This window comes from Pseudomonas sp. Irchel 3H3 (genome assembly GCF_900187635.1).
Lineage (GTDB): Bacteria > Pseudomonadota > Gammaproteobacteria > Pseudomonadales > Pseudomonadaceae > Aquipseudomonas.
In genome coordinates this window covers 1-55176 of the sequence record NZ_FYEC01000018.1, presented here as the reverse complement: position 1 = coordinate 55176, position 55176 = coordinate 1, and the positions used below count along the sequence as shown (strand labels likewise).

59 protein-coding genes, 2 tRNA genes and 2 pseudogenes are annotated in these 55176 nt (G+C 58.8%); 18 read left to right on the top strand and 45 right to left on the bottom strand.

Features of this window, described 5'->3' with window-relative positions; translation table 11 throughout:
* Positions 1–237: 237 nt before the first annotated feature.
* Positions 238–515: pseudogene (locus CKW24_RS28485) on the top strand (hydrolase); the annotation flags it as partial.
* Positions 516–567: 52 nt separating this feature from the next.
* Positions 568–1194 (top strand): isochorismate family cysteine hydrolase YcaC, encoded by a 627-nt coding sequence (gene ycaC / locus CKW24_RS18955; RefSeq protein WP_095169691.1) that lies wholly within the window; start codon positions 568–570, stop codon positions 1192–1194.
* Between the two features lie 364 nt (positions 1195–1558).
* Here ycaC and CKW24_RS18950 read toward each other — a convergent pair.
* A tRNA-Leu gene (locus tag CKW24_RS18950) sits at positions 1559–1645 on the bottom strand.
* A gap of 453 nt (positions 1646–2098) precedes the next feature.
* Here CKW24_RS18950 and CKW24_RS18945 point away from each other — a divergent pair.
* The 4 genes and pseudogenes from CKW24_RS18945 to CKW24_RS18930 all read left to right on the top strand — a co-directional run.
* Positions 2099–2308: a hypothetical protein gene (locus tag CKW24_RS18945; protein WP_095169690.1), complete on the top strand. Its 210-nt coding sequence runs from the start codon at positions 2099–2101 to the stop codon at positions 2306–2308.
* Positions 2309–2529: 221 nt separating this feature from the next.
* Positions 2530–3996 (top strand): DUF1254 domain-containing protein, encoded by a 1467-nt coding sequence (locus CKW24_RS18940; RefSeq protein WP_095169689.1) that lies wholly within the window; start codon positions 2530–2532, stop codon positions 3994–3996.
* Positions 3997–4010: 14 nt separating this feature from the next.
* The gene (locus CKW24_RS18935; protein ID WP_095169688.1) at positions 4011–5501 is read left to right on the top strand and encodes a DUF1254 domain-containing protein; all 1491 of its coding nucleotides are present in this window, start codon (positions 4011–4013) and stop codon (positions 5499–5501) included.
* Between the two features lie 200 nt (positions 5502–5701).
* Positions 5702–6097, top strand: a pseudogene (locus CKW24_RS18930) (SOS response-associated peptidase family protein); the annotation flags it as partial.
* A gap of 1320 nt (positions 6098–7417) precedes the next feature.
* Here CKW24_RS18930 and CKW24_RS18925 read toward each other — a convergent pair.
* The 28 genes from CKW24_RS18925 to CKW24_RS18790 all read right to left on the bottom strand — a co-directional run bounded on the left by CKW24_RS18925 (position 7418) and on the right by CKW24_RS18790 (position 29298).
* Positions 7418–8212 (bottom strand): DNA adenine methylase, encoded by a 795-nt coding sequence (locus CKW24_RS18925; RefSeq protein WP_095169687.1) that lies wholly within the window; start codon positions 8210–8212, stop codon positions 7418–7420.
* A gap of 150 nt (positions 8213–8362) precedes the next feature.
* The gene (locus tag CKW24_RS18920) at positions 8363–8884 is read right to left on the bottom strand and encodes a lysis system i-spanin subunit Rz (protein WP_095169686.1); all 522 of its coding nucleotides are present in this window, start codon (positions 8882–8884) and stop codon (positions 8363–8365) included.
* A complete protein-coding gene (locus CKW24_RS18915; protein ID WP_095169685.1) occupies positions 8881–9429 on the bottom strand; it encodes a glycoside hydrolase family 19 protein in 549 nt (182 codons plus the stop codon). The genes CKW24_RS18920 and CKW24_RS18915 overlap by 4 nt, the downstream gene beginning before the upstream one ends.
* 37 nt (positions 9430–9466) lie before the next feature.
* Positions 9467–10510 carry a phage late control D family protein gene (locus CKW24_RS18910; RefSeq protein ID WP_095169684.1) on the bottom strand — a complete coding sequence of 348 codons (1044 nt, stop codon included), beginning with the start codon at positions 10508–10510 and terminating at the stop codon, positions 9467–9469.
* Between the two features lie 58 nt (positions 10511–10568).
* A complete protein-coding gene (locus CKW24_RS18905) occupies positions 10569–10775 on the bottom strand; it encodes a tail protein X (protein WP_095169683.1) in 207 nt (68 codons plus the stop codon).
* Positions 10750–11595, bottom strand: a complete 846-nt coding sequence (locus CKW24_RS18900; protein WP_095169682.1) for a phage tail protein — start codon at positions 11593–11595, stop codon at positions 10750–10752. Before CKW24_RS18900 ends, CKW24_RS18905 begins: the two co-directional genes overlap by 26 nt.
* A 9-nt stretch (positions 11596–11604) precedes the next feature.
* Positions 11605–15723: a phage tail tape measure protein gene (locus CKW24_RS18895; protein ID WP_095169681.1), complete on the bottom strand. Its 4119-nt coding sequence runs from the start codon at positions 15721–15723 to the stop codon at positions 11605–11607.
* Positions 15724–15854: 131 nt separating this feature from the next.
* Positions 15855–16151, bottom strand: coding sequence for a phage tail assembly protein (locus CKW24_RS18890; protein WP_095169680.1), 297 nt, complete (start codon positions 16149–16151; stop codon positions 15855–15857).
* 45 nt (positions 16152–16196) lie between these two features.
* The gene (locus CKW24_RS18885; protein WP_095169679.1) at positions 16197–16706 is read right to left on the bottom strand and encodes a phage major tail tube protein; all 510 of its coding nucleotides are present in this window, start codon (positions 16704–16706) and stop codon (positions 16197–16199) included.
* 14 nt (positions 16707–16720) lie between these two features.
* Positions 16721–17887: a phage tail sheath family protein gene (locus CKW24_RS18880; protein ID WP_095169678.1), complete on the bottom strand. Its 1167-nt coding sequence runs from the start codon at positions 17885–17887 to the stop codon at positions 16721–16723.
* A gap of 64 nt (positions 17888–17951) precedes the next feature.
* The gene (locus tag CKW24_RS18875) at positions 17952–18266 is read right to left on the bottom strand and encodes a hypothetical protein (RefSeq protein ID WP_095169677.1); all 315 of its coding nucleotides are present in this window, start codon (positions 18264–18266) and stop codon (positions 17952–17954) included.
* A gap of 66 nt (positions 18267–18332) precedes the next feature.
* A complete protein-coding gene (locus CKW24_RS18870) occupies positions 18333–18797 on the bottom strand; it encodes a hypothetical protein (protein WP_095169676.1) in 465 nt (154 codons plus the stop codon).
* Positions 18798–18804: 7 nt separating this feature from the next.
* Complete coding sequence (locus CKW24_RS18865; protein WP_095169675.1) at positions 18805–19545, bottom strand: hypothetical protein; 741 nt, start codon at positions 19543–19545, stop codon at positions 18805–18807.
* A gap of 5 nt (positions 19546–19550) precedes the next feature.
* Positions 19551–20414, bottom strand: coding sequence for a phage tail protein (locus CKW24_RS18860; RefSeq protein WP_095169674.1), 864 nt, complete (start codon positions 20412–20414; stop codon positions 19551–19553).
* Positions 20411–21136, bottom strand: a complete 726-nt coding sequence (locus CKW24_RS18855; RefSeq protein WP_095169673.1) for a phage tail protein I — start codon at positions 21134–21136, stop codon at positions 20411–20413. Before CKW24_RS18855 ends, CKW24_RS18860 begins: the two co-directional genes overlap by 4 nt.
* Entirely contained in the window at positions 21133–22113 is a 981-nt protein-coding gene (locus tag CKW24_RS18850) for a baseplate J/gp47 family protein (protein ID WP_095169672.1), read from the bottom strand. The genes CKW24_RS18855 and CKW24_RS18850 overlap by 4 nt, the downstream gene beginning before the upstream one ends.
* Positions 22110–22436 (bottom strand): GPW/gp25 family protein, encoded by a 327-nt coding sequence (locus tag CKW24_RS18845; protein ID WP_095169671.1) that lies wholly within the window; start codon positions 22434–22436, stop codon positions 22110–22112. Before CKW24_RS18845 ends, CKW24_RS18850 begins: the two co-directional genes overlap by 4 nt.
* Positions 22437–22438: 2 nt before the next feature.
* Positions 22439–22648, bottom strand: coding sequence for a hypothetical protein (locus CKW24_RS18840; RefSeq protein ID WP_095169670.1), 210 nt, complete (start codon positions 22646–22648; stop codon positions 22439–22441).
* 41 nt (positions 22649–22689) lie between these two features.
* Entirely contained in the window at positions 22690–23271 is a 582-nt protein-coding gene (locus tag CKW24_RS18835) for a phage baseplate assembly protein V (RefSeq protein ID WP_095169669.1), read from the bottom strand.
* The gene (locus CKW24_RS18830) at positions 23268–23798 is read right to left on the bottom strand and encodes a hypothetical protein (protein WP_095169668.1); all 531 of its coding nucleotides are present in this window, start codon (positions 23796–23798) and stop codon (positions 23268–23270) included. The genes CKW24_RS18835 and CKW24_RS18830 overlap by 4 nt, the downstream gene beginning before the upstream one ends.
* On the bottom strand, positions 23791–24453 hold the full coding sequence (locus tag CKW24_RS18825; RefSeq protein ID WP_095169667.1) for a hypothetical protein: 663 nt from the start codon (positions 24451–24453) through the stop codon (positions 23791–23793). The genes CKW24_RS18830 and CKW24_RS18825 overlap by 8 nt, the downstream gene beginning before the upstream one ends.
* Entirely contained in the window at positions 24450–24764 is a 315-nt protein-coding gene (locus tag CKW24_RS18820) for a hypothetical protein (protein WP_095169666.1), read from the bottom strand. Before CKW24_RS18820 ends, CKW24_RS18825 begins: the two co-directional genes overlap by 4 nt.
* 2 nt (positions 24765–24766) lie before the next feature.
* A complete protein-coding gene (locus CKW24_RS18815) occupies positions 24767–25762 on the bottom strand; it encodes a major capsid protein (protein ID WP_095169665.1) in 996 nt (331 codons plus the stop codon).
* Between the two features lie 62 nt (positions 25763–25824).
* Entirely contained in the window at positions 25825–26169 is a 345-nt protein-coding gene (locus tag CKW24_RS18810; RefSeq protein WP_095169664.1) for a head decoration protein, read from the bottom strand.
* Complete coding sequence (locus tag CKW24_RS18805; protein ID WP_095169663.1) at positions 26166–27317, bottom strand: head maturation protease, ClpP-related; 1152 nt, start codon at positions 27315–27317, stop codon at positions 26166–26168. Before CKW24_RS18805 ends, CKW24_RS18810 begins: the two co-directional genes overlap by 4 nt.
* Entirely contained in the window at positions 27314–28795 is a 1482-nt protein-coding gene (locus CKW24_RS18800; protein ID WP_095169662.1) for a phage portal protein, read from the bottom strand. The genes CKW24_RS18805 and CKW24_RS18800 overlap by 4 nt, the downstream gene beginning before the upstream one ends.
* Positions 28795–29001, bottom strand: a complete 207-nt coding sequence (locus tag CKW24_RS18795; protein ID WP_095169661.1) for a phage head-tail joining protein — start codon at positions 28999–29001, stop codon at positions 28795–28797. Before CKW24_RS18795 ends, CKW24_RS18800 begins: the two co-directional genes overlap by 1 nt.
* Before the next feature lie 45 nt (positions 29002–29046).
* A complete protein-coding gene (locus tag CKW24_RS18790; protein WP_095169660.1) occupies positions 29047–29298 on the bottom strand; it encodes a hypothetical protein in 252 nt (83 codons plus the stop codon).
* On the opposite strand from CKW24_RS18790, the gene CKW24_RS18785 reads away from it, so the two are divergent.
* Positions 29297–29734 carry a hypothetical protein gene (locus CKW24_RS18785; RefSeq protein WP_095169659.1) on the top strand — a complete coding sequence of 146 codons (438 nt, stop codon included), beginning with the start codon at positions 29297–29299 and terminating at the stop codon, positions 29732–29734. The genes CKW24_RS18790 and CKW24_RS18785 overlap by 2 nt on opposite strands.
* Before the next feature lie 4 nt (positions 29735–29738).
* Here CKW24_RS18785 and CKW24_RS18780 read toward each other — a convergent pair whose 3' ends face one another.
* The 4 genes from CKW24_RS18780 to CKW24_RS18765 form a co-directional block, all read right to left on the bottom strand.
* The gene (locus tag CKW24_RS18780; RefSeq protein WP_095169658.1) at positions 29739–31748 is read right to left on the bottom strand and encodes a phage terminase large subunit family protein; all 2010 of its coding nucleotides are present in this window, start codon (positions 31746–31748) and stop codon (positions 29739–29741) included.
* A 3-nt stretch (positions 31749–31751) separates the two neighbouring features.
* Positions 31752–32360 carry a terminase small subunit gene (locus CKW24_RS18775; RefSeq protein ID WP_095169657.1) on the bottom strand — a complete coding sequence of 203 codons (609 nt, stop codon included), beginning with the start codon at positions 32358–32360 and terminating at the stop codon, positions 31752–31754.
* A gap of 233 nt (positions 32361–32593) precedes the next feature.
* Positions 32594–33094, bottom strand: coding sequence for a hypothetical protein (locus CKW24_RS18770; RefSeq protein ID WP_095169656.1), 501 nt, complete (start codon positions 33092–33094; stop codon positions 32594–32596).
* Positions 33095–33129: 35 nt separating this feature from the next.
* Positions 33130–33474: a phage holin family protein gene (locus CKW24_RS18765; protein WP_095169655.1), complete on the bottom strand. Its 345-nt coding sequence runs from the start codon at positions 33472–33474 to the stop codon at positions 33130–33132.
* A gap of 188 nt (positions 33475–33662) precedes the next feature.
* Here CKW24_RS18765 and CKW24_RS18760 point away from each other — a divergent pair, with 188 nt between their 5' ends.
* Positions 33663–33959, top strand: a complete 297-nt coding sequence (locus CKW24_RS18760) for a hypothetical protein (RefSeq protein WP_095169654.1) — start codon at positions 33663–33665, stop codon at positions 33957–33959.
* 300 nt (positions 33960–34259) lie between these two features.
* Here CKW24_RS18760 and CKW24_RS18755 read toward each other — a convergent pair whose 3' ends face one another.
* From CKW24_RS18755 to CKW24_RS18735, 5 genes are all read right to left on the bottom strand, one after another.
* On the bottom strand, positions 34260–34748 hold the full coding sequence (locus CKW24_RS18755; RefSeq protein WP_095169653.1) for a hypothetical protein: 489 nt from the start codon (positions 34746–34748) through the stop codon (positions 34260–34262).
* A gap of 328 nt (positions 34749–35076) precedes the next feature.
* Entirely contained in the window at positions 35077–37773 is a 2697-nt protein-coding gene (locus CKW24_RS18750; RefSeq protein ID WP_095169652.1) for a bifunctional DNA primase/polymerase, read from the bottom strand.
* A complete protein-coding gene (locus CKW24_RS18745) occupies positions 37770–37976 on the bottom strand; it encodes a TraR/DksA C4-type zinc finger protein (protein WP_095169651.1) in 207 nt (68 codons plus the stop codon). Before CKW24_RS18745 ends, CKW24_RS18750 begins: the two co-directional genes overlap by 4 nt.
* Positions 37969–38457: a phage regulatory CII family protein gene (locus CKW24_RS18740; RefSeq protein ID WP_095169650.1), complete on the bottom strand. Its 489-nt coding sequence runs from the start codon at positions 38455–38457 to the stop codon at positions 37969–37971. Before CKW24_RS18740 ends, CKW24_RS18745 begins: the two co-directional genes overlap by 8 nt.
* 139 nt (positions 38458–38596) lie before the next feature.
* Positions 38597–38794 carry a hypothetical protein gene (locus CKW24_RS18735; protein WP_095169649.1) on the bottom strand — a complete coding sequence of 66 codons (198 nt, stop codon included), beginning with the start codon at positions 38792–38794 and terminating at the stop codon, positions 38597–38599.
* Between the two features lie 128 nt (positions 38795–38922).
* Here CKW24_RS18735 and CKW24_RS18730 point away from each other — a divergent pair, with 128 nt between their 5' ends.
* The 7 genes from CKW24_RS18730 (at position 38923) to CKW24_RS18695 (ending at position 42681) form a co-directional block, all read left to right on the top strand.
* On the top strand, positions 38923–39573 hold the full coding sequence (locus tag CKW24_RS18730; protein WP_371917598.1) for a helix-turn-helix domain-containing protein: 651 nt from the start codon (positions 38923–38925) through the stop codon (positions 39571–39573).
* Between the two features lie 341 nt (positions 39574–39914).
* Positions 39915–40289 (top strand): hypothetical protein, encoded by a 375-nt coding sequence (locus CKW24_RS18720; protein ID WP_095169646.1) that lies wholly within the window; start codon positions 39915–39917, stop codon positions 40287–40289.
* Positions 40290–40299: 10 nt separating this feature from the next.
* Entirely contained in the window at positions 40300–40575 is a 276-nt protein-coding gene (locus tag CKW24_RS18715) for a phage antirepressor KilAC domain-containing protein (protein WP_095169645.1), read from the top strand.
* Entirely contained in the window at positions 40572–40946 is a 375-nt protein-coding gene (locus tag CKW24_RS18710; RefSeq protein WP_095169644.1) for a hypothetical protein, read from the top strand. The genes CKW24_RS18715 and CKW24_RS18710 overlap by 4 nt, the downstream gene beginning before the upstream one ends.
* Positions 40943–41185: a pyocin activator PrtN family protein gene (locus CKW24_RS18705; protein ID WP_095169643.1), complete on the top strand. Its 243-nt coding sequence runs from the start codon at positions 40943–40945 to the stop codon at positions 41183–41185. Before CKW24_RS18710 ends, CKW24_RS18705 begins: the two co-directional genes overlap by 4 nt.
* Positions 41186–41344: 159 nt before the next feature.
* Positions 41345–41611 (top strand): DUF4224 domain-containing protein, encoded by a 267-nt coding sequence (locus CKW24_RS18700; RefSeq protein WP_095169642.1) that lies wholly within the window; start codon positions 41345–41347, stop codon positions 41609–41611.
* A 2-nt stretch (positions 41612–41613) separates the two neighbouring features.
* Positions 41614–42681 carry a tyrosine-type recombinase/integrase gene (locus CKW24_RS18695; protein ID WP_095169641.1) on the top strand — a complete coding sequence of 356 codons (1068 nt, stop codon included), beginning with the start codon at positions 41614–41616 and terminating at the stop codon, positions 42679–42681.
* Positions 42682–42989: 308 nt separating this feature from the next.
* Here CKW24_RS18695 and CKW24_RS18690 read toward each other — a convergent pair whose 3' ends face one another.
* The 7 genes from CKW24_RS18690 to CKW24_RS18660 all read right to left on the bottom strand — a co-directional run bounded on the left by CKW24_RS18690 (position 42990) and on the right by CKW24_RS18660 (position 51894).
* Positions 42990–44699 (bottom strand): ATP-dependent endonuclease, encoded by a 1710-nt coding sequence (locus CKW24_RS18690; RefSeq protein WP_095169640.1) that lies wholly within the window; start codon positions 44697–44699, stop codon positions 42990–42992.
* Positions 44700–45297: 598 nt separating this feature from the next.
* A tRNA-Cys gene (locus tag CKW24_RS18685) sits at positions 45298–45371 on the bottom strand.
* Positions 45372–45596: 225 nt separating this feature from the next.
* Complete coding sequence (locus CKW24_RS18680; protein WP_095169639.1) at positions 45597–46943, bottom strand: glutamine synthetase family protein; 1347 nt, start codon at positions 46941–46943, stop codon at positions 45597–45599.
* A gap of 23 nt (positions 46944–46966) precedes the next feature.
* Positions 46967–47524: a helix-turn-helix domain-containing protein gene (locus tag CKW24_RS18675; RefSeq protein WP_095169638.1), complete on the bottom strand. Its 558-nt coding sequence runs from the start codon at positions 47522–47524 to the stop codon at positions 46967–46969.
* Positions 47525–47549: 25 nt separating this feature from the next.
* On the bottom strand, positions 47550–48839 hold the full coding sequence (locus CKW24_RS18670; RefSeq protein ID WP_095169637.1) for an FAD-binding oxidoreductase: 1290 nt from the start codon (positions 48837–48839) through the stop codon (positions 47550–47552).
* Between the two features lie 82 nt (positions 48840–48921).
* On the bottom strand, positions 48922–50760 hold the full coding sequence (locus tag CKW24_RS18665) for an amidohydrolase (RefSeq protein WP_095169740.1): 1839 nt from the start codon (positions 50758–50760) through the stop codon (positions 48922–48924).
* A 90-nt stretch (positions 50761–50850) separates the two neighbouring features.
* Positions 50851–51894, bottom strand: coding sequence for an AraC family transcriptional regulator (locus tag CKW24_RS18660; RefSeq protein ID WP_095169636.1), 1044 nt, complete (start codon positions 51892–51894; stop codon positions 50851–50853).
* 176 nt (positions 51895–52070) lie between these two features.
* Between CKW24_RS18660 and CKW24_RS18655 the strand changes: the two genes are divergently transcribed.
* The 3 genes from CKW24_RS18655 to CKW24_RS18645 are packed head-to-tail and all read left to right on the top strand — an operon-like array spanning position 52071 to position 54716.
* Positions 52071–53255, top strand: a complete 1185-nt coding sequence (locus CKW24_RS18655) for an acetyl-CoA C-acyltransferase family protein (protein ID WP_095169635.1) — start codon at positions 52071–52073, stop codon at positions 53253–53255.
* Positions 53256–53269: 14 nt separating this feature from the next.
* Complete coding sequence (locus CKW24_RS18650) at positions 53270–54121, top strand: 3-hydroxybutyryl-CoA dehydrogenase (protein ID WP_095169739.1); 852 nt, start codon at positions 53270–53272, stop codon at positions 54119–54121.
* A complete protein-coding gene (locus CKW24_RS18645; RefSeq protein ID WP_095169634.1) occupies positions 54108–54716 on the top strand; it encodes a TetR/AcrR family transcriptional regulator in 609 nt (202 codons plus the stop codon). The genes CKW24_RS18650 and CKW24_RS18645 overlap by 14 nt, the downstream gene beginning before the upstream one ends.
* Positions 54717–55176: the final 460 nt, after the last annotated feature.

Genomic DNA, 55176 nt, shown 5'->3' with positions numbered 1-55176 from the left:
TCGTTTAGAGCAATGGCACGGTCGAGACTCAATCCGACCAACGTCATTGCACCGATTTTTAGTCCGATTCCTATTGGATTGAATGCTGCGATTGATTAGATTCTTAAAGAACTAGCGCCTGAGATCTACTTGCCATCACCACAAATGTTGTTGGCAGGACATTTCTATACAGATGCCCTAATCACTCAGGCAGACAGGCTGGCTCGCGCCACAAGAACTACTCTCAATAACCTGATGGAAACTCACGAAGCTGCGCCGCATACCCGCTATATCGCTCGTAAAGGTGAAATCAATGCCTGGGACAACTCCGACTTCGTCGAGGCGATCAAGGCCACCGGCAAGAACAATTGATCATCGCCGGCCCCCGCACCAGTGAATGCATGGCTATCCCGAGCCTCAGTGCAGCCACCTAAGCCCACAGTGCAGTGTTCGCGCCCTATCAATTGCTGATCAAGTGTTACCTCAAGGCGCAGCAAGTGGCCAACGAGCACGAAAAACTGGATTCCGAACGCTAATCCCTCATCCCTGGTGCCCCAGCACCGGCTTACCACTGCAAGGAGTTAGACCATGAGCAAGCCCTACGTCCGCTTGGACAAGAACAACGCTGCAGTTCTGCTGGTAGATCATCAGACCGGTCTACTATCGCTGGTACGGGATATCGACCCGGACAAATTCAAGAACAACGTGCTGGCCGTCGGTGACTTGGCCAAATACTTCAAGCTGCCGACCATCCTCACCACCAGTTTCGAAACCGGCCCCAATGGCCCGCTGGTGCCCGAACTCAAGGCTCAGTTCCCCGACGCGCCATACATTGCCCGCCCGGGACAGATCAACGCCTGGGACAACGAGGACTTCGTCAAGGCGGTCAAGGCCACCGGCAAGAAGCAGTTGATCATCGCTGGCGTCGTCACTGAAGTGTGCGTGGCCTTCCCGGCGCTGTCGGCCCTGGCCGAAGGCTTCGAGGTGTTTGTGGTCACCGACGCTTCCGGGACCTTCAACGCCCTGACCCGTGACTCAGCCTGGGATCGTATGTCCCAAAGCGGCGCACAACTGATGACCTGGTTTGGCTTGGCCTGTGAGCTGCACCGCGACTGGCGCAACGACATCGAAGGCTTGGGTACGCTTTTCTCCAACCACATCCCGGATTACCGGAACCTGATCACCAGCTATGCCACGCTAACTTCCGGTAAGTAAGTCAAAACCAGGGGCCACGTCGGGCCGTGGCCTTTTACAAATAGTAATGAACAGGCCCTGAACTGCCGGGACCTATTTTTGTCATGCCGAGCGATTCACGATCAACGTCAGACCCTCTGTGAGATCGCCCTGACTGTAGGTAAATTTGTGGTAATAAAACGCCTCACCCAATGGCGATGCCTCGATTCAAACGTCAGGTAGGGGCTTTGGATTCATCCGATCACGACAAGCAGAGAGCGGTCATCCGCAAACGGATAGGTAAAAAGGTCACTCCAACAAAGTGAGTTGCGGAGCGGTCTTTGAATTTGCGGACCAGAAACGAACAAGGGCCTGCGTGAAAAATCACGCAAGCCCTTGATATATATGGTGCCCGAAGCCGGAATCGAACCGGCACGCCCTTACGAGCGGGGGATTTTAAGTCCCATGCGTCTACCAGTTTCGCCATTCGGGCGGTAGCGCGGTGTAGTGGTCAATCACGACTTAAAGCCAACCAGTCGTTTTTGCTACTAGTGCGACAGGGGAGGAAATATATACACCCCTACCCTGCGAAGCAAGTTCATCCAAGGCAATTCCAGGACAAAACATTGCGCACCAGCTTAAATAAAAAAGCCCTGTAGATCGTTGATCTACAGGGCTATTTATAGTGGAGGCCGAGGTCGGAATCGAACCGGCGTAGGTGGATTTGCAATCCATCTATAAAGCCCTGTATTTCAATAGGTTAGCACGCATAGCGTTCCGCAAGCTACTGATTTTTAAAGGTCTACCGCCCACGGTTTTCGGGGGCTACGTTTTCGGTTGCGGAACGGTTTTTTGAGCATTGCCCGCGCCCTGCTGACCCGAAAGTGGCCTTCCATACCTTCAAAATCTCCTGCTGCTACGCTGAAAGTTCCACGGAGGATTCGCGATGCTGAACACTGACCTGCTCCCTTCCCTGCTCTATAAGCTCAATGAGAACCAACTCGCCCTTGAAGCCGCCATCATGGAGCTTTCGAACTGGGTCGAGCAGCGCGGCTCCGCAGACGTCGCGGACAATGTGCGTGGCGCCCTGGACACGATCAACCGGAATGAAGAGTTCATCAAAATAACGCTTGCGGTACTGATGACACCGGAATGACACGATGTGAATGCTTAGGGTGCATCCAAGACCGAGGTGGATCCGACTACGATTTTTCGGTGGCCTCGGGGAACCCTAACGATGCTGAATATAAAACTTAGTGACAGGCATCTTTCAGCCAATACGAGCCGTCCCAGAGAATCATGATTAAACGAAGAAGATGGTCTATCTTGTCAGCCGACTCACCTACTCAGGTGAATGCCATCTAGAAAGGATGCTGTATGAATCGATTGCCCCATCGCCGCACCCTCTTTGCACTCACGTTGGTCAGTACGCTCGTCGCAACTTCAGCGCTCGCCGCCCAGAGCCCTGCGGTTCAAGCGACTGTCGCGGGGCCTGTCGTCGGTACCAAGGTTACCGAACCCTATGTGCGAATGATGGCGCGCGAAGCGTATTTCTGGGGTTGGCCGATGGCCAATATTTTCAATCGTCGCCAGGCCTTCAAGGACCTGCCCGAACCCGGTTTGATGGGGGGCATCGTTCCGGTGGCCCCCATCAATCGGCTGTCGATGCTCAGCGACTACATTGACCCGGCCGAACGGCTGGTAGCCTGTCCGAACCAGGATGTCGTCTACGGCGCTGGCAGCATCGCCCTGGACCTTGAGCCAGTGGTGCTGCAAGTGCCGGACTTCGGCAGCCGCTTCTGGGTGTATCAGGTGGTCGACCTGCGCTCCGACAGCTTCGCCGAGCTGGGCAAAATGTATAACACCCAACCGGGTTTCTACCTGCTGGTCGGCCCGGACTGGAACGGCAAGGTGCCCGCTGGTATCACCAAAGTGTTCCGTGCACGTACCAATACCGGTTTCGTCATTCCTCGGGTATTCCAGGACGACACGGCCGCCGATCGCCAGGCCGTGCAACCGGCCCTGGCCGGTATCGACATGTACCCATTGTCCCAATATGACGGCAAGGTCAAACAGCGCGACTGGGCCAAACTACCGAAATTCCCGGCCCAGGCTTCGGATGGCAAAGCAGAAACCAAGTGGGTGATCCCGGAAAAGTTCTTCGATGAACTGCCGGCCCTGCTCAAGGACGCCAAACCATTGCCGGGCGAAGAAGCCCGTTATGCGCAAATGGCCGCCCTGGCTGCCATCGCCAAGGCCGACCCGCAGCTCCGTGCCGCGATGATCGACGAGGCGAAAAAGGCCGACAGCGAAGTGATCGACCCGCTGTTGCAGTTCCGTAACTATGGCCTGCAATTACCGAATCACTGGAGCACCGTGAGCAACGGTGCGGCGTTCGGCACCGACTATTTCAGCCGTACCGCCGTGGCACGCTCAAACATATTCGTGAACCAGCAGAAAGAAACCAAATACTTCTATCAGGACCTGGACGAAAACGGCCAGCGCCTCAACGGTCAGCACGGCTACAGCGTGACGTTCGCCAAAGGCAAGCTGCCTCCGGTCAAGGGCTTCTGGTCGCTGACGCTGTACAACGAACAGCACTTCTTCTCGCCCAACGAGCTCAAGCGTTACTCCATCGGCACCAAGAACAAATCCCTGCAAACCAATCCTGATGGCTCGCTGACCGTCTACGTGCAAAGCCAATCACCGGGCAAGGACAAGGAAAGCAACTGGCTGCCTGCGCCTAAAGATGCCGATTTCTCGCTGTACATTCGCGCCTACTGGCCGCAGGCCGACGCCCTCGACGGTAGCTGGACGCCACCGGCGGTGGTGAAAGCCAATTGAAAAGGACTTCGAAGATGAAAGCAGCCAGCAAAACACTGACCACACTGGCATTGGCGATTTCGGTCAGCCTCGGCGCCCAGGCGGCCACGCACTATGAACAACTGGCGGATCTGCCCTTCGCTGGCGGTTATCCAACCCTTGAAGGCGTGGCCCAGCTCAAGAACGAGCTGTTATTTCAGCGTGGCGTGCAGTCCTACATCTGGGCTCTGCCGGCACTGAACATGTACGCCATGAAAGAAAGCTCGGAGAAAACCTTCGGTGCCGGCTACAACGTACTGCCGATCTGGAAAGACCGACTCAACGCCAAGACCCTGGTGACCACGCCGAACTCCGACGTGATCTATGCCATGGGCTATCTGGACCTGAAGCAGGACGGCCCGATGGTGATTGAAGTGCCGCCGGGAATGCAGGGCATTCTCGACGATTTCTTCCAACGCCCGATCTGCTCCGAAGGCCAGATCGACGGTCGCCAGTGGTGCGGCGATGTCGGCCTGCCTGGCCCGGACAAAGGCAAGGGTGCCAAGTACCTGGTGCTGCCACCGGATTACCAGGGGCAAGTACCTCCTGGTTACCTGACTTACCGCTCACGTACCTACAACGTGTTTGTGTTCTGGCGCGGTTTCTTCAAGGACCCGAAACAGCTGGAAGCACCGGTCACGCTCATGGAACAGACGCGCATCTATCCACTGGGTAAAGAAGCCACAGCCAGGAAGATGGAGTTCCCGAACGCCTCGAAAACGCCGATCAACATGCTCTACCCCACCGATGGCAGCGCGTTCGACATGCTTTCGCGGTTCATTGACCATGAATATGTCGATCCGCAGGACCTGGAAATGCGCGGCATGCTTGCTGCCCTGGGCATCATCAAGGGCAAGCCGTTCCAGCCGGACGCAGCGACCCGCGACCTACTCGACAAAGCCGCGAAAACCGCGAGTAAAATGGGTCACGCCACTTCCTACACACCACAAACCATCGTCTCCAATGGCACCTGGTATCCGGACCGCAAGTGGCTGAACGTCTTCCCGGGCAATGCCACGTTCACCGCCGACACCTTCAACTACATCGATCCGCGCACCGGCTTCTTCACCAATGCCTACTCGGCCAGCCCGGGCATGGCGGTAAACATGGAGAACGTCGGCGCCAAGTACCCAGCCACCTTCGTCGACGCCAAGGGCGAGTTCCTCTCGGGCAGCAACGCCTACACGTTGAACCTGCCCAAAGGCATCCCGGCGGCGTTGTTCTGGTCGGTGACGGTGTATGACTCGATCACGGCGTCTGGCGTGGACAACGGCCAGCCGTTCCCGTCGTTGAACACCATGGATAAACCTTTGGTGAATGCCGACGGTTCGATTGACGTGCACTTCGGGCCCGAGTCACCGGGTCAAGGCAAGAACTGGATTCGTACCCTGCCAGGCAAAGGCTTCTTCGTGATCCTGCGCCTGTACGGCCCGACCAAGGCGTTCTTCGACAAGGCATGGAAACCGGGGGACTTGGTCAAACAATGATCTGAGAGGGGCCTGAACGACATGAGTGTATGAATGCATTCATGTCTTGGGCATTCTCGAGTGACGGCTTTGGGTCGAAAGCAGCTGGTCAGCGCTCGAAAATCGGTTCGATGATGGATTACAACGTAACGGCCCACAGCCCCGCCTATGCTGGCTCATCAGCTATCCAATCTGTCACTTTGTAGCATTTTTTAAGCAAGATCGTTGCAATCAATAACTGGTTCGAATGGGTTGACGAAGGCGGCCCAAAAAAGCAGCCGTATCTCATCCGTCGGAAGGACAGGTCGCCGATTCTTTGCGCCTCAATTGGTCAGTATCCCAATGCCGAGCACCCACCGGGCGAGCGAGTTGGGTTCGTGATCATTACCGCCGATAGCGCGGGGGGTATGGCAGACATCCACGATAGGCGCCCGGTGACGCTCTCGCCGGAAATGGCTCGGGAATGGTTAGACGCGGAAACTCCAAACGAACGTGCCGAGCAGATGGTACGGCTTCAAGGCGAACCCACAGATTTTTTTGAATGGTTCAAGATTGACCGTGCAATCGGAAACGTCCGAAACCAGGGCGTGAATCTCATACGTCCCGTTCAATATTAGGTGCTATCCAGCTATACCCACACGTGCCAGAAGCGTTACTCGTAACGACAATAACCATATCGGTTTACCTGCGCATTTTCCGAAGCGTTACGCGCAACGATAATAACCATGTCGGTTTACCTGCGCATTTTCCGCAGCGTTACGCGCAACGATCATAACCATATCGGTATACCTGCGCATTTTCCAAAGCGTTACGCGCAACGATAATAACCATGTCGGTTTACCTGCGCATTTTCCGAAGCGTTACGCGTAACGATAATTGCCATGTCGGTTTACCTGCGCATTTTTCGAAGCGTTACGCGCAACGATAATAACTATGTCGGTTTACCTGCGCATTTTCCGCAGCGTTACGCGTAACGATAATAACCATGTCGGTATACCTGCGCATTTTCCAAAGCGTTACGCGCAACGATAATAACCATGTCGGTTTACCTGCGCATTTTCCGAAGCGTTACGCGTAACGATAATTGCCATGTCGGTTTACCTGCGCATTTTCCGCAGCGTTACGCGTAACGATAATAACCATGTCGGTATACCTGCGCATTTTCCGAAGCATTACGCGCAACGATAATAACCATGTCGGTTTACCTGCGCATTTTCCGAAGCGTTACGCGTAACGATAATTGCCATGTCGGTTTACCTGCGCACGTTCCGAAGCGTTACGCGTAACGATAATAACTATGTCGGTTTACCTGCACGCTTTCCAAAGCGTTACGCGCAACGATAATAACTATGTCGGTTTACCTGCGCGTTTTCCAAAGCGTTACGCGCAACGATAATAACCATGTCGATTTACCTGCGCATTTTGCAAAGCGTTATGCGTAACGATAATAACTATGCAGGTTTACCTGCGCATTTTTTGAAGCGTTACGCGTAACGATAATAATTATGCAGGTTTACCTACGCATTTTTTGAAGCGTTACGCGTAACGATAATAACCATTCGAGCCCCGCCGGCACCAGCCAAGTATCGACTCATAACCAGAACCGCCAACCTATTGTTTCATATGAAGTTTTAGACAGCACCCCGCCAACAACAATAGTTGTAGCGACGCCAGCCCTCCCAACACAAACACAAAATGCATTGTCTTTCACTAAAACCTCAACTAAAAGCTTGACGCGCATTCCATGAAACCCCTAACTTAAACACAGCACCACTCCACACCCACGAACACCGCGCAACTCGGCACGGCATATTTCTTTGCGAGATTGAAAAATGAATATAGTTCTTCTTTTGACATCAATAGTTGAGCTCCTTATCAAACTCACCGAGCTGTTGCAACTCTGGGGAGCAGGCTGTCCAGGATTCACACCTTGGTAGTTAAAACAGTCCCCCGAGGCCTGCTGGCTCCCAATTCATGATCACCAGCTCGCCACTAACCTCCGCTTTGCCCTGTCGCTGGTTAGATGTGGTGTAACGGATGTCCAAGGTTTCGAAGTGAAAGTCCTCGAATACTCGGCGGATATCCGCATGGTCGTTGATGCTGACCATCACCTTACCCTTGCAGCGGCGCATAAAGTCAGCCATGTGCTCGTAGTTCTCGAATGGAAAATCCACCCCATAGCCCGCGGTCTGCCAGTACGGCGGGTCCATGTAGTGGAAGGTATGGGGACGGTCGTAGCGTTCAGCACAATCAAGCCAGGATAGGTTTTCGACGTAGGTACCGGACAAGCGCTGCCAGGCCGCAGAAAGGTTTTCCTCTATCCGCAGCAGGTTGATGGCCGGGCCAGTGGTGGCGGTACCGAACGTTTGCCCGGTCACCTTGCCAGCGAATGCATGGTGCTGCAGGTAGAAGAATCGCGCGGCGCGTTGGATGTCGGTGAGGGTTTCAGGGCGGGTCATCTTCTGCCACTCGAACACCTGGCGCGAGCTAAGCGCCCATTTGAACTGGCGCACGAACTCTTCGAGGTGGTTCTGCACGACCCGATAAAGCGTGACCAAGTCGCCGTTGATGTCGTTGAGGACTTCGACCGGCGATGGCATAGGCTTCATAAAGTAGAGCGCAGCACCACCGGCAAAGACTTCGACATAGCATTCGTGGGGTGGGAAGAGAGGAATGAGGCGATCGGCCAGGCGGCGTTTGCCGCCCATCCAAGGAACGATAGGAGTAGACATAATTAGCAAGACCTTTACTGTATATATAAACAGGTGCTAGGCTCGCCGCGCTTTGTGCACGGAGCAAGAGCCTCGGCTGGACTTGCAGGGACCATCTGCAGGGACGGCGACCGGGGTGGATGTTGACGCATCCTTCCCGGTCGCTCTTTTTCACTTTGTTGCTGTCACGGCTTTGACATAGGCCTGACAGGCTGCCAGAGCGATCAATCCTTGGTCGCCGGCATCGGTGATGCCGATAATTCGTTGAGCATGCGCCGGGTCAAGTTGGGCTCGCGCGCCTCCATGAACCACGCCGGAGCCACCGGCGGCGGTTGACACCCCACAGCCACTACCCTCGGCGCTGGTGTCGAGTAGGACTGACAACCGGAGATCAGCAGTAGCGAGACGGTCACGCAAGCGACCCTGAGTCTGTTGGGCATCGCGTAATTCCTTGTAGTGGGTTTCGTCATCTGCCCGTAGGCGATCCTCCAGAGCTCGACGCCTGGATTGTTCAGCCGCCTGCCACTCAATCGCCGCACTGGCGGCGGCCTCGCGCTCGCTCTGATAGTCACCGGCCTTGTCGGCCATCGCCTTGCCATAGCTGTTCGCCTGCCAAAGCCAAGCCACTCGACCACCAACAGCCAAGCCCAGCAGCAACACCAGCGCTGCCAAGCGCCAATTGATGGTGGTCATACGCCCAGGGCCTCGCGCGCCTTTGCCCACAGCGCCAGGCGGTCGGCCAGGCCATTGAGGCCACCATTGATCTTGCGAGTGATGGCGTTGAACTCGCCGCGATCTGCCAGGGGGTTTAAACCCGCTTGCTTCCAGAACCAGGCCGCTGAGGTGGCCGCGTGTTGCGGCAACTCAAGCAACTCGGGCTGGCTCAGCAGATCCAGGCCCAGGGCCTCGCCACAGCGCTGGTAGTTGTCGTGGCCTGTGATCTGGATCAGACCCCGGCCGCGATATTTCTGGCCGTCGCCGTCGGCCTCGAGGGTGTTGCCCAGGCGCGCAGCCAGCGAGCCAGTGTCGTACTTGGCCAGGTAGGCGTTGTTGCCCAGCTCACGTACGTAACGGAACTGTCCGGACTCGTGGCCGACTTGCGCGATAAACGCCGCCTGCCGCGCTAGCGTGACGATGCCGAACTTAACCATGGCCGCATTGAGCACAGGTGCAAAAACGCCGGCGTTAGGGCCGGCGTTCGGGAGGATTTTCTGCAGTTGTTGAACGGTGATAGCCATTGTTTACTCCAGTGATGACCGTGCGCGGCCGTGGGGGTTACAGCTGCTCGACCCTGAGCGGCTTTTCTTCTTTCTTCTTCTTGCCGGCGGCCTTCGCCTTACCCTTCTTACCGCCGTTGCATTCCACCGTGGTGCTCCATCCGGACTGTGTGAACACCTGTTCAACGCCGTCCACCAGGTACTCGCCATCAAGCCCAGGCTTGAAACCCTGGGCACTGATCAAGCGCTCGGCAAATAGATCGGTACGGCCTGCCATTTCCAGGCGAACAGCTGCAGTGCTGCGATTAAACGCAGCCAACCGGGCCTTGGCGGCCTGCTCGGCGGCGGTCTTGTTGGGGTAGATATGGCGGTCGGTGTGGACTGGGGGCAAACCGCCGGGCGAATCGCCGTTGGCCAGCTCGACCACCTGCAGTTCGCCGGTTTTCTGGTCCTGGTGCTGGGTCTTCACAGCCTTTTGCGTGCTGCGATCGCCCAGCCGGAACTCATAGCGGGCTACATCCGTTTTTGTGATGGTGACCACCCCAAGCGCTTTGCCGGTAACGCTCTGCCCAGCCTGCCGAGGCATAACCAACAACTTGCCATCGGCCACCTTCGCGGTGCTGTCGTACTGCCTGGCCAGGCGCGTGACAAAGTTGTAATCCGACTCGTTGCGCTGATCGATCCGCTCGACCTTGGCGGTGACAGGGCACACCGACTCCCAGCCATTGCGCTTGGCGATATCACCGACGATTTGCGATAGCGGCACGTTCTCCCAGCTTCCGCTGCGAATGGTCTTGCCGCTGCCGCGCATGTCGCTGGCCTTGCCTCGTATCACCAATGTGTCGGGCGGCCCGGTCAACTGCACCTCATCGACCGTATAAGCCCCCATGCGCGTGAGCGCTTGCCCTTCATAACCCAGCAAGACCTCGATCCGCCCACCGCGCGCGGGCAGTGCAACGGCTTGGTCGCGGTCATCAATGCGCAATTCGAACTCGTCCGACTCCATCCCGGGTTTATCCGATATCCGCAACATCAACAGGCGGTCATTGATCAGCGCGGTAATGTCCGTGCCGTCGGCCATGATTCGATAGGTAGGTTTCATGCCTGCTCCAGAAACGAGAAACCCCGCACTCGGCGGGGCTTCGTTACGCGTAACGCGATTAGCCGAACAGCTGCAGCAGCTCGACCGCCGGCGCCGACAGCTCCGGCAAACGGATCAGCAGGCCGGCGCGGTACGGCTGCGCCTCCCTGGCCAGATCCGGGTTGGCATCGAGCACGGCCTCGACGGTGCCGTTGAGGTGCCCGTAATGGTGCTGACAGATCACGTCCAGCAGATCCCCGTCAGACGTTCTGCAGATCGTTGCCATAGCTCACAAACTCCAGTGAAAAGCCTTGCTTGCGCGGAATGCCGCCCGCCAGCAAATGGCTCTGCTCTTCCTCGATATTGACCAAGCACCAATTGCCCAGGACCTCGCCGTAACCCGTGACCAGATTCAACGGCTGCAGGTTGCGGCCGATGCTGCGCAGGATGTTTAACTGTTTGATCCCACCCTTGTGCCCGGGAAAGATCGCCCCCTTAAGGGTGATCTTTTCTTCACCCAGGCCAACGGCTTGTTGCGCCACGCTACGGCGCAACCGCTCCTGGCCAGCCCAGCGAAACGACGCTTGCCGGCGCAGCTCGTCAAAGGCAGCCGTGTCCAGGTTGAAGTAATACGGCTGGGCATTGGGGTGATGCGGCTGAATGATCAGCAGATGCGGATAAGGCGCTACCGCCTCGGCCGACGGCGTCGCCGAGGCCACCAGGCCACCCGATGGCAGGATGTTGGATAGCGAAGGGCTGATCATTCCCGCCACTCGGCCGGCCTCTGACGTGACCTTGCTAGCCATCTGTTTAAACGTGCCCAGCCTTTCCTGCACCTGGCCAGCGGCCGCCACGCCCCGACCATAGGTTGACGCCACTTGCCCCACGCGGGACTGCGCCACACTGATACTGCGCACCATCCGCCCCAGCTTTGCACCGACCTCCGGCGGCACAAACGGTATGTTTTCCAGCTCCGAAGCCGCGCCCGTGATGCTGCCAATCGCGCCGTTGAGCGGTCCTAGCATCCCGTCTAGATCCTTACGCCCAACCTCCCCGGCCGCAACCAGCCCCGTGAGGGCCGATTGCAGCTGCTCCATATAGGCCATTGGCCCCCCTTAGATGTGTGGTTGATCGAACAGTTGACTTGAGGACATGCGCGCAGACACATCGCGTTGGAACGCTTCCCACAGCCGGCGCAGCGGCGGCTCCAGTTCGCGCACCAACTGCTCGGGGTCCTTCACATCGCCATGCACGACGATCGGAATATTCGGCGCGAAGGTAAAAGACTGCTCTACCTTCGGCGCCGACGCCTTCGGCGGCTCGGCTGCCTTGACCGGCTTGGCCATCTCAGGAAATTGCGGCACCGACGGCACGGCCTTGGCCATGTCACGCACCACGTCGCCTAGGACGCCAGGTGCCGGGCTGGTCATCGGCGCACGCGGCGCTGGCAGGATGATCGGCTTGACCACCTCCCCTTCAGGCGCCGGCGTGCTGGCCCTGGCCAGGTCACGCACGGCATCGCCCAGGGCAGGGACTGGCGGCGGCGCCGGCACCGGATTGGCAACCGGCAAACGCTCCCGGTTGTCGATCGCTGCAGGCAGCACGAACGGCGCCTTGGCCAGCGGCTCGCGCGGCGCCGGCAGAATGGTCAGCTTGACCACCTCCCCTGCAGGTGCCGGCGTACTGGCCTTTGCCAGATCACGCACGGCATCGCCCAGGGCGGGGACTGCCGGCGCGGCCGGCACCGGATCTGCAACCGGCAGAAATGCCCGGTTGTCGGTCGCTGCAGGCAGTACCAACGGCGCCTTAGCCATCGGCTCACGCAGCGCCGGCAGGACGGTCGGCTTGACCACCTCCGCTGCAGGCGCCGGCGTGCTGGCCTTGGCCAGGTCACGCACGGCATCGCCCAGGGCAGGAACCGGCGGCGCTACCAGCATTGGCTCGGCAACCGGCAAAAATGCATGGTTGTCGGTCGCTGCAGGCAGCACCAACGGCGCCTTGGCCAGCGGCTCACGCGGTGCCGGCAGGATGGTCGACTTGACCACCTCCGCCGCAGACGCCGGCGTGCTGGCCCTGGCCCGGTCGCGCACGGCATCACCCAGGGCAGGTACCGGCGGCGCTGCCGGCACCGGATCGGCAACCGGCTGAGTTGCACGGTTGTCGATCGCTGCAGGCAGCACCAACGGCGCCTTGGCCAGCGGCTCACGCGGCGCCGGCAGGATGGTCGACTTGACCACTTCCACTGCAGGCGCCGGAGTGCTGGCCCTGGCCAGGTCGCGCACGGCATCGCCCAGGGCAGGAACCGGCGGCGCTGTCGGCACCGGATCGGCAACCGGTAAACGCTCCCGGTTGTCGATCGCTGCAGGCAGCACCAACGGCGCCTTGACCGCCTCCGCTGCAGGCGCCGGCGTGGTGGCCTTGGCTAGGTCACGCATGGCATCGCCCAGGGCAGGAGCCGGCGGCGTTGCCGGCACCGGATCTGCAACCCGCTGAGGTGCCCGGTTGTCGATCGCTGCTGGAAGCACCAATGGCGCCTTGGCCACCGGCTCACGCGGCGCCGACAGGAAAGTCGGCTCGACCACCTCAACTGCAGGCGCCGGCGCGGTGGCCTTGGCCAGGTCACGCACGGCATCGCCCGGGGCAGGAACCGGCGGCGATGTCGGCACCGGATAGGCAACCGGCAGAAGTGCTCGGTTGTCGGTCGCTGCAGGCAGCATCAACGGCGCCTTGGCCATCGGCTCACGCGGCGCCGGCAGGACGGTCGGCTTGACCACCTCAGCTACAGGCGCTGCGACCGAGACACGCAAGGTGTCACCAATCGCCGGCTTTGCATCCTGAGTAGGGGCCAGCGTTACGCGTAACGCACTGGTCACCGGGGTAGTTTCCGCCTCGGTCTTGCCCTCCCCTTCGGGTTGATCTTCCCCGAATAGCTTCTTACCCAGCCAGCCGCCGAGCGATTCACCCCCCAGTCCACCCAGGACGGCGCCAACGGCACCACCAACTGCCGTACCGATCACCGGCACGACCGAACCAATGGCGGCCCCGGCCGCAGCCCCTGCGAGCGTACCCGCCAGACTGCCACCAGCGGCACCGTACCCCTCGGCCTTTTCATCTTGGGTATTGGCGTTAATTGCAACGTCGAGCGCGGTTGCGCCGGCATCTACGATATTGCCGCCAGGTAGGCGCTTGGCAAGACGAGATACGCCGCGAATCGAGCGCGCCACCTTACCTAGGTCATCATTACCGACCATTGCCGATGAGGCCGAAGAAAAGACTCTTCGCTTGGCTACGGGCGCTTTGAGCACCTCGACCGGCGTTGGACGAACGGTGGCACCCATCGCACCCGCGCGCCGACGCGCACGCTGGCGACTTCTGCGACTGCCCCTTACAGGCTTCGTCGGGCCTCTATTGGCCATGCTCCCGCCAATCCCGCCGAAGGCTTCGGCATTAACCACGAAAACGCGCTGTAGGTCGCTGCCGCCCGCCTCCGACTCATTGGCCGACGCTGGACCGGCGGAGGCACCAAACACCTTGCCCAGCACACCAATACCAGTATCAAGCACCTTGTTGCCGGTCTTGGGCACTTCGAGCGGAGAACCGTCGCCACGACTGGCGCGGCCACCGAAGCGTTCCAAACCACGACCGCGCGCGATGTTGAACACCCCGCGTCCGATTTTCACCCCGCTGGAAACCGTCAGGAAGGCTCCCACCGCTGCCGCGATGCCGGCAATGCCCAGCACTACCGGCTGTGCGTTATCCGACAACGAGGTCATGCCCCGGGCTACCCAGGTCAAACCCTTGGCCGCCGCATCTGTCGCCGGGCGGATCGCATCGCCGATGCTACGCATCGAGTCGTCCACCGCCTGGCCAAGTTCAGACCAATGCTGCGCTGAAGTTTCGCGCCGTTCGGCCAGGTTCTTGTCGAGAATCCCGGTCGCCTTCTGCGAGTCGGCTTTGAGCTCGTTGTACAGCCCCCGGTTCTGCGCATAGGCCGTGAGCGCGGCCTTGACCTGCATGTCGGCGAAGATGTCGCCGGTGCGCAGGGTCTTTTCCAGAGCATCGAGTGCTGCCTTAGCTTTCTCCGGGTTGACCTCCTTATCAATGCCGGCCTGAGCATCCTTGATCTTTTGAGCCTTGGCTGGGTCGGTTGCCTCGACGTATTTCAACGCCAGGGCCATGGACGACTCCAGCGTGCTCATGCCCTTCTGAATGCCAGTATTGAGCGAGGCCTGATAGTCAATCCCGGCGTCTTTGTAGGCGCCGACCACCTCACTCGAACCGATTTTTTCCATCCAGTTCTTGAGGTTGTTGGCCGCCTCGTCCGAACTGCCGGCCGTCTTCATCTGCACTTGCAGCATGGCACCCAGGGACGTGACAGCATCCATGCCCGTGCTCCCGTTTTTCTCCATCGACGCGAGCAGTTGCGGGAACCACTTGGCCATGTCGCTGGCTTCGAAGCTGCCCGCCTGGCCTTGGTAGGCGATTGCCTCCAGAGCCTCCTGCATGACCCTTGGGTCGTTGATCTTGGCGTTTTGCTGCAGGGCCATGATCATGCTGGCCGTGTCTACGCCCGAAGCCCCTTGACCAATAGCGAACTTGGCCGCCGTCGGCGCGTAGGACAACGCCTTGTTAAGATCCATGCCGGCGCCAACCAGCTGGTTGACCAGGTCGGCCACGTCATTGCGCGACATGCCCGTGTCTTGGGCAGTATCGATCACCGTCCGGGTTAGCTGGGTTTCCCCCGGTTTATTGACAATGTCCGCCTTGATCGCGATGTCACGAATGATCGCCTGATAGGTCGCGCTGATCTTGGTGGGAATCGCCGTCATGCCGGCGCCGACGACGGCGGCGCCAATGTTCGACTTGAGCGAAGACTTACCGACCTGCAGCTGCTGGTGTCCCTTTAGCTGCAGATCGGTGGCCTTGGCCTCGCGACCTAAGCGCTGGTACTCGCGACCCAGGCGACCAACCTCGACCCCTTGTTTGCGCAGCGCCTCAAGGTTGGTATTAAGCTTGCGATGCAGGCCGTCGGCCGAGGCGGCCCCGGTGTCGTGCGCGCGCTTCCATTCCTCGCGTAGCTTGATCGTTTCGCCAATGGTGCTTTTGAGCACCTTGGCCTTAGTGCCTTTGGCCTCCAGCTTCTGAATGCCGCTTTCTACCGTCTTGAACGCGGCGCCGACCGAGGACGCGACGGCGCCCCCAATCACCAGCGATAACGCTAGCCTGCTTGCCATCGGTAACCCCCATGCAGGCTCAATCCGTGAGCCACCACACCATATCCGCATAGGACATGGTCAAGATTTCAGCGGCCGAGAAGTTCAGCTCGACCGCCAGCCGCTTGGCCGCACTTTTTTGTGTGGCTGGATTAAAGCTCGTCGTCTCGCACCAGGCGAAAATAGCCGTTCTGCAGGCGGGTGTAGTCCTTGTAAGCGAGGCCGTCCAGATCTTTCACCCCGACCTCAGCCAGCGAGGCGAACAGGTTCAGCTCGCGCTCTTCCTCGTCACCGTCGGCGACCTTCGAAGAGTTGCGGATATCGCGCACGGTCGGCGCGCGCAGGGTGATTTGATCCTGAGTGACGCCGTTCAGCTCGGCCGGCTTGGTCAGGGTTACGGTAACGCGGTCAGCTTCCAGCTTGATGTACTTCGGCAGTGGCTTGCTCATGACAGGGTGTCCTTGATCTGAAAAGGTGTGCGAAAGGATTAGGGGTTACAGGCCGAGGTCGCGGCGCTGGTCGGCCAACTGGTCGACGCCGTTAATCACGCGCTTCATACCTGTCGGGTCGATCTCGTAGATCATTTCGCCGCCGACTTCGAGTTTGTAATAGGTCACGGCAATGGCGTGCTTGAGTTCAGCCTTGTCGCCGGCCTTCCAATCGCCCATGTCGATTTCTTTCAGGGTGCCGCGCAGGGTGACGACAACTGCTTTGGTTTGGCCCTTTTGGATCTTGTAAGAACCTCGGAACGTGCCGTTGAAGGCGTTACCGTCGGCCAGACCGAAGAACTTCAACGACTCCTTGCGCACGCCGGTAGTGGTGAAATTGGACTCCATTTTCTCCATGCCCATGTCCAGCTCGATCGGCATGTCCATGCCGCCGGCGCGGTGTTCCTCGGTCTTAAGCGTGAGCTTGGGCAGGGTCAGGCTGGGCACGTCGCCTTGAAAATTCTGGCCGTCGACGAACAAGTTAAGGTTTGCCAGTGTTTCGGGAATCATTGCCATAGGTCATGCGCTCCTTATGCGACTTGATCGAGGACTTCGGTCAGCCATTGGTTGGTGACTTCGATACGGAAATTCGGGTTTTCAGCCGGCGGAACGTCGGTAAAGCGAATGTTCCAATACACCTTGCCCTGCTCCAGCTGGCTGGCCGTGTTGAGCACGGGGTCGGCGTAGACCTCAAAGTTGATGATTGCGCCCTGCGATTTCAGGTCGCGCATGAAGGCCTGCAGGCCTTCGGTTACGTCGCGGATGTACGTCGAAGTAATCGCGCGGTCGACCGCCCACTTATGCCCGTACAGGATGGCGTCCATGACGATATCCATGGTGCGCACGCGGGTCACAAACGACCACTTGGCATCACTCGACAGGGTGCGGTTACCCCAAAGGCGGAAGCCGTCATCGCGAATAATGGTCGCGATATTGGCGTTGTTCAGCAGGTTGGCTCGGCAGCTCTCGTCGCCGTCCAGGTACTCGACCGCGCGAGTGGTACCGGTGATGCCGACAAACTCCTTGTTCGACGGCGACGCCCAAAAGCCGTATTCGCTGTCGGTGTAAGCGAACAGACCCGCCGCCCAGGCCGAAGCCGGCGCATCGACTGTCTTGCTGGTCACGGTGTCCCACACCTGCACGCCGGGGTCGACCATAAACAAACGCTTGGAGCCAAAGAGCTTGGCGTAGGTGGTGGCCGCTTCGTCAGTCGTGCCCGGCCCGTCGATGATGCCGATAGCACGCAGCTTGCCGGCCAGCGCATCGATGGCCGTGGCCACCGCCTGGGTAGCGCTGTGCTTGGGCGCGATGATCAGCCGCGGCTGGGCATTGAAGCGGCTCTTGCCATCGAGTAGCGCCTGCAGGCCGGTACGCTTGCCATTGGCCTGGACGCCACCAATGATCGAGGAAGTCTGCGCGGCCGCGTCGACGGCCTTGGCTACACCCGACGCGACAATCACCGCTCGGGAGCGGGTATAGATCGCCTGGCAAGACTTGGTCATGGCCGACTCAGGACCGAATGCGGCAATAGCCTCGCGCTCGTTGGTGATCAGTACCACATCGCCAGCCTTGGCCGTGGCGTTCACGCCCTCGGTGAACGTGTCGACCAAGCCAATGATCGAAGAGGACGGCAACGCGATGTTGCGCGAGCCGGTGTCGATGTTCGTTACGGTAACGCCGTGAAAGAATCCAGCCATGTGGAACTCCAGAAAGCACAGGGCCGCGTCATGCGCGGCCCTGGGGTGGAAAGAAAAGGATCAGTCAGCGCAGCAACAGCTGCACCAGCAGTGCCACTACTAGGCACGCCAGCAGAGGAAAGAGCAGATCGAGGCGCCCGTCCGGCGTCCATCGCCAGAAGCGCAGACCGTCGTACCAGCGCAGATTGGCCAGGTGTACCGACTCGACATGCGCCAGGTTGCGCTCGCCCTGGGTGTATTCACGGCCGACGAAGAAGAAGACGCCCGCAGCGGCGCCGGCCCAGTGGCCGCCAGGAATCGCCAGCAGGGCCAGGACGCCCCACAGGGCGCCCATGATCAGCAGCGCCGCAACGACGTGCTCAAGTTGGGTTCGGTTCATTGCATGCCCTCCAGGTACAAAAAAAGCCGCATAGCGGCCTTGGGTTGACGGTGTAAGAGAAGGGAATTAAGCGACGTTGCCGACGCCCTGGACGCTTTCACGGATGGCATTGATTGCTTCGTCGGCCAGCGCCTCGGCCGCGTCGTGAGTTTGCGCCTTGAGCACCTGCTGCTTGCCCTTCAAGCGAGCGGCACGAATGGCATAGATAGCTGCATTCCAGGCATGGGCTTCGGCCAGAATGTTGTCCGTTGCCGCCTTGGCGTCCAGCCCCGCCGCGTCCATCCAGGCTTGAACAGTGGCCGGAACAGGGCCGTCGTAAGCAGCAACCGCGAAGCGCTCAGCTTCCTCTGCCGTCAGTCGGTACTCCACCGCGCGCAAAGGGTCCCCCAGCACGGCGCTGCGAGCCTTGTCTGCGCTTTGGTCGATCTGCTGGGCAGCAACTAGCTGAGCCGCAGAAAGGGGCAAGTCGGCAAAGTTGAAGCCGACAAACGTGCGGCCGTCATAGTCGAAGTTCAGATTTTGCTTTTGCATTTTCTTCTCACAGAGTCGAAAGGTTAGTCAGGACGTTGGGCAACGTATTAGAAGCAGTGCCAGCCGATACACCAAAGAGATAGCGACCGTTGAAGCCTACGGGGAACGAGACAGCGAGCACTTCGAAGACCACAGCGCTGTTAGGAACACCTAACAGCGCACCTGGGAAGTCAGCCGGCGCCGTCACTTCGCATTGCGTCATTTTCACCGCCACAATCGGCGTACCACCATTAGAGGTGGTTTTGAACATGGAACAAGTGAAGCCAGTGGGAGCAATAGCCAGGCCCGCACTGCTTGGAATTGGGATCACAATGTCCTGCATCATGATTTGGCCGCCATTCATAATGGGAAAGCCCGAAAGGTAGTTGGCAGTCCCTTCGGCAGCCAGGTAATACACCGGGATGAGCTTGCGACGTGTGCCAGTGACATCACTAAAGATTGTTAAAAAACGACCGTCCACGTTGATGTTCGACGACATGGTGTAGTCATCTTGCAAGTAAACGCGGCATACACCCCCAACGGGGGTGTTATAAAGCGCCCTATCCAAGGTTTTCAGCGGCGCCGAAGTGGAACCCACGTTGGTATCAACGCCAGTCAGTTGATTGACATAAAACACTTTCAGGTTGGCCGGCACTGCCGCAATAGCGGCTGCCACCGCCGAATCAATACCCGCTTTCTTGTTGTTGAAGTAATCCAGCAAGTTGGTGGTTTTCGTCACCAGGTCCGCGATAGTGGATTCAAGACTCATAACGCTTACGCTCCGTAAGTTGCTTTTGAAAATTGATGTTGCAAGCTGACAACCGCCATCGCGTTAGCCGCGATAGCCGTCAACAGCCCTTCGTAGTCGCCTGCCTGCCGCGCTTCGGCCTGACGCATGCGACTCGTCAGGCTGGCAATCTGCCGACCTTCCAGCTCGTGCTGCTTTGCTTGCTCTTCGATCAGGTCTTGCTGCGCCGCACCACGCAACATGTCCGCGATGCCGGCGGAGGCCTGCGCGGCGGCCTGCTCCGCAAACCCGGCGTAGTCGCTATCCTGGCGCGCCTCGGCTTTACGCATGCGGTCCATCAGGTTGGCAATCTGGCCGCCTTCCAGTTGGTGCAGCTCGGCCTGGCTTTCGACCACGTCCTGCTGTTCCAGCCCGCGCAGCATTTCCGCGATGCTGGCCGTCGCCAGGGCGGCCAACTCTTCCGACAGCGCCAGGTTCAGGCCCGCGCCGGTTGAGGTGATCGTGACGCTGTCAGGCGGCAGCGCGGTTAACGACAGGTCGTAAGCCAACAGCAACTTGTTCCCGGCCGGTTTGTAGGCCAACACGTCGGTTGCGTGCGACCAGACCGCAAACAAGGTGCCGTCAGACAGCAAATAGCCAATCTCTCGCACCCAAATCGCTTGCGGACCATCCGCCACCGCCGTGACATGCAGCAGGGTGGAACTCAGGGTTTCCCCGTCAGAAATGGGGTAAACCGCCACCTGATTGCGCAAAGCCGTCTGCGTGTTAGCCGGCGTATAGCCTGCAGTTCCGATCACGACGTGGGTGATTTGCGCGGCCAGCCCTGTTTTGTCCTTGCGCCAAACTGCGGACAAACCGGCCTTGGTAATAACGGGTTGTAGCTCACTCATAAAACGGCCTCCATAGTGCCCCTGACAACGATTAGGGTTTGTGCCGCGTTGGCCATCGCAAGGCTCTGTTCTGTAGCTGCTGGCACTCCTTGAAGGTCTGCGCTGTACCGGCTGACCCCGCACACATCGACCACGCTGGCCACCCCAAGCGCCTGAACAGCCGTATCTGGCTGCAACAGCAAAGGCTCCTGACTACCGCGAACCACAACTTGCCCCTGGGTCGCGTTGGCCACCCCCAGCGTGTTATCGAACCGGGCCCCCAGCAGTAACGTGTAATGGCTGCGCTCGTTCTTGGTGGCGTCGACCAGGGCCTTGATGCGCTGGAACAGTTGCGGGGAAAGAATCGAACCCTCACCCGGGCGGTTGTCATTCGCCCAGGCGATCAGCTCAAAGCTGTACGGCACAGCTCCCGGTATTTGCGTCCATTCCTTGTAATCCGCTGTCACCCCGACAGCCTTCAACACCCGCCGGATTGCGCCGACCGTGCCCTTGGTCTTGTGAATCGGGATCGACTGGCGAATCAGCGCACGTTGCTGCACCTCCGTATCGGCGGCCTCCCAGCCTTGCACTGACATGGCCCAAGCGAGCCATGGCAGGAAGTCGACCGGGCAGCGCGCCGAATCAGCCACCCCGCGAATAATCTCGGGGTCGACCCCCAAGTCACAGGCGTTGGCAAGCGCCCTCTCCAACGGGGTGCTGTTATGGGGCAGTAGCTGGCTCATGAGACAACCACCCCCCTAACGTCGATGCCGATACAGCTCGGGTAATGTCGCTTGTCGCTCATCACGTCGGCCGTAGGCGATTCAAGCAATACCCGCCGCACACCCGAGGCGTGTAGAGCTCCGTAGATGGCGGACAAGGACAACTCCCCTTCCAGATCCCGGGCCGCCGCAATGACTGCCGCCAACTTGGCTTTAGCGGCAGCCACCACTATCGGCAGCGAAGGACCATCAAGAACCTCGAGCTTGGCAATTACACGATACTCATCCGGTTGCCCGAGCAAGCTCCGAGGCCTGTCGGTGATGGGCCTAACATCCTCGTTGGAGACTGACTTTTGCACCGCTGCCACTAGAGCCGTCGGATCAGCCGCACTGCCGACAATCGGCAGCACAGACAACGACACGTCACCCGGTAGCGGATTGCTCAAGCCGGCCGCGTAATCGCACACCAGAACGATGGCCCCGGCCGGCAACAAAGCCCGGACATCAGCGCTGATTTCCGCCGCTTTGAAGGTCGGAGAATCCACCGACACGCTGGCCACGTCGGCAGAAGCCGTTAACGCGTGGTACTCATATGCACCACGGCCACCGGCCACTGAAAGGCGCTCTAGGGAAAGCCGTATGCGGTACAGATAGTCATCGTCTTTTTCCATGACCGCCGACACCGGCGGCACCGAGTCAGGATCAGCGGGAACCAAGACCAAGCGCTGTACATCGAAGTCGGCCCCTCGGTTGTCCAGATCGGCACCCCGGGCATAAGCCAGCAAGCTGGCCTTGGCCGCCGCATTGATCCGGGCGCGGCCGAGCATTTTTTGATAGGCCGCCACCTCCAGCAGCTTGACCACCGGATCAGACTCCAAAACCGCCGTCCACTGGTCACCCATGTGCGCACGGAAGTCGCCGAGGATCTGCTGATACAGCGTCTCAAATTCCAGCGTTTCCACTACATCGGGCGGGGGAAGCAAAGAAAGATCGATCATGCGCTTACCTCCACTACGGCAGCATTGCCCAGGTATTCGCCGGTTAACTCCAGGCTGATCTGACCGCCAACAACGGCTGTCACACGCACCCGCTCCAGCTTCAAACGCGGCTCCCAGCGGCCTAGGGCGCGAGCGACCTCAGCCTGAACAGCGCTTTTCCAACCCTCGCTAACCGGCAAGTCGACGTAACGGCGTAACTTGCTGCCGTATTCCGGCCGCATGCGCCGGCTGCCGATTGGGGTAGTCAAAATGTCCTCAATCGACTGCCGCAAATGATCAAGGCCGGTGACTGGCTGTCCGGTTCGACGGTCCAGGCCAATCATGGCTAGCCTTCCAGAATCTGGAGCTCGGCATGGTTGATCAGGTACTCCAGCGCTTCGGCGTCGTCGTCCTGGATCGTCACGCGGTGGCCCACAACCTTGAACTCACGCAGCCCCTCGCCGCTCGCAAGAAAGAGCGAGCGCGAGGCGTAGAGACTGTCAGCAAAGGTCACGTCCGCCGGCGCACCAGGCGCAGCGGGTTTCTTGGTACTCATAGGGGTTCTCCAGAAAAGACAAAGCCCGCAAGGGCGGGCTGTCAGTGCTTGTGATTTGGCGTATTGCCTGCAGTGTCGATGATGCGTCCACCGCCGAAAATATCGCCCGTGACGCGTAACAGACCGTCAATCAATACCGCCCCTTTCAGGTCGATGTGGGCCGCCTCTACCGTGGCGGTAGTCGTCTTGGCGGTGATCGCGCTGTCAGTCGCCACCACTTCGGTACCGCCGACTTTGACCGCCACCGTGCCGCTGGGCAGCGTGATGGTGTAGCTATGGGCCGCCCAGTCGTAGACCAACGAGCCGCCATCATCGAAGCGCCACACCTCAACATGATCGCGATTGTCCGGTTGCGCGCCGGCATCGCCATACAACCCAGGAACAAACGTTCCCTGGGCGGGGTCACCACTTGGACTAATTAACGCACCCTGCTCATGCAGGCTCGGCGCACGCCAGTGGCGGGCCTTGCCGGCGGCCAGGGCATGCCAGCGAATCCAGGCACTAACCCAAGCGCCGCCATCGGATACCCGCACCCTGGCAGCCACCAGATCCACCGCGACAACGCGGCAGGGGATCACCAGACCAGCCAGCATGCGATCATGCTCGGCGGTCGCGTAGCTCACGCCAGGGCCTCTGGGGGCTGGTAATGGTGCTCGCTACCCGGGCCAGTGTCCGGATCAAAAGCGACCACCAACTGGCCAGTGCCCTCCGACCACGGCCACTCCTCCTGACCGAGATAAATGACCTGAGTCCACTCAACCACCCAAACCGCGTAACTATCCAGTTCGGGTCGGCTCCAATCTCGCTCTGCGCGCACGAACTCGGCAAACTCAACGGCCAAGCCCCACGACTGCATACGCAGCAGCACCGCCAGTTGAGCCGCGACAAAAGCCGCCACATGCAGGCAGTTTTCTTCTTCGGCTGCAACGATCACACGAGCCTCGAAGCGAGCCTCAACTGCGGTTTCGCCTGTGCCTGGATCCTTGTCTGCGTTTTCGAATCCGGCCAGCTCAAGCACTACTGCCGGAGGCGGCACCACCTCGATCCCATCCGGCATGGTCCCGACATAAGCGAGTCCAGGGATCGCGTCCCTGATGTGCTGTTCAATCGCGGCATAAACCTGACCGAGGGGAATTGGGTCATCAACCATTGCCTGTTCTCCGCAAGTACTTCTGCAGTTCAAAGTTCAACTCTTGCTCCATCACTACCAGCAACCGCTGATGAGCACGATTGGTCCATTCCTCGAAGTGCGGACGAACGTCATCCAGCGAAATCTTCGCCTTGGCCAGCGGGAAGCGACTGTCGTTTTCCGAGATCCAACCTGAGCGGCGACCACTGCCACCGGATACGTCGCTTTCCGGGTAATTGCTTGCATCGAAGTGCTTGCTGGCCGTGCGAATCCAGATATCGGGCTGACCACCGTAGACCTTCTTGAAGAACGCCCCTTGGTAGCGTCGTCCTGCCACCGACACACCTGCTCGAGTCTGCCGAGGTCGACCTGCCCGGCTGGCCTCTATCGGGTTGATGCCAAACCACAGCTTGCCCTGGCCGTTACTGCTGGCCGGATAAGCACGCAAACGCTGCCGTACCGCAGTGACCGCAATGCGCTCCTGCCGACTAACCGCACGGGCAATCTGGGTGCGCAGCCAGCGCAATGTCTTGTTGATGGCTCGACGTTGAGCTGCTGCTAACGCCTTTGGCACCAATGCCGCAAAATCGGTGAAGGCCTTCAGGTCAGACCGATCGGCCTGCAGGGTGATCATGCCGCTCTTGGCTGATTGCTTAACGTAGCTGCCAACACTCATGGATTCTTCCTCAGTACCAAGGTCACCAGACCGTCACCACCAGGTTCAACCCGAACCAGGGTGTAGTGACCACCACCATCATGAACAGGCAAGTCGATACGCACCTGCTGACGCTCCCGCACACCATCCGAGTCCACCACGCGGATCACCAGGTGCGGCTCGCGCAACCCGGTGTTGATCCGGCCTAGCTTCGGCTGCAGCCAAGGTGCCGAGAACATCCCTAGCACCTCCTTGTCATTGATGTATGCCGTATCACCCAGAACTTCAAACACCACGTCGTCGATGTCGTCGATCAGGTCGCGAAAGGCCATACTCAGAGCTCCAGCAGGATCTGCGCGAGGGGCCGAGTGCACAGGTGAAGGGGGTTGGACTGGGCTTCACCGGCCATGCCCTTGTTGAACGGCAGCGGCTCGATCTTGCTGTAGTACGGAACACCCTCGGTGTTGACTGTCTCCATGTAGTCAGCCGGTGCAAACACCGAAATATAGAGGTCAGGTACACCTTCAGGAATCAGCAGTGCCTTGTCGTCATGAACGAATGCCACACCCGCGATCTTCCCGCGATAACGTTCCCAGACGATGCCGCCAAACTCGAAGCTTTCGCGAGCATCACCGCGCAGTGCGGCCGCCTGCTGTGTATTGAGATAAGTCTCTTTGACCTTCTCGTTTTTGAGGAGTTGGTTCCAGAAGTTCTTTCCGCAAAAAGCACGTGAGCCGCTGCTGGTGATGCTACCCAACGCATCCTCCTGCATATCAAGTGCTTCACCGCACTTGACCCGAAAATCGGTGTCAGGGTTATTCAACCCCATCGACAGCCTCTTACGGGTCACGCCGAAGGTCTTGTAAAGGTCCAGCAAAACCGTCTTGCCATCGGCATCAAGAATCTGGCCATTCAACGCGCCCATGCGCTGGAACTCATGTGTGACATCGAGTTGGCGGCGGCACTTAGCCAGGCGTTTATTAACGACGTCCTGGACGGACTGCAACTCAGAGCGAGTGCCGAAAGCTCTAATACCCTGGATCTCATCAGCCTTGATCGCAAAGCGCTGAGGCAGGTGCACGGTGTTGAACGGAATCAGGTTGCGCTTGGTGCCAGCCACCACCAGACCGGAAGTACCACGCTCACCCGCCGGCACCAGGGCCAGGGTGTCGCCGTCCTTTTCGATCTGTACGGTCAGGGTGGTGATGCCCTCTTCCTGGAACAGGCCGAGGCTGCTGATGCGACCCGGCAGGTATTCTTGTTCGTTGATGGCGGCGGTCAGCGAAGACACTGAGAACGCGTCATCGTTAAAAATTTGAATATCAGCCATAAATCAATCTCCAGAAGACAAAAAACCCGCACTCGGCGGGTTCGATAATCAGGGTGGTCGTCTTAGCGGACGATCAGAAAGTGAGTCGCCAGGGCCTTTTCAGCCGCAGGATCCAAACCAGTAAGGTGCACCTCGCTGACTTCAGCCAAACGCACCACAGCGCGGCCACGACGCACCACATCCGACTCGCCCAACGGGCCATAAAGAATGGCCAACGCATTCTCGCTACCGTCTTCAGCGGTCGGGTTATACGGGGCAAACTCGCTGGTGGCGCTGACCAGGCCAAGGATCTGCCCCGGCTCCAGTGCGGGACCGGCCGCGACGTTGATGGCCTCGCGGGAAATAGTCCCGGCTGCTTCGGACAGGAGAAACTCGCCTGCATGCATGGGCTCGCGTTGAATGGTCATGTTCTTGCTCCTGTAGCAGATTGGGGTTTGCCGGAATGCGCGGCTTGCCGGGCCGACCAGATCGAAGGCTGATCGATTTGCTTGGCCTGCACCTTCGACGGTGGGTCGTTATCCAGTGGCAGGCTGTTGTCGATTTCGAAGCCCTTGCCACTGCCGACGATCTTGTCGAACAGACGCGCGCGGACCGCCGGTGCGTCCAGCCCCGCCGCGACGTACTCGGCGCTGAACTCCGGCAACCGTGCCGCGACACAGAGATCGTGCACGGCCTTGGCGCGGGTCAACCCGGCCAGGACGATGGACTCGCTTTCAAGCTTGGTCGAACTGAGTAGCGGTTCAATCAGGTTGCTGATGCCACCCTCAGCACAACGCTGGGTGATCATCAGCGCCAGCTTGGCCGAGTCGACGACGGGCAGCGCCGGTGGGTCGACAGGCTCCAATTCAGGATCTGACTCCGGTGGTTCGTCGAGCTGGGCCAGCAGATCAGCCGGGGCATGCTGGTAGCGCTGTAACACCCCACCCTGGCCCAGGCAGGCCTTGACCTTCACGCCCTCGCCCACCTCATCGGCCAGGCCCAGTGCCACCGCTTCATTGGCGGTGAGCCAGGTTTCAGCATCAACCATCCGCCGTAGCTCGGCTTCGTCGATGTCCGGAGCCTTGGACTTGTAGGCAGCGATAATCGCTTCCATGGTTTGGTCCAGCACCTGGGCCACCTTGCGGAAGTCTTCGGCATCGCCCGAGGCGTAGGTCCAGGGGTTGTGAATCATCAGCATGGCGTTGGCCGCGATCACGACCCGGTGCGCGCCGCAGACCGCCACGCTGGCCGCACTGGCCGCCAAGGCATCAACACGACCAGTGCAACGCTCGCCGAGACGCAACAGCGCGTTGTGAATGGCCAGGCCGTCGAACAAGTCACCGCCGATGCTGTTGAAGGCGACGATGACTGGCGACACACCGTCGTCCATCGCCTGCAGATCCAGCACGAACTGATTGGCCGTGACGCCCCAGTAACCGATCTCGCCATACACAAAGACTTCGATGGTGCGTTGTTCGGCTTCGCCACTGGCTTGCACGGCGTACCAGCTTTTGTCCTGGACCGGCACACGCTTGCCGGCCTTGTCGTAGATGCGCGGGAGCGCTTTTTTGCTCATGGTTGCTCCTTGTCGTCGAGGGAAACGACGGCGTCGAGAGTGGTGTAATTGAGGCCAAGGCCCGTGGCTCTGGCGAGATCCGCCGCGTTTTCCGCGTCGACCGTTTCGGCGTCGTAGCCGGTGCGCAAGACCATCTCGCTGCGCGAGGCGAAGCCAGCTTGCACTTCCATCCGGCGCGCCTGTACGTCCTGCACCGGCTGAATGTAGGCCCAGCCTTGCGGCACCCAACGCGTGCGCAGGTATTCGCGGCGACGTTGTGCGTAACCGTCCAGCACCAGGACACCCGACAGCACCGCCATGTCCATCCACGCGGCGCGAACTGGGCGACATAACTGGTGCACGTACACGCTGAATTGCAGTTGCTCCAACCGGCGCCGAAATTCGTTGAGCACTACCCGCAACGCCCGGTCGTTGACCTCGCGCATGTCGCCGGTAAGGATCTCGTAGGGAGTCCCGGTGCCGGCAGCCGCAGCCATCAACTGTTGCCGCATAAAGTCCGGATAGTTGTTGCCCGCATCCGGGGGCTTGGAGAACTCGACCTCTTCACCTGGACCCAGCTCCTGCATGGTGCCGGGCTCCAACGCGACCATCGGCGTAAAGCCATCGCGGTCGGTGCTCAGCAATTGGCCGGTAACCGGATCTCTGGGCGTCTGTCCGGAATCCGGTGCCGGGCGACTGATGAAACCGGCAAACAGATTGGCCACCTCTTGGCGAAACAATACGGCGTCGTCGTAGTTGTCGAGACTGCGCAGGCGTTTCAACACAGGCGACAATCGCGGAACGCCGCGCAACTGGCCGGGCTCGACTGGTTCGAAGATATGCAATACCTGGGCTGCAGGCACCCGCACCAATTGGTTGTAACCGGCATTCAGCGACGACGCATCTCGCGGGTGCGCCAGGTACATCCAGTACGCCACCCGCTTGCCACCCGGAGTGAACTCAATCCCGGCACGGATGAAGTTGCCGGTTTTGGTGGTCTCGAACTTGTCATGCGGCACGAACTCCGGTGCCAGCACCTGGAGTTGCAAGGGCACCGCGAGCCCTTCATCCAAGCCGCGTGGTCGCAACCGGACAAAACACTCACCCGAGGTTTCGACTGTGCGAGCGATCAACGCCTGCTGGCCGTAGAAGTCGGTGCGCTCATCGGCGTCCGACTCGTCGACCCAGTCCTCCCAGAGTTCCTGCAACACTTTGCGTAATGCATCGTCATCGGTTTTCGGCCGAGGGTTAATGCCAGTCCCGATCAGATTGCTGACGCGCTTGTCGATAACGTTGAACGCATACGGGTCGTTTCGAACCGCCGCCCGGGAGCGGGAACGCAAGTTACGCAATGCCGGTGTGTTGATGCTGTTGATCCCGTTGTCGGGGGCATCCCAGCCAGTAGACCGACGGCCCTCCCCGGCGCCTTCGTAACTGGCCTTGATGTTCGACGGCAGCAAGAACCCGTTACGGGTCAGCGTCGGATAATGTCTGGCCATCAGAGTCCTTTGCCTCCGTGGTACAGCCGAACCACGCGAGAGCGTGGTCCGGCCGAGTTGACCAGAGAGGTGCGGATCTCGTCGCGGGCCTTGAGCAGCTCGTCGATTGATCGGTACTCCACGGTGCGGTCACCATAACGCACGGTTTTTTCACCGCGAGCGATAGCCCCCTCGACGGCGTCGAGGTGCTTTTGGGTAAAGGACATAAGCGGGTACTCTAAAGAGATTCTGCCGGTGGGATATGAGTACCGTCAGACGAAATTCTGGTTTCGCGACTGGATCTCCTGCCGAAAGCTGCCTCCGGCCAAGACATGGGTCAGTGCATCAGCCAGTTCCTCTGATGGAATATCCGGCAAGCGCATGCGCCAATAGGTCCGGGCGCGTACCCAGTCCATCTGTCCCGTGAGCTGATCAGCAACTACCCGACGTAATTCCTGCTGGAGTTCGGCGGCGGCTTTAACCTTTTGCGCGTGTTGCGCTTTTTCCTCGGAGTTTTCTGACATGGCTGTCTCCAATATTGACCAATTCAATGAGATCACCGGGCTTGTTCTGGCTGAGCTTTATGGCAAGTTCCCAGTTCCGGTATCTCTTATCCCTAAAGATTTCGTCGAGCCGGCAACACGCTGGTGCGACTTCATGTGCGCAGACATCCCTAACGAGAAAGCAGAGTTCTTCATCGCCACTGTTCGTTGGTTAGAATCCTCCGGCTACCTAACATTCAAAGACTGCACCCAGTACTACGCACAGGATGTGGTCCTTACTGCGGCCGGACTCGAAGTCCTAAAAGCTTCTCCAAGCAGCTTGGATAAGGGCTCTTCTTTCGGAGAAAGCATTAGTGCAGCTGCAAAGGAAGGAGGAAAAGAAACCTTGCGCACAACGGTCTCCGAACTGATCGCGTTTGGGACAAAATACATAGGCCCAGTTATCGGCCTTTCTTGACCGGTCATCGCCTCTTCAAGTAACCGCTACTAGAGCTGCGGCGTTGCGGTGGTGATGCCACTGGGTGCGGTTGCGCGACTGGAGTAATGGGTTGTTGCATCGGTTGTGGAGTCTCGGTTTTTTCTTCGGTGACCATGACACGCTCGGCGGCGACAACCTTTTCATCGAACAAACCGGCCTGCGCCAGCGACTGTCGTACCCGCTCCCAGTCGTGTTCCTTGTAACGGTTCAGGCCGAGGTAGTGCGCCATTGCTAGGTTGTACACCATCAAGTCGAGTGCTTCGTTGCGCTCGGCTTTGCCTTTGACCCATTCGATTCGTTTGTAACCTTTGACGTAACGCGCGACCTTGCGCTCGGCCACGCACTGGTCGAAGAAGTCATCCGGCAGGTCGTTGGCAAAGTGCAGTGCACCGGGGCCGTCCTCAAACGGATAACGGTTGTAGATCCAGTCCTTAGCGGTGTCGGTACCTACAAACCACAGCTCGGCGCCGTTGCGTTCGGTTTGGCCCTTCCAGGTTACATCGACCATTGATGGGCGTTGCGCGATAACCGGCTTGCCCGGCTTGCTCGCGCCCTTGATGGCAAAAATATTGCGCCACCGGCGAAGGCGGCAGAACTGATACACCTCGTCCGTGTGGTGACCACCAGAGTCGACGGCAGTAGCCAGAATACCAAGCCCGACGCCGCACGGATGCGGGTAGCGCACCTTGAGTTTGTCATCGAGCACGGACCAGGTGCGATCGTCCGCTGGGTCGCCCCAGATCACCTGGAAATCGATCACCCAGCGTTCCATGCCAACGCCCCAACCCATCACCATCAGTTCCAGGCGGTTGGCCTGAACATCGACCGATGCGGTAAGCATGAGCACGCGTTGTGGCATTGAGCCGAGACCATAGGTCTCGCGGCGGGCGCGCTCTTTCAAGACTTCAGCTTTGGTCTGCTCTTGAGCGCTGTCCCAGACCTTGGCCAAGCGGGTGTTGTAAAACACCTGCATAGGTTCAAGGTCGCCCCGGTTTTGCGCCTTCTTGGCTTTTTCAAACTGCTTGGCCAATGAACGCCAATCCGTCCAGCCAAGTGGGGAATAGAGGGCATTAAGGTGAAAGCCGATGGTTTCGCCATCACCCGGTGCATGTGATCGCCATTCGCCCTGGGCCAGCATTTGGCCCTTATAGTGCTCCTCAATCAACACGTCGCAATCCAGCCCAGACGCGGCGCACTTGTAATGCACCACGCTGAAGTCAGCTGAGTAGAGCAAGTTTTCCCATTCAAGAATTTGCATGTGGCCGCAATGCGGACAGGGCACGTAGTAGTAACGCTGATCGCTGGACTCAAACAGGTCAGCGATACGCGATGCGCCCTTGATCGTGGGTGAGCTGGAGAAGTAAAACTTGGCGTTACGCCCAAACGTACTGCCCCGGGTTTCGGCCAGCTCGATAGGGTCGCCCTCTTCTCCCACATCCACATCCCAACGATCAATCTCATCGCCGTAGATGTAGCGTGCCGACAGCTCGGCAAGGTTAGCCGCAGAGCCCGCGGTGGTGATGTAAAGCGAGCCTCCTTCAAACTCTTTGGTGTCCATCGTGTTGCGCGGGCCACGGGAACGGTTGGCCGCGACGCGATCACGTAAGACAGGTGTAGCGCTGATGGTCTTGCCGATCCGAGATGACACCCGCTTGGCCAAACTCAGGCTGGGCAACAGGGTCAGGATGTTGGATGGCACCATGTGAATCAGCCCGCCGATCCAGTTCAATGCGATCTGGGTCTTCATCAACTGCGAGGCAACCATCGTGACCACGCGTTTACAGGGGTGAGCCGGTGACAAACAGCGCATGGGCTCGCGGGCATAAGGTGTACGCGAGGTGCGGTATTGGCCGGGTTCTGCGGCGCCGGCGTCACGCGGGATACGCATGTACTCGTCAGCCCACTGATCGACCCACAGTGAAGGGTCGGGCCGTAGCCCACGGAAATACGCTTCGCGGTAAACCTCAGCACCGTTCGGAATTTCCGTGTGCATTGGTTAACTCTTGTTGTTGAGGGCGTGAACCAGGTCAGCCGAGGACATGCGCTCAGCATCCTCCAGCGAGGCGCGGATGGCAGCAGTCAAACGGCGTTCTATTTCCCAAGGGTCGGTCATGGCAGCCAACTCCGGTGCCAATTGCGGCGGCATTCCCAGCAATTGATCCCGCAACAGGCGACCTGCACTGTATGCGCCGGCTTTTACTGCCTCCAGCTCGACCTGCGAACCCTGAACCTTGTGGAATTCAGCCTCGGCCAACTGCGCCAGGTAGTACTCGCGGTGGGCACGAGCCTTTTGGAAGTCGGGTTGTTTGCCAGCCGGGCCGATGGCGGGCTGCGGCGCAGCCATATGCGGCGTGGATTCGACCAGTGGTGACAATTGGCTAATCACGTCGCGCTGCACTCGGGCCTCATGATGCCGAGTCGCGACGGCGGTCTTCGTGGGATCGGCTGTTTCGCGGATCAGCTCGATGGTCGCGTCAACATTGACCTGCCTTTCATCCGCCGACAGGACCAACCGATTGTTCTTTTTAAGCCAGGTGATGTAGCTCGGCGCCTTGCCGATGTGGGCCGCAAAGGCGCTCTTCGACAGAAAGATGGGGTCTGTCACAAACCCTCCTTTTCAACGGCTTTTCAATACAAGCCTTTCAATTTCAATGGATTGAATTTCAATAAGCTGTCAGCCCTGCGGCTAATGATTTCCCGCGGGTTTCCTACCCCGTACCCATCGAATACCCACAGGGTCCCCCGCGATTTTCGGCGTCCCGGAACGGTGCGCCACTCTGCTTGCCAAAGATGGCGACACCTCGCTAGCACGAGAGCACTTGATGGCCCGGGTCGCAATTACGCAAACTCACGAAGCGCCTCTTGCAAGCGCCTGGCTTTCACAATAGCTTCGGCATTGCTTTCGCGTTCAACCTCAACCGTCAGGGCTACCTCTTCGATACGGCCAGCCAACGCCTTCATGCGTTTGCTGAACTCATCAGACAGGCTCACCACCTCGCCCGAGAGAATCGCTAAAACATCCAGTGCGCCCTCAGGTGATTTGATCGATACAACGGCCTGCTTGGCTGTCAGAGTCACGGCCTGTTCCTTCTTAGGTTTTGGAGTTACTGGATCACGCTGAAACCTTCCGCCCACTGGTTCCCTGATAAGCCCGGCATCTTTAAGCTCACCAAGTGCGCGGCGTATGGCATAGGCCGAGGCGCCACTGGCGCTGGCAGCTAGGACGGCACCGTGAATATCCCTAGCGCTCCAAGATGATCGAATGGGTACATAACCAAAGACTTTTTGAGCAATAGAAGATTGCCCTGCAAGCATCTGCTGCTGCCTGGATTCATTCATTTCAGAAGACCTGCTTAATGTGTGGCTGGTGAGCGCTATTCAGAGCGATTTGATTCGGCGGACACTTCGCTGACACCCAGCCGCTTGGCAGCCCAACGCTCGTAGAGGCCGATGGCAACATCGGCGCCGGCCATCGCGGTCAGGCAACCCAAGCTGCCCGCCGTCCAGATCGACATACCCGCCGCAATCATCAACATCATTGCTGACACGCCGCAGACAATGCAGGCACCGGACCGTAGCGCCAGGCGACGCAACAGAACCCAACCGCGCGCTCCGTCTTTGTCGGCGCGCCACATCTCACCCGAAACGCCGCCGACCAACGCCAGGACGATCACTAACCAAATCGGCATCTCTGCCAAGGCTTGCTGTTCATTTGTCATTCGTTCATATCCATTGGGTGGCTCTTATAGTGGCAATGGGCAAGAAGGTTCTGCAGTGATAGTGTCGAACTGCAGTCATCGAGAACGGCTTGGAGGCCATATGCAATTCGCCGTGTACATCTCTTACCCGAACCTCTGTTGCAAACCTCCGTCGGGTAACCAGATCGGTATCTCTAAAGGAATACACCATGCAAGCAAAACCTCTGAAATCACTTATCGCCGAACACGGTGTTTCATTTGACGCCAGCACCATCATGAATGCCCTGCTAAAAACCGGGCATGCGGAAAATTTCGAATATGCGAGCACTACAGGTAGTGGCGCGATGAAGTCATTCAAGAAGCTAACCAGTACTGGCGAGAAGTTCGGAATCAACAAGCCCGCAATGCACCCGTTTAAGACAGAGTCAAGGTTCTACGATGAAACCTTTCCTGAAATGCTTAGCGTCGTGATCAAGCAATTGAGCAAAGAGGTTGCTGATCTGTAAAGGTTCAGGCCGGATCTGGCTGCCTTCGAGGTTGAATTCCTGGCTGCCAGATCAAAACCAAGGGATCCCCGAAAAAGAAAACCCCGCCGGGGTCGGCAGGGTTTTCAATGTCCCGAACAGGGCCGGGACGAAGTGCACAGCACGTGCGAGGTCAGCGCCAAGGCGCAAATTTCATATCGTGGTGACTTTTTACCCCTGTCTGGAAAAACCGAAAAGGGGTCATTTTCGGTTGCTTGACTCGACGCAACTTTGACGCAACTTTGACGCAGGTTTGACGTAAACCACCCCGACGAGTGGCAATTAGCAAACTCGTATGCGCCTGCTCATTGAGACCCGCGTGTAGTTGGTCTCCACTGTCCCGCTTCGGCGGTCCCGCCCACGTGTTGTTGCGCTGCGCACGGTCAGTATCAATAGAACCTGCTGATGTAGACGATGTACCCAGTTCCTGTAGGTCCGGTCGGCGTCCTCGGCGAGCTGCAACAATCGAAGCTGCTCGCGCACGGTCATCGGGGGCTGGGCCAAGTATCGGTTGCGAGCCAACAGGGCCAACTGAGCGCCCTTCTCAGATTGCCGTTCAAGCTGCGCAACAGCAGCGGCAACCTCAGTGCTGACATGGTCCATACCACCACCGGTCGACATCATCAGATCTCGCGACCCAGGAGTACCACGGGGGGCGCAACCGCCATACCGCATGATCGTCGCCATCGGGCTGCCCAAGCCGCCACCGTCGCCAACCTGGCCGTGCTGAGCCCCCCAATGCTGCATCAACACCTCAACTTCCTCGATCATCGCCCCACTCCCCTGAAAACCGAACCCGACACAAAAAACACGCTACTCAACACAAACCCAACACAAACAAAAACCATATAAATCAATAGCTTTAAACCAGTTGTGTTGAGTGTGCTGGGTTTGTTGGGTATTTCTGTTCTCGCATGAAGAAAGTAATCAGCCATCAGAAATCGAACATCTAACGTCACGCATGCGCGTACGCGTAGCGAAACCCAACACACCCGACGCAAAGCCGGCAAACCGCCGAAAAATAAGGCTCCAGTCTGTGTGGGGTATCTGAAATCAACCCAACACATACCCGACACACCCAACACACTTTTAGTTGTAGTCATGCGGCAGCCGCCTTGATGTGGTCCCAGCCGTCCACATGCCAACCCGCAAGCTTCGCTTTGGCCCGCCAGTTTTCGACCTGCTTGCCCAGCTCGGCCGCCTTCAGTGATGGGGGCGGGGAAGCGTCCTGATCAACGGGAAAGAAGAACGCGCCAAAGCGCCGGTTGTTGCCATCGGTCCAGGGAATGGCACGCGTCTTGTCAACCTCGGAGCTGATGAACAGCGAGAACTTCGTCTGACTCATCACATGCTCTTTATTGCGCTGGCACCATTCGAGGAACAGCGAATAAAGGTCGGTTGACAGACATGGCCCCCAAAGTCCGTGGCCCAACTCGCTGTACTTCCACAGATGCAAGAACGTCTGCCACCCGGCCCGACTCAAGGCCACCAAGCGTTCACGAGCCTCGGTCGAGGGCGGTCGCGTCCTCTGGTTGAAGTCACCCAGATCGACTGACAACAACCAGCCGTACAGTGCGGCGACACCGCCCTGCTCCAACTCTCTACCAATCGCCTTTTGCCGCTCGACCGGCAAAGTATCCATCGGCCACATCACCAGCATCCGCCGGTCACTTTCGCTGATTGGCCACGGCAAGATTTCGTTGCTCAGGAACACCGCGTTCATATGGTTGGCTTCCTCCCAACCGTTGATGAACTTCGATTCCATCCGCACCGTTTTGCCGGTGATCAAGTGCTTGATCTTGCCCACCTGGTTGTATCGCTGATCGCGGCTCACAACCTCTTCGAACACCGACCACAACTTGCGACTTTGCCAGGCGTTGAAGTTGCTCTCCAACTGCGTCTGGCCAACTGTGGCAGCGTACTGGCCATACAGCATGCCCAGCGCATCGGCGAACAGCAGGCTTTTGCCCGAGCCCTCCATGATCGAGTGCATCAGTACGGCGGTGTCCATCTTGGCGCCCAGGTGCTGTAACGGGTACGCCAGCCAGCGGATCAGCCATTGGGCTGCCGCTTCGTCGTGGTTACACAAGAAGGAAATCAGCCACCGAAGATTGGCGCAGGCTTCGTCATCCCGGATCGGTTCGAGCGGCAGACCATCAAAGGTATTGATGTACACCGCAGGGTCTTTGCTCATGGTCGGATCAAACACGATATGTTCGACATCCACTGTGCGCCGCTCACCACTGTTGAGCCACAGCGGATAGGTGTCGCCGAGTGCCATCTTCACCGCGCCTTCGGCAATACGCCGCTTTTTCTCCCGATCCCAAACATCCTTGGTCCCGTCGATGTACACATAACGGTCAGTCGGTGGCATACCCAGCGCTCCGCCCTTCTTGCTCGCCATCCGCCGCGCTTGCTCGATGTCGCGGACGTGATCATCTGCAATCAACCGTTTGTCCGTGTCATCCAGCCACGCTTTGGCGAGAGGCTTGCCCACCCGCGCTTCAAATGCGGCCTTCTTCATCACCCTAGACTGGTCGCAGTCCCACACTTGTGTGGTGCCCTCGACCAGCGCAAAACGACGAAGCAACTGTTCAAGCGTCAGCGCCTCCCCCGCCCCCCCGTCAGGAGCCGGAGCGGCCTCGCCGATGTCGTCGTTCGCACAGCGCGGCTCGCTCACATCACCGGATGGGGTCGGGGGAAGATCCCGTCGATCAGGCCGCGATGAACGCTGCATACCCAACATCCGCGCAGCATCCTTCACCGCCTTCGACTGATCGCCACCGTGCTCAAGTAAACAGAACACCTCGAAGGCATCGTTCTGATGACCGTTTGCGAGCGGATCGGCACCGTGGTGCGAATAGACCTTGCCGTCAGCGATAGTCACACCTGGCAGGCCAGTGCTGCTCTGCGGGTAAAGCCACTTGCTACCCCGTTTGATGTAGCCGTGAGCATGCAGCAGCTCCTCGATGTCGTGGCAACGGTTGAACTCATCGATCACCGACGGGCGCTGACCCATTACAGCCTCTGTCCGCTTGACAGCCTTGGCCTGCGGCGCAGTAGGTTTGATCGCCCATGGGCACGCCGCTTCAGCATCGCGCTTGAAGAAATCCCAGTTTTTCCAGACTGAAAGCAACTCTTTGGTGAGCATTGGCAAACCGTCCGCAGCGTTGGGCGGGGTTCTCCAGGTGTAAGGCTTGCCCGTACCCGGATGAATCGAAGGCGGAAACACGTCCTGTACCAGGCCAGCGCGCAGCTCGAACACTGTGAAGCGTTTGTACTCTTCAGCCACCGCGCGTACCGCAGCTTCTCCGACAACATCGCCCCGCTCTTGAGCAGTCTTGGCTTTATCCATCAGGCCTTTGTGAATCGAACCGTCAGGATCTTTTTCATTCGGCCAGGAAAGTGAGTGCCGGGTCAGCTCAATGCCTTCAGGCACTTCGAACACGACCCGGTACCGCGCAGGGTTACCAACAATCGTCGGATACACCAACACCATGGCATCCAAATCGACACCCAGCAGCTCATACAACACGTGCCGCGTCCACCGAACGTCATCGACGTCCAGCGAACAGACACGGCTCGGCCCAAGCACGACGCCGAGGTTGTGATTAGGATTTCGTTGCCAGAATGCTTCAGCGGTGGCGGCATCAGTGATGTAACCGCCGGGTTTGTTCCACCCCAAGCCCTTTGGGGCTTTTTCACCTGGTTCAATGGGGACCAAGGCGAGGTCGAAGGTGTTGATGTAACGCTTTGCCCATGTAGCGATGGCTATTCCTTTGGCCGGTTCAGTCATCGCCGAGCCTCCCGCAACCCCTGACAATCGACGCAGGTTTGGCAACCGGCAATCGCCTGCTGTCGAAGCAACGGGATGGGATCGTCGCAATCCGCGCAGAACTCAGCGCTGGCGCGGCTGGATGGCACAAGGCGACTGCGCTGAAGCGCGACATCGAGTAGGTACTGCGCTTGGTCGTTGGCGCGATCGATTTCATCAGCCATGAGCACGATCCTCCATCGCCTGACGAGCACCCGCCATGATGCCGAGAACTTCGCGGATCACGTCCATTCCCTGCTTTTCAAGATCGAGGACTTCGTGAAACTCCCACACGTTGTCAGCAGCACCATCGTGCATCGCGGCAACGAATTCACCAGTTTCGCCGAGCAACTTACCGACGGCCTTCAGGGCATCCCGAGTTGCCGGCACCGGTACCGGGCGATACCAGACGGCGCCTGCCGGCCGCATTAGCGCGTCAAGCAAGCGCGAATCGACAGTGAGCCTAATTAACTCCTCGAGTTCATCAGGATTGAGCCAGCGGCGCTCTTCATCGAGTTTGAGCTTCTTCTGAAGGGTGTCGTTGTCCAACACCATGTCAAAGGCAAGGGCGGTAATACCGCCCTTGTAGTCACGACCAGCGCGATAAATCGCCTGTCGCAGTGGAAGGACCGGACCGGCGTCCGGCAAAAGATCTGTTCGACTCATAACCGTAAATCCCCTGTTTACGGTCTAGCCATAGTCCAGGGCAAACCCTATCCTACGACCACGACCGATGTGCATGTGCTGTAGATCGTCGTAGCCGGACTGGGGGATCTTTGGTGAGAGGCCCCAGTCCGGCACCCTTTTAAGCTGCCGATTTCAAGCCATTGGCTGCTTTTTCTTGCGTGTAAAGGCTCTCAATGGCCTTTCCAGTCACATACCGAACATCAGCGCCCTTAGCGGCACGATTAATGGTCGGCTGCGTTGTCCCTATGCGATCTGCGATGACCCTTTGGGATAAACCTGAGCGCAGTAATTCCGCGAGCATTTCTTGAATAGTCATTTCGTTCACCGATGCGCTTTCGCATTGGTCGACACAATACACAAACGCATTGATCGATTCAATACAATCACCGATACGTTTTTGAATCAAGGCAGAGAAAAGTGATAGGCGACCGCATTGCTCAACGCATGCAAGAACTAGAGCTGTCAGAGGGCGAACTCGGCCGACGATCAGGCGTCCCTCAGCCGACAATTCATAGAATCGTGACTAATGCGGTAGCCAGCCCACGTCACGAGAACGTTGAAAAAATCGCCAAGGCCTTAAAAGTCAGCAGTAATTGGCTGTGGAAAGGAGGCGAGCACAAAGAACCTACGAAGGATGCAAAGCCTTTCTCTAGCTCTGAATCCAATGTAGAGCCTGGGCCGGCAATCAAAGGATATGTGCCGTTGATTTCTTGGGTACAAGCAGGCGCTTGGTGCGAGATTGAGGATGTTCGCACTCTTGATGACGCAGAGATATGGCTGCCTTGCGCGGCGTCTCATAGTGGTCAGACGTACGCGCTCAGAGTACGCGGACTGTCCATGTTCAACCAGCATGAACGCCGCTCCTTTAGAGACGGAGATATCATTTTTGTTGACCCAGCGAAGGACGCCGAGAACGGCTCACTTGTCATTGCCAAATTAGTCGACAGCCAAGAAGCAACGTTTAAACAGCTAGTGATGGAAGGCAAGCGCCGCTTCTTGAAGCCGTTGAACCCCGCCTGGCCTGAGCCGATCATTGAATTGGGAGACGATGCAATGATCTGCGGTGTCGTATTCTCGAAACTAGAAATTTTCTAATACTACACATGCCAGATTGAGCCCGCTTACTGCGGGCTTTTTTGTGTGCCAATCGAAAGTCAATTCAAATACGTATTGACTGAACCAATGCGTATTTGTATCGTTTGCTTCGTTACCTCTCACCAAAGAGTACGAGTCATGCAAACCACACAGCACAGCAACACTCGCTGCCCGGTCTACCTGCACCCTTCTGTATGCAGTAGCCGCGTAGCCGTCGAGGTCATTCAGCAGCGTACCGGTCTGCTGGTGATCACCACGCCCCAAGGTCGCACCGAAGCCGTCCAACCAGTTAGTACCGTCGCAACCGATGCCAAATCCTGGTCGTTAGGAGGCGATGCAGCATGAACAGCTACCTCATCTCGCTCGCGCAACAAGATCTGCTACATCACATGTTGCTGGTTGGTGGCGCCGCCGTTTGCCCACTTCAGCGACCAGAGCAAACCATCCACGCAAGTTTTGAAGTAGAGCTCACCGACAACAGCGCTGTCATCAACGTTGAGCTGGGCGGCCACACTGGCGAACTGACCCTTAAGCGCTCAGACCGAGCCAATCACCTACACCTGCGGGATTTCATCCAGGACATTGCGAACGGCCGTATAGAGTCGGCAGAGCCGACGCCGCCTCCAGAGCAACACGGTAGCACAGCGCGAATACAGCAGATGTTGGCCGAGTCGGAAGCACTGCTGAGCAACATTCGAAAACTGCTCGCAGCCTGAGGACCGCGCCGTGAATCGTACTCTGGATCAAACGGCCGCCGTGCTCGGTCTCAAGCCCCGCGCCTTCCGCGCCAAGTTGCGAGAACTACGCATCCTGACCAATGACGGGGACCTAGCCAGCCATCACCGCGACCGGGGCTACCTGTACTCGGATCCACGCAGCGTCCAGATCGGAAATACCAATCGCTATCGGCACTACGCCGTTGTGATGGTGAAGGAGGAAGGCGTCAAGTGGATCGCAAAAAAACTGAACATCACCGTCACGCACAAGGACGCCGCAGCATGAGCCAGAACGCTATCACCCAAGCCATCGGCGCACTGAAGCTGGTTCCGATGTGTCTCAATCATCCAACCGTCATCAGTCGCGCCACGCTGATTGGCGCATCCGCCGAAGCAGTCCAGTTGCTCGAGGCCTTACCAGCGGTCAGCGCTGAACTTGCGGAGGTGTTCCGCTGCGTCGATGCAGTCGTTGATGAAGGCCACATCGCCTACGTCACCCCAACCAAATCGCCGGAATACCCATACGGCGCCGTTATAGCTGACCGAGAGGGTCGCGTCTGCGCAGCTGCCATGGGTAAAAGCAAAGAAGGGCTTGCGGAGCTGATTCGCATGAAGTTGCTGCCCCGATCGGAGGGGCTCGGGGAGGAAGTAGCGTGAGTCACACACTCGACCAACTACGGCGCCAGTTCGCAACGCCCTGCCCAACCTTGACTGCCGTGCGTGAGCAGTACTTCGCACACATCCGCACCGACCGGTACCTTCTGAGCGAAATCAAGGCCGGTCGGATCGCCCTGGAGGTCAAGCGCCTGCACTGCTCGGCCCGCGCGAAGCCAGTTGTTTACCTACACGACCTGGCCGAGTACCTCGATGCCCAGGCGACGAAGAAAGCGGCCTGATTCAAACGGTAGCCCCTGCCGATCAGGGGCATACGACAAATAACCGATAAGGCACAACATCTGAGTAACGGACGTTCCTTTACCGGAACTTTGGGCAATATCGAAGGCCGCAGCCTCTCACCGAATCACGGCAGCGGACTCAACTGAGGCACACAGCATATGACTGTATTTGACACTAGAAAAAGCGTGTCCCGGCTAGCAAGTGAAACACTCACAGAAGATGAGCTGGCCGCTATCACCGGATACAAAATTCCGTCTTGCCAACGTCAATGGTTGCAACGCAATGCATGGGAGCACGTACTCACCGCGGCCCAACGCCCCGTCGTAGGCCGCGTGTATGCCCGCCTGAAACTCGCCGGGTTGCAACCCTCAGCAACCAATGCCGTCGCTGAGACCTGGTCCCTAGATCTCTCCCGCGTAGGTTAACAATGCGCCAGAAGAAAGCAGTAAACCGAGATCTTCCGCCACGAATGATTCGGCGCATCCGGAAGAGAAAGAATGGGAGCATCTGGGTGGGTTACTACTACAACGGCAGGGATGTCGACGGTAGCCGAGTGGAGATCCCTCTTGGCGGCGACCTCGATGAGGCCAAAGTTGAATGGGCGCGCCTGGATCGCAAAGCTACACCTAAGGCTGCTCACCTGATGGGCAGGCTATTCGACGACTACGAAGAGAAGGTCATGCCAGGACTAAAGCCCGGCACCCAAAAAGACTACCTCAAAGGTTTGAAGCAGCTACGCAACGCCTTCGAATCAGCCCCCGTCGAAGCCCTTACCCCCCAGGTAATCGCCCAGTATCGCGACGCACGGACAGCAAAGGTGCGCGCTAACCGCGAGATCGCCCTCCTCTCGACTATATTTACATTTGCCCGTGAATGGGGACTCACTGACAAGGCAAACCCTTGCGCTCGACTACGAAGGAACAAAGAGACACCACGCGACTACTATGCGGGCCAAGTTGTTTGGGATGCGGTGTACGCAGAGGCTCCGCTCGAACTAAAGGACGCAATGGACCTGGCCTACCTGACAGGCCAGCGCCCTGCTGATGTGCTTAAAGCGTCGACAGCCGACCTAAGCAATGGATTTCTAATGGTAGGACAGGGCAAGACCGAGAAACGTCTGCGCATCCGTCTACACGATGGGACAAACGCATCAAATCTCAGCACATTCCTCGATGCCCTGCTTGAGCGAAAGGCCAGCGCAGGCATCAGAAATTCATGCCTGATTACCAACCAAGCGGGCCTACGAATGAGTTACGCCATGTTGAGGAATAGGTGGGATGAAGCCCGCGAAAAAGCGGCTATCAAGGCGATCTCCGAAGGTGATACAACACTTGGTGTCGAAATTCGCGAGTTTCAGTTCCGTGACATCCGACCGAAAGCTGCCAGTGAAATTGACGACATTGGGCATGCAAGTCGACTGCTTGGCCACTCGACGCAAGAAATGACGAAAAAAGTTTATCGCCGTATTGGCGAAATCGTAGGACCTACAAAATAGCAGGGGGCCGCAACCGGTAGCTATCGATACTCCCGGAAAGGCCCCAGTCCACAATCAAAACCTGGCAGTGGCAACAGGCAAAATCCGCTAAAAGCAGTCAGCCGAAGGAGCCAAGAATAAGAGGTTAATCTCCAGACACCGGTGACTATGTAAATTATTTATTCTATGGATCGAGTCGATTGAAGGGCATGCTGCGTGAAATTAGGAGGGGGGGCGGTAGGAGCCCTCCAACCTCCAAGTAAAAGCGATACAACAAAAGCAATCAACCATCACTAAGCGACACGCCTGGAAAAGCCTTAATAAGTTTATTAAGCGGCGGCAACACTAGCCTTCTTTGATTTTCTTTTGGCGAGAGAAAGTTCCTTTGCTTGTAAAGCATTTTGTAGCACATTGAAAACACTTATAAACTTAGATGCCCACTCAGACACTGGACTTGATTCCGCCTTACGAATTAACGCCTGACGAAGTGATACTTTATTTGATTCTGCCTTAATATCAAAAGGTTGCAATTTCCCTTCTACGTCTACAGACCACTCACTGAACCAGTTCGGGTGCTCTTTTTGTATCTCAATAATCCACTCATGCGGGAAGAGTCCTTCCAAGGAAAATCCGCTATGCAACGATATATACTCTAAGTTTGCTTCAAATGGAATGCTGTGTTGACCAAGATACTGCTGCAGATTTACTCTTGTCTTATTACCAGCGGTATCACCATCGAGAATTACAACTACTGTCCTTTCGCGGTGAATGAAGGCATAAGTCGCCTTAAGAAACCCCTCCAACCCAGAGACACCAGTAAAGTCTAGAAATTGACATTTCCGGACCAGCGGCCAAAGATAATCCGCATTAAGCTCTGGCTTGATCAGATTAAGAGCCCACTGAAACGTCTCTCTATCAGACTTACCCTCTACAAAACAATTAAGCTCCCCCAAGTTGTAATAGTCACTAAATCTGACACCTAGCGCTTCTCTTAAAGAGTTTGTAGCTTCTACATAAGTTTTGTATTCATTAATTTTTGTACGGCCGTTTTCTATGGAGGTGCCGACGACTAGTTTTGGGTCCTGGGAAACAAAGCCGAGAGAATGGGTTGTTGTGACAAGAAGAGATTCGTTCCGTAATTCATCCAACATCTTACTGCATGACTCGGCTAGCTCCGGATGCAAATAAGATTCAGGTTCCTCAACTAACCAAATAGTGGATTTTTTTAACTTTCTTTCTTCTCGAGTGATCCAGAGAAAAGATGAAAGTATTGATGCTGCTTGCACCCCCATTCCCTTTCGCTCAATAGGAGTTTTGTTAGGGTCAGACAGGCGAAAATCGAAGTGAGAAATCAGATACTCTAGTGAGTCATTAGGAAGACTGAAAGATGATTTAATATGTGAAAGCCCAGAGAGAGCCAATTGCGAATCTAAGTGACCAGCAATTTCCGAAAGCTTGCCATTGATCAGTTCAAGCCTATCTGTAAGCAATTCAGAAATTGATCGCCGGACAAATGGAAGCAGAAGAGTAGTATATAGATCATTAATACTTTTCGACGACGGAACATAATGGCAAACAAACTTTTCGAAAAGCAATGCGATCGTTAACAACTGCTTTCTGGAAAACTGCGCCTTCATTGCATCCTTGGTGGTTTCATTGGAAAAGAAACGATATACAGGCGTTCCGCTTTTTGTGAAGTGCAAATATAGCGTAAATTCAGAGATGACCTCCTTGGGTGTAACGAGCATCCTGTTTAGCTCGCTGTAAGCATCATAAAAATCTTTATCCTCAGCTTCTGGATCCCCATCAAAAGTGGCGATTATGCCTGTTTGAGCGGAGTTTACACCGAAGGTAAGATCTCTTTGTATATCGTAGTTATGTTGATTGTCCGTCCCGGTAAACAGCATTTCAATGGCACGTAGAATATTTGTTTTCCCACTGCTGTTGGCCCCAACAATGGTTAAGCCACGCTCGAAGTCGAGGTGCTGCTCAGCTTCTATGGTTCTAAAGTTTCTAATTCTAATGCTTTTTAGTTTCAAAATTTCACCAAGTGACTTCTTAGTATATTGAGGTATTTTTTTGTAATTTACTTGCTATCCGTAAACTCAAGGTAACCACCTCATCTAGTTCGACAGGTCCAATCTAAGCGACGCTCTAGATTGTAAATTCCGTTCTGTGACCGAATTGCTCGCCTCAGAAATTAACTAAACAGCCTGCGCCATCACTTTGACACTAAAACAAAAACACCTAAATCGTCAATCAGATCCCAACTTCGTCGGGTTACAAATTTCGATGCAGTCGGTAAGCCGGAGACCTTTGACGAACGTCTAGTAGCGCAACAGGTCGAACACCTAAAATCAGCAAAACTGCAGATGTCAAACTGAGGGAGCATTTTCGCCCAGCAAATCCGCCAGAGGATTTCAGTAGAATTCGGCGTTGGCAGCGGTGCTTGCTGTTATCCAACCGCCACCTGTTACTAATCACCCTCGGGTCGATAGCAACGAGTCATCGCCCTCCGCAGATACGCCCCCTCATGGCTCGCGGTTGCGGAACACCACTCGGAAATTGCGGAACACTTCACTTTTCTACGGGCATAAAAAAACCCCGTAGATCATTGATCTACGGGGTTTTTAAGAGTGGAGGCCGAGGTCGGAATCGAACCGGCGTAGGTGGATTTGCAATCCACTGCATAACCATTTTGCTACTCGGCCTCAAACGTCGGATGCCTGAAAAACAACACCAAACGCAAACAAATTGGAGAAGGAAACTAGATTTTCATCTACTCCCAACCCTTTGAAATCTAAAGGGTTTTTCTCGTTCCCTAAGCAGGAATGGACGCAATTCTGGACTGCTTCCGATGTCCTGTCAAGGACGCAAAGTAAAAAATATCAAGGTTTTCAATTCCCTGGCCCGGGGCGAGCCGGGCCAAGGGGTGATTATAGGTACCAGCGGTATTCCCGTGCGCTTATTTCCTGTTGGAAGGCCAAGTGGTCCTGGCGCTTGTTTTCGCAGTAGACATCGACGAACTCGGCGCCCAGCCCTTCGCGCAGTTGTGGCTGGTGTTGCATCTGGCGTACGGCCTCGAGCATGTCCAGGGGGAAGTCGATGCCGCTGTTGCGATCTTCGTTGAGCGGCGGGATGGGTTCGCGGCCAGCGTCCAGGCCCTGCTCCAGTCCGACCAGGATCGCGGCCAGTACCAGGTACGGGTTGGCATCGGCACCGGCCAGGCGGTGTTCGATGCGCAGGTTCTTGGCGTCGGATTCAGGGATGCGCACGCAGGCGTCGCGGTCCTCGAAGCCCCAACTGGCGCGGGTGGCCGCGTTGACGGTGCCGCCCAGGCGGCGGTAGGCGTTCTGGTTGGGGGCGAAGATCGGCATGCAATGCGGCAGCAGTTCCAGGCAGCCGGCGACGGCATGGCGCAGGGCCTGTTGCTGGTTGGCCGCCAGCAGGTTCTGGCCGGCGCCGTCGTACAGGCTGACGTGCACATGCATGCCGCTGCCGGGATGTTGCAGGTACGGCTTGGCCATGAAGCTGGCGCGATAGCCGTGCTTGAGGGCCACGCCCCGGGTGCTGCGGCAGAACAGTGCGGCCCAGTCAGCGGCTTGCAGGCCGTCGTCAAGGTGGCCGAAGTTGATTTCGAACTGGCCTGGGCCCAGTTCAGCGGTGATCACCGTGGTGTCGATGCCCTGGATGCGGGCGGCCTCGACCATTTCATCGAGCACCGGGGAGAAGCGCGACAGGCGCTCGATGTGCATGTTCGGTTGATCGTCGGTGTCGTCGGTCAGGCCATCGCGGGGGAACTGCGGTAGGCCGTCACGCAGTTGCTTGTCGAACAGGTAGAACTCCAGTTCGAAGGCCACCACCGGGTGAATGCCTTTGCCGCGCAGGCGCTGCAGCACCTGGGCGAGGACTTCCCGGGGTTCGAATTCGATGGGCTTGGCGGTGCCGTCGGAGGTGATCAGCATCTGCCCCAAGGGTTGGGACTCCCAGGTCACGGGTTTGAGTGTGCCCGGTACCAGGCGCCGCACGGCATCCGGGTCGCCGTCGTGGAAGCAGTAGTCACCGATCTTGAACAGACCACCCTGCACACCCAGCAGCACGCAGTTCTGCGGCAACTTGAGGGCCGTGCCGGCGGCGACTTTTTCCAGCATGTCGATCGGATAGCGCTTACCGTAGAAGTGCCCCGGAATGTCCAGGGAGATGAGGTCGACATAACGCACCTCAGGGTAGCGTTGGCGAAAAGCCCGTACTTCGGCCAACAGATCAGAGCAGGCAGCGTCCATCTTCAAGGTTCCCGTGGTAGTGATCAGGTGTAAACCCACAGCACGCGCGTGAGTTGGTCAGTGAGATTGCCGTAGCGGCAGCGGGTGTGGCTGTCGAGTTGGAAACTGTCGCCGGCCAGCAAGGTGACGGGCTCGTCGTCCTCGTCCAGCCACAGGGTCAACTCGCCTTCAAGCACGTAGCCGCCCTGCTCCGAGCTGTCGCTCAGGTGCCGCTCACCGCTGTTGGCCCCGGCCTCCAGGCGGCTTTCGAGCATCGAGAAGGTGGCGCGCATTTTCGGCGAGACCAGGATGTCGGTGATGCCGTTGGCGTAGTACAGGGTGCGGCGCTCATCCGGCCGGGTGACCCACGGCAGGACCTTGGGCTTGGGCAGGCTGTAGAAATAGGTGGTCGGCACTCCCAGAGTCTCGCTGATCGCCGTCAGGTCGGCCACGGTCGGGCGGGACAGGCCACGCTCGACTTGCGAAAGGAAACCCACGGAGCGCTCGATCTTGTCCGCCAGCTCCTTGAGGGTGAATTTCTTGTGCTTGCGCAGGTCGTGGATCAGGATCGCCAGCGCGGCAATTTCTTCTTGCTTGTTCATGCCTGGAATTCCGGAAGAGGATTGATCAAATGCTGTCGCGCAGTCGGTACCAGGCCTTGCCGATGGCTTCCAGCGGCGCGGCCAGGTATTTGCCGCCGGGAAAACTGTCGTTTTGCAGGCCCTGGTACAGGGCCAATTCGTCGGCCTGGCCGAGGATGGCTGCCGATACCGCGCGCGCGGCGGCCAGGGTTGGCAACACGCCGTGTCCCGAATAGCCCTGCAGCCAGTAGAGATCGCCGCGCCGGCCGATGTCCGGGGTGCGCTTGAGGGTCAGGTCGATGTGCCCGCCCCACGCGTACTCCAGCTCGACGCCCTGCAACTGCGGGAACACCCGCTCGAGGAACGGCCGGGTTGCCGCGCCGATGTCCCTGGGCATGCCGCCCAGGTAGGTGCAGCCGCCACCGAACAGCAGGCGGTGGTCCGGGGTACGACGAAAGTAATCGAGGACAAACTGGTTGTCGGTGACGCACACATTGCCCGGCAGCAACGCCCTGGCCAGTGCCGGCGCCAGCGGCGCGGTAGCGACCTGGTAGGTGCCCACCGGCAACACGCAACTGGCCAACTGCGGATCGAGTCGATCGAGGTAGGCATTGCAGGCCAGCACCAGCACATCGGCGCGCAGGCTACCCTGCTCAGTCTCAACCACGTAACGATCGCCCACCTGGCGGTAGCTCAGGGCCTTGCTTTGCTCGTAGATGCGACCGCCTGCGCTTTCGATGGCGGCGGCCAGGCCCAGGGCCAGTTTCAACGGGTTGAGGTGCCCGCCTTCGGGATCAAACAACCCGGCCTGGTAACGCTCACTGGCGACCCACTGCGGCAACTGTTCGCGGGGGATGAATTGCAGGCCATCGTGACCCCACTTGTGGCTGGCCTCGTGCTGCCACTCGGTCAACAGGCTGACCCGCCGGGGCATGACCGAGGTCCACAAATGCCCGGGGCGATAGTCACAGTCGAAACCGTGGCGGGCCGGCAGTTCACGCAACTCCCGGGCGGCCCAGCGCATGCTGTCCCACAGGCGGCGCGCGCGCTCATGGCCGAGCGCCGCTTCCAGGGGCGGCATGTCGCAGGACCAGCCGAGAATCGCCTGGCCGCCATTGCGTCCGGACGCGGCCCAGGCCACCCGGCTGGCTTCCAGCACCGTCACGCGCTTGCCGGCCAGGGCCAGGCGCAACGCGGTGTGCAGGCCGCTGAAACCGGCACCGATGATCACCACCTCGGTGTCCTGCTCGCCCGCAAACACCGGTCGTTCCAGCAATCGATCGGCGCAACTGTGGGCGTAGTAGCTGGCGACATGTTGCGTGGATTGCTGAAACATCTGTCTACCCATGAAATTATGTTTTTATAATTTCATGAAAAACTACAGCATAATTTTCATTAACGCAATCGCCGGCCACACCTCAAAAGGCAAAACACGAACAGCCGAAGGCGCCCCAGAATCCCTGGTAATCACTCACCGGGACGTTCGACAGCCGCGCGCGCTGATGACCATGGGCATGCACGCCACAGGGCCCGCTGCACTGGTGCACCTGGGCCTGCAGCGGCGCAGCCGGGCGCCAATGCCCCGGGACCTTGACCACCGGCGACCAGTCCGGGGTCACCGGCAAGGTGGGTGGCGCGAGCCGCTGAAAATCCCCCGCCGCGTGCACCACCTTGCCGCCGACCACCGTCAGCAGCGACTCGATCCACTTGATCGCCTCGTCCTCGACCGTGAAATAGTCCGCCGTCAGCGCCACCAGGTCCGCCAGTTGCCCGGCCTTGATCTGGCCTTTCTTGCCCTGTTCCGAGGAGAACCAGGCACTGCCGTGGGTGTACAGTTCCAGCGCGGTGTCCCGGGGCAGCCCTTGCGGGTACAGCGCCAGCCCGCCCACCGTGCGCCCGCTGACCATCCAGTACAGCGAGGTCCAGGGGTTGTAGCTCGACACCCGCGTGGCATCGGTGCCCGCCCCCACCGGCACGCCCTCGGCGAGCATGCGCTGGATCGGCGGGGTCAGCTCGGCGGCCTTGGCGCCGTAGCGTTCGACGAAGTACTCGCCCTGGAACGCCATGCGATCCTGGATCGCGATGCCGCCGCCGAGCGCCCGCACCCGCTCGATGTTTTTCGGGCTGATGGTTTCGGCATGATCGAAGAACCACGGCAAGCCATTGAACGGTATATCCCGATTGACCTTCTCGAACACGTCGAGCATGCGCGATATCGATTCGTCATAGGTGGCGTGCAGGCGGAACGGCCAACGTTGCTCCACCAGGTGGCGCACCACCGGCTCCAGCTCCTGCTCCATGGTCAAGGGCAGGTCCGGGCGCGGTTCGAGGAAGTCCTCGAAATCAGCCGCCGAGAACACCAGCATTTCCCCGGCGCCGTTGTGGCGCAGGTAATCATCGCCCTGGTGCAGGCTGACGCTGGCGGTCCAGTGTTTGAAGTCGTTGAGCTCCTCCTTGGGTTTCTGGGTGAACAGGTTGTAGGCGATGCGGATGGTCAGTTGATCCTTGGCCGCCAGCTCGTTGATCACCGCGTAGTCGTCCGGGTAGTTCTGGAAACCACCGCCGGCATCGATCGCGCTGGTGACCCCGAGGCGGTTGAGCTCGCGCATGAACTGGCGGGTCGAGTTGAGCTGGTATTCCAGCGGCAGTTTCGGCCCCTTGGCCAGGGTCGAATAGAGGATCATCGCGTTGGGCCGGGCCACCAGCATGCCGCTCGGCTCGCCATTGGCGTCACGCACGATCTCGCCGCCGGGCGGGTTCGGCGTATTGCGGTCGTAGCCCACCACCCGCAAGGCCGCGCGGTTGAGCAAGGCGCGGTCGTAGAGGTGCAAGACAAACACCGGCGTATCGGGGGCGGCCCTGTTCAATTCGTCGAGGGTCGGCAGGCGTTTTTCGGCGAACTGGAATTCGTTCCAGCCACCCACCACCCGTACCCACTGCGGGGCTGGTGTGCGTTCGGCCTGGTCCTTGAGCAGGCGCAAGGCGTCCACCAGCGACGGCACCCCTTCCCAACGCAATTCCAGGTTGTAGTTCAGGCCGCCACGAATCAAGTGCAAGTGCGAGTCGTTGAGCCCGGGGATCACCGTGCGCCCCAGCAGGTCGATCACCTGGGTGCCCGCGCCGCGCAAGGCCATGGCCTGGGCGTCGTTGCCGACCACCACGAACCGCCCGTCCTTGATCGCCACCGCGCTGGCCCGGGGCTTGGCCCGATCCACTGTGTGCAGGCGACCGTTGTGCAGAATCAGATCGGCAATCACGTTATTCATCACAGGCACTCCCCAATCATGGCGACTTTCAACAGTAGTTGAACAACGCCCAGGGCATGCTGGATTACTCAGCCGAGACGATCACCGGTCATGCTCGTCCATCGCCGGCAACGCCTGCGCACCCTGGAACCGTGCCCGATAACGCCCCGGGCTTTCCCCCGTCCACTTCTTGAAGGCGCGGTGAAACGCGCTGGGCTCCTGGAAGCCGATCTGCTCGGCAATCGTGGTGATGCTGGCCTGGGTGCGGCGCAATTGTTCGATCGCCACCGCGCGGCGCACCTCGTCCTTGATCTCCTGGAATGCACAGCCTTCGCGCTCGAGCTTGCGCCGCACGGTGCTGGGGCTCAGGTGTTGCTCGCGGGCAAAGGCTTCCAGGGTCGGCCATTGGCTGTAATCGCTGTTGCGCAGCCGCTGATGGACCTGCGCCGCCAGGCCGTGCTGGTTGCGGAAGCGAATCACCAGCCATTGCGGGGCACTGCGCAAAAACGCCTTGAGCGACGCCAGGTCCTGGGTCACCGGCAGTTGCAGGAAGCGGCTGTCGAACTCGATTTGCGTGCGTGCCGCGCCAAAGGTCAGATTGGCGCCCCAGAGCAAGGCATCGTCGTCCAGGGACAGACGCGGGTGCTGGAAGTCGGCGCGGTCGATGGCGATCCGTCGTCCGCCCAGCCAGCACAGCAGGCTGATCATCAGCACCAGGAAGGTCTCTTCACCAAAACGCGCCAGCTCAACGCTGTGCGCCTGGGTCTGCAGGCTGATCAGCGCGCGTTTGCCGCGCACGGTCAGGGTGCCGCGAAAGTCCCGCAGGAACAGGGCAAAGTTGGCCAGGCACTGGCGCATGGCTTTTTCCAGGGTCGGCTCCTGGATCAGCGCCCGGCAGATCAGGGCGAAGCTGCCGGGCGGCATGCCGTGGGAATCGAGGCCGAAGAACTCGTCCTGCAACTCACCAATCTGCGCCAGCCACAACGCGGCAAACGCCGAGGCCGGGACCCGCGCCGCCGGCTGCTCCAGCAGTTGCGGATCGATCCCCACTTGGCGCAGCACCGCGTGCAGGCGCTGTGGGTCCGCGCGCAAGGCCTGGATCATCGGGTACACGAAGTACACCGCTACCGAATCCGTCTCCCGCATGTATTTCCCTGGCTCCCGATCATCTGAACATGGCAAAAAACGCCACCACCCTTGCGCAGTTTTGGCATAGGCGCCGCAGCGCGGCTGACTCTAGACTCAGCGCCATAAACCAGCCTCCTCCAGCGCCGCCCATATTACGTGAGCCGCGCGCTGCCCACGATACCCAGGGAACATTCATGAAGCCTTCCGATATTTTTGTCCTCAGCGCCGTCCGTTCCGCCATCGGTGGTTTTGGTGGTTCCCTCAAGGACGTTTCGCCGATCGACCTGGGCACCGCCGTGTGCCGCGCCGCCATCGAGCGCTCGGGCCTGGCCCCTGAGCACATTGGCCACACCGTGATGGGCCACGTGATCCCGACCGAAGCCCGCGACGCTTACATCTCCCGGGTGATTTCGATGAACGCCGGCCTGTCCAAGGAAACCCCGGCCTTCAACGTCAACCGCCTGTGCGGTTCCGGCCTGCAAGCAATCGTCAGTGCCGCCCAGAGCCTGATGCTCGGTGACGCCGGCGCGGCAATGGCCGGTGGCGTGGAATCCATGAGCCGTGGCGCCTACCTGCTGCCGCAGGCACGTTGGGGCGCGCGCATGGGCGATATCCAGGGCATCGACTACATGCTCGGCGCCCTGCATGACCCATTCGCCGGGATCCACATGGGCATCACCGCGGAGAACATCGCCGAGCATTTCGGCATCAGCCGCCAGGCCCAGGACCAACTGGCCCTGCTCAGCCAGCAGCGCGCTGCCCACGCCATCGCCGAAGGACGTTTCGCGGGGCAGATCGTGCCGATCGAGATCGCTACCCGCAAAGGCACCGTGACCTTTGCCACCGATGAACACGTGCGCGGCGACGTCAGCAGCGAACAGCTGGAACGCATGAAGCCGGCATTCAAGAAAGACGGCAGCGTCACCGCCGGCAACGCCTCGGGCCTCAACGACGGTGCCGGCGCACTGATCATGGCCACCGGCAAAGTCGTGCAGGAACAAGGTCTCAAGCCGATGGCGCGGCTGGTGGGTTACGCCCACGCCGGTGTCGAGCCGTCGATGATGGGCCTGGGTCCGATTCCCGCGACCCGCCTGGTGCTCGAGCGCGCCGGCCTGACCGTGGCTGACCTGGACGTGATCGAGTCCAACGAAGCATTCGCCGCCCAGGCCTGTGCCGTGGCGCAGGAACTGGGCTTCGATCCAGCGAAGGTCAACCCTAACGGTTCGGGGATTTCCCTCGGTCACCCGGTAGGCGCTACCGGCGCGATCATCGCCACCAAGGCCATTCACGAACTGCACCGCGTGCAGGGCCGTTACGCCCTGGCAACCATGTGCATCGGCGGCGGCCAAGGCATCGCCGTGCTGTTCGAACGCGTATGAGCAAGGACATCGACATGAATCTGCAGCACATCGGCGTGATTGGCGCCGGCACCATGGGCAACGGCATCGCGCAGGTCTGCGCGGTGGCAGGCTTGCAGGTGACCCTGATCGACATCGCCGAGAGCGCCTTGCAAAAGGCCCTGGCCACCGTCGGCAAGAACCTCGATCGCCAGGTAGCCAAGGGCAGCCTGAGCCAGGAACAGAAACTCGCGGCCCTGGGGCAGATCCGCACCAGCACCGACTACGCCAGCCTGCACGGCGTGCAGATGGTGATCGAGGCCGCGACCGAGAACCTCGAGCTGAAACTGCGCCTGTTGCAACAAGCTGCGGCCCAGGTCAGCGCCGAGTGCGTGATTGCCTCCAACACCTCGTCGTTGTCGATCACCCAGTTGGCGGCCAGCGTCAGCCACCCCGAGCGGTTCATCGGCCTGCACTTCTTCAATCCGGTGCCGGTGATGGCGCTGATCGAAGTGATTCGTGGCCTGCAGACCAGCGACGCGACCCACGCCCTGGCCCTGGACATGGCCCAGCGCCTGGGCAAGACCGCGATCACCGCGGGCAACCGTCCGGGGTTTGTGGTCAACCGGATCCTGGTACCGATGATCAACGAAGCAGTGCTGGTGCTGCAGGAAGGCCTGGCCAGTGCCGAAGACATCGACGCCGGCATGCGCCTGGGCTGCAACCAGCCCATCGGCCCGTTGGCCCTGGCCGACCTGATTGGCCTGGATACCTTGCTGGCGATCATGCAAGCCTTCTACGACGGCTTCAACGACAGCAAGTACCGCCCGGCCCCGTTGCTCAAGGAAATGGTCGCGGCCGGCTACCTTGGTCGCAAGACCGGACGCGGCTTCCATGTCTACGACTGAGCGCTGCTCGCGCTTTGCCCAAAGCCGGGACAAGGCCCTGGAGCTGTTCGCCAGCAAGGGCTTTGGCCAGGTCGGCATGCGTGAACTGGCGGCGTACCTGGGGCTTACCCCAGGTTCGCTGTATCACCACTACCCGAGCAAACAGCACCTGCTGCTGGATTTGATCGAAGAATTCTACGAAGAACTGCTGGCCACCCTCACCCGCATCGAACGGCGCTCGCGCACCTCCCAGGACCGCCTGTTGCCGCTGATCCAGGCACACCTGAAACTGCATCAGGACATGCCCTGGCACTTTCGCCTGGTGGAGCGCGACAGCAGTTGCCTGAACGATGACCAGCAAGTACGCGTCCGTCAGTTACAGCAACGCTACGAGCAACAACTGATGCGCATGCTCTGCCCCGCGATCCGACTCGGCGACCAAGCCCTGCTGGCCGCCGGACACACCATCGCCTCCCTGCTCAACAGCGCCCCCGGCTGGCTGGGCCAACACCCCCTGCCCCCCCGCGAGCGCGACCGCCTGCTGCACAGCCTGTTGGTCGGCGCCATCGAACGCATCCTGGCCGACAACACCCCACTACAAGCCAACGTCGCCTGAGGGCTCCACAGGTTTGGCGGGTGTATGGATAATCTGCGAACGACCTGGATTAATGTGGGAGCGGGCGCCCGCTTGCGGCGCCCGCTTGCGGCTTGCCCGCGATGGCCATAGGTATCTACACAACCTTGTAGCGGCCTGTGGCGAGGGAGCTTGCTTGCGTGGCGGCCTCTGGGGGGTTGGATTAGGCAGAGTACATATCCATTTCTGCGGTAACGGCCACCTATGGTTCCGCTTTTACAGCGGCTCACTTTTGGAGGAGCCCAAAAGTAAGCAAAAGGCTCTTGCCCCACCACTCGGCACCTCGCTTGGGCTCGGTGTGCCCTCACTCCGGCTTGAATCCGTGGGCCGCCGCCACGCGCCATCCATGGCGCGGGGCGGCTAACCCGGCGTCCTGCCGGGTTACCCACGGCTTCAAGCCTGCGTTCGGCCAGCGTGGTTAACGGGGCGCCCAGGATCAAAA

Excerpts from the sequence above, each read along its gene's own strand:
- ycaC (WP_095169691.1), top strand. The coding sequence starts at position 568 with ATGAGCAAGCCCTACGTCCGCTTGGACAAGAACAACGCTGCAGTTCTG.
- CKW24_RS18945 (WP_095169690.1), top strand. The coding sequence starts at position 2,099 with ATGCTGAACACTGACCTGCTCCCTTCCCTGCTCTATAAGCTCAATGAG.
- CKW24_RS18940 (WP_095169689.1), top strand. The coding sequence starts at position 2,530 with ATGAATCGATTGCCCCATCGCCGCACCCTCTTTGCACTCACGTTGGTC.
- CKW24_RS18935 (WP_095169688.1), top strand. The coding sequence starts at position 4,011 with ATGAAAGCAGCCAGCAAAACACTGACCACACTGGCATTGGCGATTTCG.
- CKW24_RS18925 (WP_095169687.1), bottom strand. The coding sequence starts at position 8,212 with ATGTCTACTCCTATCGTTCCTTGGATGGGCGGCAAACGCCGCCTGGCC.
- CKW24_RS18920 (WP_095169686.1), bottom strand. The coding sequence starts at position 8,884 with ATGACCACCATCAATTGGCGCTTGGCAGCGCTGGTGTTGCTGCTGGGC.
- CKW24_RS18915 (WP_095169685.1), bottom strand. The coding sequence starts at position 9,429 with ATGGCTATCACCGTTCAACAACTGCAGAAAATCCTCCCGAACGCCGGC.
- CKW24_RS18910 (WP_095169684.1), bottom strand. The coding sequence starts at position 10,510 with ATGAAACCTACCTATCGAATCATGGCCGACGGCACGGACATTACCGCG.
- CKW24_RS18905 (WP_095169683.1), bottom strand. The coding sequence starts at position 10,775 with ATGGCAACGATCTGCAGAACGTCTGACGGGGATCTGCTGGACGTGATC.
- CKW24_RS18900 (WP_095169682.1), bottom strand. The coding sequence starts at position 11,595 with ATGGCCTATATGGAGCAGCTGCAATCGGCCCTCACGGGGCTGGTTGCG.
- CKW24_RS18895 (WP_095169681.1), bottom strand. The coding sequence starts at position 15,723 with ATGGCAAGCAGGCTAGCGTTATCGCTGGTGATTGGGGGCGCCGTCGCG.
- CKW24_RS18890 (WP_095169680.1), bottom strand. The coding sequence starts at position 16,151 with ATGAGCAAGCCACTGCCGAAGTACATCAAGCTGGAAGCTGACCGCGTT.
- CKW24_RS18885 (WP_095169679.1), bottom strand. The coding sequence starts at position 16,706 with ATGGCAATGATTCCCGAAACACTGGCAAACCTTAACTTGTTCGTCGAC.
- CKW24_RS18880 (WP_095169678.1), bottom strand. The coding sequence starts at position 17,887 with ATGGCTGGATTCTTTCACGGCGTTACCGTAACGAACATCGACACCGGC.
- CKW24_RS18875 (WP_095169677.1), bottom strand. The coding sequence starts at position 18,266 with ATGAACCGAACCCAACTTGAGCACGTCGTTGCGGCGCTGCTGATCATG.
- CKW24_RS18870 (WP_095169676.1), bottom strand. The coding sequence starts at position 18,797 with ATGCAAAAGCAAAATCTGAACTTCGACTATGACGGCCGCACGTTTGTC.
- CKW24_RS18865 (WP_095169675.1), bottom strand. The coding sequence starts at position 19,545 with ATGAGTCTTGAATCCACTATCGCGGACCTGGTGACGAAAACCACCAAC.
- CKW24_RS18860 (WP_095169674.1), bottom strand. The coding sequence starts at position 20,414 with ATGAGTGAGCTACAACCCGTTATTACCAAGGCCGGTTTGTCCGCAGTT.
- CKW24_RS18855 (WP_095169673.1), bottom strand. The coding sequence starts at position 21,136 with ATGAGCCAGCTACTGCCCCATAACAGCACCCCGTTGGAGAGGGCGCTT.
- CKW24_RS18850 (WP_095169672.1), bottom strand. The coding sequence starts at position 22,113 with ATGATCGATCTTTCTTTGCTTCCCCCGCCCGATGTAGTGGAAACGCTG.
- CKW24_RS18845 (WP_095169671.1), bottom strand. The coding sequence starts at position 22,436 with ATGATTGGCCTGGACCGTCGAACCGGACAGCCAGTCACCGGCCTTGAT.
- CKW24_RS18840 (WP_095169670.1), bottom strand. The coding sequence starts at position 22,648 with ATGAGTACCAAGAAACCCGCTGCGCCTGGTGCGCCGGCGGACGTGACC.
- CKW24_RS18830 (WP_095169668.1), bottom strand. The coding sequence starts at position 23,798 with ATGGTTGATGACCCAATTCCCCTCGGTCAGGTTTATGCCGCGATTGAA.
- CKW24_RS18825 (WP_095169667.1), bottom strand. The coding sequence starts at position 24,453 with ATGAGTGTTGGCAGCTACGTTAAGCAATCAGCCAAGAGCGGCATGATC.
- CKW24_RS18820 (WP_095169666.1), bottom strand. The coding sequence starts at position 24,764 with ATGGCCTTTCGCGACCTGATCGACGACATCGACGACGTGGTGTTTGAA.
- CKW24_RS18815 (WP_095169665.1), bottom strand. The coding sequence starts at position 25,762 with ATGGCTGATATTCAAATTTTTAACGATGACGCGTTCTCAGTGTCTTCG.
- CKW24_RS18810 (WP_095169664.1), bottom strand. The coding sequence starts at position 26,169 with ATGACCATTCAACGCGAGCCCATGCATGCAGGCGAGTTTCTCCTGTCC.
- CKW24_RS18805 (WP_095169663.1), bottom strand. The coding sequence starts at position 27,317 with ATGAGCAAAAAAGCGCTCCCGCGCATCTACGACAAGGCCGGCAAGCGT.
- CKW24_RS18800 (WP_095169662.1), bottom strand. The coding sequence starts at position 28,795 with ATGGCCAGACATTATCCGACGCTGACCCGTAACGGGTTCTTGCTGCCG.
- CKW24_RS18795 (WP_095169661.1), bottom strand. The coding sequence starts at position 29,001 with ATGTCCTTTACCCAAAAGCACCTCGACGCCGTCGAGGGGGCTATCGCT.
- CKW24_RS18785 (WP_095169659.1), top strand. The coding sequence starts at position 29,297 with ATGGCTGTCTCCAATATTGACCAATTCAATGAGATCACCGGGCTTGTT.
- CKW24_RS18790 (WP_095169660.1), bottom strand. The coding sequence starts at position 29,298 with ATGTCAGAAAACTCCGAGGAAAAAGCGCAACACGCGCAAAAGGTTAAA.
- CKW24_RS18780 (WP_095169658.1), bottom strand. The coding sequence starts at position 31,748 with ATGCACACGGAAATTCCGAACGGTGCTGAGGTTTACCGCGAAGCGTAT.
- CKW24_RS18770 (WP_095169656.1), bottom strand. The coding sequence starts at position 33,094 with ATGAATGAATCCAGGCAGCAGCAGATGCTTGCAGGGCAATCTTCTATT.
- CKW24_RS18765 (WP_095169655.1), bottom strand. The coding sequence starts at position 33,474 with ATGACAAATGAACAGCAAGCCTTGGCAGAGATGCCGATTTGGTTAGTG.
- CKW24_RS18760 (WP_095169654.1), top strand. The coding sequence starts at position 33,663 with ATGCAAGCAAAACCTCTGAAATCACTTATCGCCGAACACGGTGTTTCA.
- CKW24_RS18755 (WP_095169653.1), bottom strand. The coding sequence starts at position 34,748 with ATGATCGAGGAAGTTGAGGTGTTGATGCAGCATTGGGGGGCTCAGCAC.
- CKW24_RS18750 (WP_095169652.1), bottom strand. The coding sequence starts at position 37,773 with ATGACTGAACCGGCCAAAGGAATAGCCATCGCTACATGGGCAAAGCGT.
- CKW24_RS18745 (WP_095169651.1), bottom strand. The coding sequence starts at position 37,976 with ATGGCTGATGAAATCGATCGCGCCAACGACCAAGCGCAGTACCTACTC.
- CKW24_RS18740 (WP_095169650.1), bottom strand. The coding sequence starts at position 38,457 with ATGAGTCGAACAGATCTTTTGCCGGACGCCGGTCCGGTCCTTCCACTG.
- CKW24_RS18735 (WP_095169649.1), bottom strand. The coding sequence starts at position 38,794 with ATGACTATTCAAGAAATGCTCGCGGAATTACTGCGCTCAGGTTTATCC.
- CKW24_RS18730 (WP_371917598.1), top strand. The coding sequence starts at position 38,923 with ATGCAAGAACTAGAGCTGTCAGAGGGCGAACTCGGCCGACGATCAGGC.
- CKW24_RS18720 (WP_095169646.1), top strand. The coding sequence starts at position 39,915 with ATGAACAGCTACCTCATCTCGCTCGCGCAACAAGATCTGCTACATCAC.
- CKW24_RS18710 (WP_095169644.1), top strand. The coding sequence starts at position 40,572 with ATGAGCCAGAACGCTATCACCCAAGCCATCGGCGCACTGAAGCTGGTT.
- CKW24_RS18700 (WP_095169642.1), top strand. The coding sequence starts at position 41,345 with ATGACTGTATTTGACACTAGAAAAAGCGTGTCCCGGCTAGCAAGTGAA.
- CKW24_RS18695 (WP_095169641.1), top strand. The coding sequence starts at position 41,614 with ATGCGCCAGAAGAAAGCAGTAAACCGAGATCTTCCGCCACGAATGATT.
- CKW24_RS18680 (WP_095169639.1), bottom strand. The coding sequence starts at position 46,943 with ATGGACGCTGCCTGCTCTGATCTGTTGGCCGAAGTACGGGCTTTTCGC.
- CKW24_RS18675 (WP_095169638.1), bottom strand. The coding sequence starts at position 47,524 with ATGAACAAGCAAGAAGAAATTGCCGCGCTGGCGATCCTGATCCACGAC.
- CKW24_RS18670 (WP_095169637.1), bottom strand. The coding sequence starts at position 48,839 with ATGTTTCAGCAATCCACGCAACATGTCGCCAGCTACTACGCCCACAGT.
- CKW24_RS18660 (WP_095169636.1), bottom strand. The coding sequence starts at position 51,894 with ATGCGGGAGACGGATTCGGTAGCGGTGTACTTCGTGTACCCGATGATC.
- CKW24_RS18655 (WP_095169635.1), top strand. The coding sequence starts at position 52,071 with ATGAAGCCTTCCGATATTTTTGTCCTCAGCGCCGTCCGTTCCGCCATC.
- CKW24_RS18650 (WP_095169739.1), top strand. The coding sequence starts at position 53,270 with ATGAATCTGCAGCACATCGGCGTGATTGGCGCCGGCACCATGGGCAAC.
- CKW24_RS18645 (WP_095169634.1), top strand. The coding sequence starts at position 54,108 with ATGTCTACGACTGAGCGCTGCTCGCGCTTTGCCCAAAGCCGGGACAAG.